The following is a 55,519-nucleotide window of genomic DNA, read 5'->3' as shown; positions in this document are numbered from 1 at the left end:
GACCCTCCGCGACGCCAACGACCGGGCGCGCGCCCTGGACGAGCGGCTCCTCGGTCCGTACGACGCCGAGCAGCGCGCGGACCTCATGCACCTGCTGACATCCCTGGCCGACCACTGGGAGGGCCTGGCCACGGAGTCCTGACCCCACTGGAGAAACCCGTGACGGAGCACCACAGCGGCATGACGGACCACCACATCGGCATGATCGTGCCGAGCTCCAACCTGACGATGGAGACCGAACTGCCGCGCATGCTGCGGGACCGGGAGCGGGCGCGGCCCGGCGACCGTTTCGTCTTCCACAGCAGCCGGATGCGGATGCAGCACGTCACGCCGGAGCAGCTGCGCGGCATGAACGCGCAGACCGAGCGGGCCGCGCTCGAACTCGCCGACGCCCGCCCCGACGTCGTCGCCACCGCCTGCCTGGTGGCGATCATGGCGCAGGGCCCGGGCCACCACTGCACGGCCGAGGCGGAGATCACGAAGGCGCTGCGCGGCCAGGGCGCGCAGGCGCCGGTGGTGTCCAGCGCCGGTGCGCTGCTGGACGGCATCGCGGCGCTGGGCGCCCGCCGGGTCGCGATCCTCACGCCGTACATGAAGGACCTGACCCGGCTGGTCGTCGACTACATCGAGGACGCGGGCGTGGAGGTGGTGGACGCGCTGAGCCTGGAGGTCCCGGACAATCTCGCGGTCGCCCGGCTCGACCCGGCGGACCTGCGCGACCACTGGCGGAAGCTGGACCTCGGCCGGGCCGACGCGCTGGTCCTCTCGGCGTGCGTGCAGATGCCGTCGCTGCCGGCGATCCAGCCGGTCGAGGACGAGGCCGGGCTGCCGGTGCTCTCCGCGGCCACCGCCACCACGTACCGCATCCTCACCGAACTGGGCCTGGACCCGGTCGTACCGAATGCGGGACGGCTGCTCGCGGGGAGCTGAGCGGCTAGGCCGCGGTGGTGCGCCGCTGCCACCAGTGGCGGCGCCTCGGATGGACGGCGCGGCCGAGGCGGCGGCCGAGCAGGAGGTAGCCGAGGAGCGCGCCCGTGGTGTTGAGGATGACGTCGTCGATGTCGAAGGCGCGCCCGGTGACCAGGGCCCCTTGCACCAGTTCGACCAGGAGCATGACCAGCGCGGTCACCACGACCACCCGCAGCGGCCCGCGCGCCCTGGGCGCCACGACCGGCAGCAGCAGCCCGAAGGGCACACCGAGCACGATGTTCCCGCCGAGCTGCTTGACGGTGTCGACGAAAGCGGGCTGCCCGAGGTAGTCGCGGAGGGTGTCGCCGGGCCGCAGGTTGGTGTGCGTGAGCGCCTCGGAGGCCGCTGACGGCTGGAGGGTCAGCTGCGCCAGTACGGCACCGAAGGCCACCATGACGGCGAACGCCAGCAGCATCACCAACGCCCGGACGGGCGGCGGGAGTGGTGCCCCGCCGCGCCGGGTGGCGGCTTTGCCGTGTCGGTATGACCGCGCCATGGAGACCCCTCGCTTCAGGTGGACCTGCTGCAGTTGGTCTGTACGACGCTTCGGCTACCCGTGTGGCGGCAGGGCATGTGCGTCCTCGCGGGGCGCGGGGGTCTCCTGGGTCTCTTCGGGCGCTTCGGGGGCTTCGGGGGCTTCGGACGGCGTGGGCGGGGCCGGCGTGGTGGATCTGCGGGAGGTGATGCCGAAGAGCGGTAGCAGGGCGGTCCGGGCGCGGTTGACCGCCGGTGCCGCCCAGCGCGCGGTCAGCGGGCCGAGGATGACCATGATGAGGACGTACGCGGTGGCGATCGGCCCGATCCGCGGCTCGACGGCCGTGGTGAGCCCGGCGATGACGATGGAGAACTCGCCGCGTGCGACGAGCGCGCCGCCCGCGCGCAGCCGCCCGTTCGGCCCGATGCCGGCGCGCCGGGCCGCGTACCAGCCCGTGAGGATCTTGGTCACCATCGTCACGACGGCGAGCAGGAGCGCCGGGAGCAGTACCGGCGGGATGGCGCCCGGGTCGGTGGACAGTCCGAAGAAGACGAAGAAGATCGCGGCGAAGAGGTCGCGCAGCGGCGTGAGGAGCTTGCGCGCGCCCTCGGCGACCTCGCCGGACAGCGCGATGCCGACGAGGAACGCGCCGACCGCCGCGGAGACCTGGAGCTGCTGGGCGATGCCCGCGACGAGCACGGTCAGCCCGAGGACGACCAGGAGCAGCATTTCGGGGTTGTCCGAGGAGACCCAGCGGCTGATCAGCCGGCCGTGCCGGAGCGCGAGGTAGAGGACGAGGCCGACGGCGCCGAGCGCGATGAGCAGCGTGACGCTGCCGCCCGCGAGTCCGACGCCGGCCAGCAGGGCGGTCAGCAGCGGGAGGTAGACCGCCATGGACAGGTCCTCGAGGACGAGGACGCCGAGGATGACGGGGGTCTCCCGGTTGCCGAGCCGGCCGAGGTCGGTGAGGACCTTGGCGATGACGCCCGAGGACGAGATCCAGGTGACGCCGGCCAGCGCGACGGCGGCGACCGGGCCCCAGCCGAGCAGCAGCGCGGCGACGGCGCCCGGTACCGCGTTCAGCAGGAAGTCGACGGCCCCGGAGGGGTATTGCGTCTTGAGGCTGGTGACCAGCTCCGAGGCGCTGTATTCGAGGCCGAGGAGGAGCAGCAGGAGGATGACGCCGATCTCGGCGCCGACGCCGACGAACTCCTCGCTGGCGTTGAGCGGCAGCAGTCCGCCGTGGCCGAAGGCGAGCCCGGCGAGGAGGTACAGGGGTATGGGCGAGAGGCCGACCCGGCCGGCCAGCCGCCCGAGGAGGCCGAGGGCGAGGATGACGGCGCCGAACTCCACGAGCAGTGCGGTGGTCTCGTGCATGGTCAGCCTCCGGCGATGATCGCGGCGAGGGCGTCGACGCCCTCACGGGTGCCGACCGCGACGAGGGTGTCGCCGATGGCGAATCGGAAATCGGGGCCCGGTGACGGGTGCGCGCTCGTGCGGCGCAGCACCGCGACGATGGAGGCGCCGGTACGGGTGCGGGCCCCGGTGTCGCCCAGCAGCCGCCCGCCGTACGGGGAGCGGCTGCCTATCTGGATGTGCTCGGTGACCAGGTCGATGCCGTCGGTGCGGACGGCGTCCAGCGGTGCCGGGTCGATGAGGTGCGCGAGGGCGGTTGCCTCCTCCCGTTCCAAGGAGACCGAGGACTGGCAGGTATCGGGGTCATCGGCGGCGTAGAAGCCGATGAAGCGGCGTCCGTCGTGGTGCACCACCACGGAGAGGTGCTGTCCGGCGTGCGTGGTGAAGTCGTACCGCGTGCCGACGCCCGGCAGCGAAGTGCGTCGCGTCCCCATCGTGTCCTCCCCGGATGCCGCGCCGGGCAGCGCCGTGGCGCGGACCGGACGCGATCTCCTTTACCTGGTCATTACCTTCCCCCATCATTACAGATGCGTGGCGGGCACACCGGGAGCGGGCGGAGCCGAGGGTCACGCGCTGGGCATGTGCCAGGGCTCTTCGGGCAGCGGATTGCCCGTCTCCAGGAGGGTCTTGAGGTTGGAGACGACCGCCGCCCAGCCGCCGGCCGCGGCCGCGCGCTCGGCCTCGTCGGCCAGGTTCTCGTGCGTCACGGTGAGCCGGACGATGCCGCCGTACTCCTCGATGCCGAAGGTGACCGTGGACGGGCCGCCGGGCGGCTCCTCGCCCGGCTCGGCCCAGGTGGTGACCAGCCGCCGCGGCGGGGCGCTCTCGACGACCAGCCCGACGACGTCGGCGATGCCGGAGCCGTCCGTGCGCTGATGCTCCCAGGGGGAGCCGGTCCGCCAGTCCGAGACGTTGCTGTGGCCCCAGTAGGTGGCCGTCAGTTCGGGATCGGTGAGCGCGTACCAGACCTTCTCCGGCGTGCTCCCGATGTAGCTGACGTAGACAAAGGCCGGTCTCTCGGTCATGGCGTCCTCGGCTCGTCGTTTGGCGGCGCCGCCGAGCGTAGCCGCCGGACTCGCCGCAGCCGTGGAACGAGCGGCCGCCGGCGGAGCCGCACGGCCGCACCCCACCCGGCCGGGCTACCCGCGACCGACGGCCGCTCAGGGGACGCGGCCCGCGCGGCTCAGACCTCGGCCGCGATCCAGGCGATGTGCCAGCCGTTCTTGGCGGCGTATTCGGGATCGATCGCCTGCCGGTCCACGCGCCGCACATAAATGCGGAAACCGGTCGGGGTGGCGGCATAGACGGTGTTGCCGCCGGTGGTCATCCACATGCGGTCGTCACCGGTGAGGGCCGCGATGTATGCGGGGGTGCTGGTGAATTTCCCTTCCGAGGTGTCGACGTCGAGGTACACGCCGTCACCGTTGCGGTCGGGATAGGCGACCCACCCTTTGCCGGGTTCCGTCCTGCCGGAAACGAGCTTGCCGTTGATCATTTCGGCTCCCGTCACGTCATGTACAGCTCATTCGGCCCTGGCGGCCGCTGTTCCGAGTCTGGTTGGCCACCCGTGCCGCGCAAGGCCGTTCGGGAGAGAATGGCCGGATACGAAATGTGCGGTACCGGGCCCGGCCGGAATGGCCGGAATCGCCGTTGACCGGGGAGTTCCGGGCGCCGGGGGTTGACAGTCGGGGGCCGTCTCAAGACTGTGGTTAGCAGCCTCTGGCGGCCCCGAATCGGTTCATCGGCGCATGAGGAGACCGCGATCCGGGCCTCGCGGCGGTCCTTTCCGCAAGGCGGCTTCCGCCCCGGCGGAAAAAGACCTCGACATCGGGCAGTACGGCCTGCCCGTCCTCCGCGCCGACTGAATCCCTTTCCCCGTTGTGATGTCCGTACGGACATCAGCCGGAATCGGTCGGAGGTGTCCTGTGCATTCTTCCTCACCGCCTTCTCCGGATTACGACTTCCGCGCTCCCGACGACTGGTCCGATTTCACCGAGGTGGTGGGACTGGCCTACGGCGGATACGACCATTCACCGGAACACCGCGCGCTCGTCGCCGAGTTGCTGGAACCCAAGCGCTCGCTGCTCGCGTGCGTCGCGGGCCGGCCCTGCGCCACGCTCGCCGGCTACTCCCTGGACATGACGCTGCCCGGCACCGGCCCGCGCCCCGTCTTCGGCATCGGCTACGTGGCCGTCTCCCCCGCGCACCGCCGCCGCGGCCTGATGCGGGACATGATCCAGCGGGTCCTTACCGACCTCCACACCACACGGGCCGAGCCCGTCGCGGTCCTCAACTCCACCGAGCCGGCCCTCTACGGCCGCTTCGGCTTCGGCGCGGCCAGCCAGGCCGTCACCCTCACCATCCCACTGGAGGCCCGCGCGCTCACCGAGGGCCCGGCGGACGACGGCCCGCCGCTCACCCTGGAGGTCACCTCGCCCGCCGAGGCCGAGGCGGCCATCGCCGCGGTCTGCCGCGCCCTCCTGGCCGAACGCCCCGGAACGCTGCGCCGCGAAGGCGCCTGGCTGCGCCGCGCCCTCGCCGACCCGCCCGCCGACCGCCACGGTTCCGGACGCCTGCTGTGCATGCTCGCGACGGACGGCGCGGGCCCGCGCGGCTACGCCCTCTACCGGCTCACCGCCGGCTGGACCCACTCCTGTCCCCGGTTCGCCGTCTCCGTACAGGAGTTGAGCGCCTGCGACCCGGCCGCGTACGCCTTCCTGTGGCGGGCGCTGCTGGACGTCGATCTCAGCGGCACGGTCACCGCGGGCGCCCGCCCGGTCGACGATCCGGTACTGGCCCTGCTCGCGGACCCGCGCAGCGCGGCGCCGACCGTGCGCGACCAGCTCTACGCCCGGGCCGTCGACGTCGACCGCGCGCTGTCCGGCCGCGGCTACGCCACCGAGGCCGAGGTCGTCCTGGAGGTGACGGACCCGCTCTGCCCGTGGAACGAGGGCCGGTGGCGGCTCATCACGGGCGCCACGGGAGCCGACTGCGTCCGAACCCGCGCGCATGCCGATCTGGCGCTCACCGCACGGGAGTTGGGGGCGGTCCTGCTCGGCGGCGGCTCCCTCGTGCAGCTCGCGCGGGCCGGCCGGGTGGCGGAGCTGCGGCCCGGCGCGGTGCGCGCCGCCGCTGCCGCCTTCCGGCACGACCCGGCACCGTACTGCCCCGTCGTGTTCTGACCCCTCCGCCCACGACCGGAGGTCGCCCACCGCGTCACCGACCGCCCATCTGAGGAGCCCGCCCATGCCCGGTCCCGGCTACGCCTTCTTCGGGGACGAGGAACGCGCGAACGTCCAGCAGGTACTGAACACGTGGTCCCGCACGACCGCGGCGCACTCCTACCCTCTCGGAGACCTCACCCAGACCCGGCTGTTCGAGGAGGAGGCCGCGCGCCGCCTGGCGAGCCCGTACTGCCTGTCCGTCAACAGCGGCACGTCGGCGCTGCTCACGGCGCTGGCGGCACTGGGCATCGGCCCCGGCGACGAGGTCATCGTCCCCGGGTACCTCTACGTCGCCTCGGTCGCCGCCATCGTCCACTGCGGGGCCACGCCCGTCGTGGCGGAGATCGACGAGACGCTGACGCTGGATCCGGCCGACGTGCGGGCCCGCATCACGCCGCGCACGAAGGCGCTGATGCCGATCCACATGCTGGGCGCGCCCTGCGACATGGCCGCGCTGCTGGAGATCGCGGCGGAGCACGGGCTGCTGGTGCTGGAGGACGCGGCGCAGGCATGCGGCGGGACGTACCGCGGCCGGCCGCTGGGCAGCCTCGGCCGGGCCGGGGCCTTCTCGCTCAATATGTTCAAGGTGGTCACGGCCTGCGACGGCGGGTTCCTGCTGGCCGCCGACGAGCGCACCTTCCAGCGCGCTTACGGCTTCCACGACCACGGCTGGTTCCCGTACCGCGCGGAGGAGGGGCCGGGCGAGCGGATGCTGGGGCTGAACCTGCGGATGACCGAGCTGACGGCGGCGGTCGCCCGCGCCCAGCTGGCCCGGCTGGACACCGTCCTCGCCCGCACCCGGGCGCAGCGGGACGCGCTGGCCGCCCTCATCCCGCCGCGGGACGGCGTCGTCCGCCGTCCGTCGCACGACCCGGCCGGGGACTGCGCGACCGTACTGGTCCACCTCTTCGAGGAGCGGGCCGCGGCCGAGGCCGTGGCGAAGCGGCTGGGCACGAAGACGCTGCTGCACTCGCCCAAGCACTACTACGGCGGGCTGCCGGAACTGTGCGCCCTGGCCGCCGGGGACACCGGGCCCTGCCCGTCCCGGCGCCCGGAACCGGCCTGGCGGCGCCAGGACTTCCGCCCCGGCGCCCGCCCCCGGACCGATGACGTCCTGGGCCGCGCGGTGGCCCTCACCGTGGGTCTGTCGGACACCTATCTGGGCGCCGACGTCGGCATCACCGTGTTCAGCGGGCCGGACGAGATCGCCGCGGCCGCCGAGCGCTTCCGGGCCACGGCCGACGAGGTACTGGGCTGACGCAGTACGGGTCCCGGCCGGCCCTCGAACCGGCCGGGGCCGCGCCCGACGTGAGGAGACGACATGCCCTCGACCCCGCTGATCAGCGTGGTGGTGCCGTGCTACGACGAGGAGGCGGTGCTGGAGCGGATGCATCGGCGGCTCACCGCCGTGCTGCGCCGCCTCCCGGACTGCGCGCACGAGGTGGTCTACGTCGACGACGGCAGCCGGGACGGCACCTGGCGCACGCTGGCCTCCGTCACCGGCGGCGACCCGGCGGTCCGGCTCCTCCGGCTGACCCGGAACTTCGGGCACCAGCAGGCGATTCTGGCCGGGCTGCGGGCCGCGGCCGGGGACGCCGTCATCACCATGGACGCCGACCTCCAGGACCCGCCCGAGCTGATCCCGGAGCTGGTCGAGCGGTGGCGGGCGGGCTGGTCGGTGGTGTCGGCACGGCGCACCTCGCGCGCCGGGGAGAGCCGCTTCAAGGTGGTCACCGCGCATGTCTACTACCGGCTGCTGGCCGCGCTCGCCGACCAGCCGGTGGCCCTGGACACCGGCGACTTCCGGCTGCTGGACCGGGCCGTCGTCCGGCTGCTCACCGAACTCCCCGAAGGGGAGCCGTACTTGCGCGGGTCGGTGTGCTGGGCGGGGTTCCCGGAGACGAGCGTGGCGTACGAGCGGCTGCCGCGCCCGGCGGGCCGGTCGAAGTACTCGCTGCGCAAGATGGCCGACCTCTCGCGGCGCGGCCTGGTGTCCTGCTCGCCCGCGCCCGCCCGGGTGCCGGCCGTCGTCGGCCTCACCTGGCTGGGCGGCGCGGCGATGACCGCCGCCGTGCGCCGCCACCGGCTGCCGCTGGCCGCCTGGACGTTCGGCTGCGAGGCGGTGCTGCTGGGGCTGCTCGGCGAGTATCTGCGGCTGGTCCACCGCGAGTTGCGCGGCCGGCCGCCGTACGTCCTGCTGGAACGGCACCCGCCGCAGGCCGCCGGCGCCGTTACGGACAGCACCGTACGACCGCTGGCCGTGGCCCGCGGCGCGCAGGACCGGGCGGCGCAATGAGCACCGCATCCGGCGGCGGCTGGGACGTCATCGTCGTGGGCGCCGGCTTCACCGGGCTCGCGGCGGCGCACGAGCTGGGCCGGGCGGGGCTGCGCTGCCTGGTCCTGGAGGCGGACGACCGGGTGGGCGGCCTCGCGGGCACCTTCCCGGTCGGCGGTCGGCAGCTGGAGCGCTTCTACCACCACTGGTTCGCCTCGGACACGGACATCTTCCGGCTCTGTACCGAGCTGGGCATCGGCCATCTCGTGGAGCGCCACCCGGGCCGTACCGGCTTTTACCACTCCGGCGGCATCCACCGGCTGTCCACTCCGCTGGACGTGGCGCGGTTCGCGCCGCTGCCTGTGGTGGACCGGCTCCGGCTCGGCCGGTCGGTGCTGCGGGCCGGGCGAGTGCGGCACTGGCGGGAGCTGGAGGCGCTGACGGCCGAGGAGTGGCTGGTGGGGCTGGCAGGGCGGCGGGTGTACGACCGGGTCTGGCGGCCGCTGCTGGAGGGCAAGTTCGGGGAGTACGCGCCGGAGGTCGGCGCGACCTGGATGTGGACCAAGCTGCACCTGCGCGGCGGCAGCCGCAGCCGCGCGGGGCGCGAGGTGCTGTACTACCTGCGCGGCGGGTGCGGCGCACTGCTGGCCGCGTGGCTGCCGGAGTTGGCCCGGCTGGGCGTCCGTATCCGTACGTCCTGTCCGGTCACGGAGGTAGTGGCCGGGCCGCGCGGGGTGACCGGTGTCCGGGCCGGTGGCACACGGTACGCAACGCGGCGGGTACTGGTGACCACCGCGCCCGGCCCGGCCGCCGCCCTCCTCGCCGGACAGGAACCGTGCCATCCCGCCGTCCCCGCCCTGCGGCGGCAGCTCACCGCGATCCCGTACCTGGCCAACATCTGCCTGGTGCTGGAGAACGACCGGCCGCTGTCGGACACCTACTGGCTCAACGTCACCGACCCCGGCTTCCCCTACGTCGGCGTCATCGAGCACACCAACCTCGACCCGGCCCGGCACTACGGGGGACGGCACGTCGTCTACCTCTCGAAGTACCTGCCGACCGGCACCGGGCTGTACCGGATGCCGGACGACCAGGTCTACCGCTACAGCCTGCTCCACCTGCGCCGGATGTTCCCCGCCTTCCGGGAGGAGTGGGTGCGCGGATGGCACGTGTGGCGCGCCGAGCACGCCCAGCCGGTGATCACCCGGTACTACTCGCGGACCGTCCCCGCCACCGAGACCCCCCTGCCGGGCCTCTACCTGGCCGGCATGGCCCAGGTCTTCCCCGAGGACCGGGGCACCAACTACGCCCTCCGGGGCGGGCAGCGGGCCGGCCGGCTGATCGCCGACCGCATCCGGGCCGCGGCGGCCCGGCCCGCGTGCCCCGCCCCGCTCACCACGGGAGCGGCCACATGACCGACCTCTTCACCAGCGGCCTCCTCACCGCCGAGGACTGCCGCCTCCTGACGCCACGTCAGGTGCACGGCCTGTACCGCCGCTACGTCAGCCGCAGCCAGGTGTCGCTGGTCGGCTCCTTCGGCTTCGGGCACGACCTGGCCGAACGCGCCGAGGGCTGCTGGATCACACTGCGCGACGGACGCCGGATCCTGGACTTCACCGGCGGCATCGGCGTCCTGAACCACGGGCACAACCACCCGCGCATCCTCGCCGCGCGCCGCCGCTTCGCCGAACGCCAGGCGATGGAGGTGCACAAGAACTTCCTCTCCCCCTATGTCGCCGCGCTCGGCCACAATCTCGCGCAGCTGCTCCCCGGCGACCTGAACATCAGCTACTTCCCGAACTCCGGCGCCGAGGCGGTCGAGGGCGCGGTGAAGCTGGCGTACAAGTACCACCGCGGCCGCCGCGGCACCGTGCTCCACTCCGACATCGCCTTCCACGGCAAGCTGCTCGGCGCGGGCAGCCTCACCGCGTCACCGGAGGTGGACTTCCCGTTCCCCGGCCTGTCGGGCACCGACGCGTTCGCCTACGACGACCTGTCCTCCTTCGTCCTCGCGCTGGAGCGGCACACGGCCGGGGACGGCGGCAGCGATGTGTACGCGGTGGTGCTGGAGCCGTTCAGCGCCTCGGGGCTGCGCGAGTGCTCCGAGGAGTTCCTGCGCGAGGTGCGGCGGCTGTGCACGGAGCGGGACATCGTGCTGGTCTTCGACGAGGTGTACACGGGCTGGGGCCGGACCGGGACGCTCTTCCACTTCATGCGGTATCCGGGGCTGGTCCCGGACGTGCTGACCACCTCCAAGTCCTTCGGCGGCGGCAAGGCGTCGATCTCCGGCTACATCGCCCGCGAGGCGCTGTTCCGCGCCGCGTACGACAACCTCGCCGACGCGACGCTGCACAGCACCACGTACTACGGCTTCGGGGAGGAGACCGTCACGGCGCTGGAGGCGGTGGCCATCGCGGTCGAGGACGACTATCCGGGCCGGGCCGTGCGGATCGGCGAGCAGCTCGCCGCCGGCCTGGCCCGGATCGCCGCCCGGCACCCGGGGCTGGTCGCGGGCACGGCCGGGCGGGGCGCGCTGCACGGCGTGTTCCTGCGAGCCGGCCATCCGGCGCTGGACCGCGTGCTGCGGCTGCTGCCCGGCGCCTTCGCGCGGGACCCCCGGCTGCGGCTCAAGCTGCTCACCGCCGCCGTGATCGCCGCCCTGTACCGGGACCACGACGTGCTGGCGTTCTACGGCTCCAACCACGGCCTGCCGCTGATCGTCGCGCCGCCGCTGGTGGCCGGGGACAAGGAGGTCGAGGTGTTCCTGGCGGCGCTGGACGCCGTACTGGAGCAGGGCGCGCCCCGGTTGCTGGCGGCGTTCGCCAAGGACAAGGCGGTACGGCGATGAGGGCCGCGGTGTCTCTGGAGCGGGCGCTGTCGGCGAGCGGGCTGCCCGCGGTGTGGGCCGCGCGCCATCCGGTACTGCGGGACCGTGCGGTGCGGGAGCGTGCCGTCGCCCATGTGACCGGCAGCCTGCGGGTCCAGCCGCGCGTGTGCCGGATCGCGGCCGGGCTCGCCCTCCGCCTGGTGCCGTTGGCGTTCCTGCTGGTCACCGGCCGGTGGGTGACCCTGGCCGGGCCGGCGGCGCTGGCGAACGGGAGCGCGCGGCTGGCGCGGATGCCGGGGGTCGCGCTGCTGCTGCGGTCGGCCGAGGCGCTGGCGCTGTACGGCGGGCTGGACGGCGGCCCGTACCGCCTGGTGGCGGGCGCGGCGGCGGCACCGTCCGTGCCGCCCTCCGGACCACCGGTACCGCCCGGACCGCCCGCACCGCCGGTGCCGCCTTCCGTGCCGACCGGAGCGCCGTCATGAGCGGCCGCCGCACGGCACGCGACGTCGACTGCGAGGCGCTGGTGATCGGTTCGGGCGCGGGCGGGGCCGTCGCGGCGCTGGAGCTGGCCAGGGCGGGCCGCCACCCCCGCGTACTGGAGGAAGGGCCGCGGGTCTCCCCCGCCGAACTCGCCGCCACCGCACCGGCCGAGAGCCTGCGCCGCCTGTACCGCAACGCGGGGCTCACCCCGGTCCTCGGCAGCCCCGTCATCCCGTACGGCGAGGGCCGCTGCGTGGGCGGCACCACCGTGGTCAACGGCGGACTGCTGTGGGAGCCGCCGGCCGGACTGCTGGACCGCTGGGCGGACACCCTCGGCACCGACGGCTACCGGCTGCGCCACCTGGCCGGGCATCTGAGCGAGATCTCCCGGCGGCTGGAAGTGGACGCGCAGCGGCACGGTGCCGGCAACGAGGACTCCCGGCTGCTGGCCGCGGCCGCCGACGGGCTGGGCTGGGGCTGGACGCTCGCCCGGCGCGCCGCACCGGGCTGCGCGCACCGCAACCGCTGCCCCACCGGCTGCCCGTCCGGCGCCAAGCGGACGATGGCGACGACGTATCTGCCGGAGGCCGAGCGGTACGGCGCGCGGATCGCACCGGGCGTGCGGGCCGTACGGCTGGAACACGACGGCGGTACGGTACGCGCCGTACGGGCGGTGGGGCCCGACGGGCAACCGGTGCGGTACCGGCCTCATACGGTCTTCCTCGCCGCCGGGGCCGTCGGCAGCGCCGCGCTCCTCCAGCGCAGCGGCATCCACCGCGGGACGGCGGGGCGCGCCATGGCCTTCCACGTCAATCTGCGGCTGCCGGTCCGCTTCGGCTCCGCGCTGCACGCCGAGCGGGGCACCATCTTCACCGCGCAGCTGAGCGAGTTCGGCGGGCTGGGCATCCATGTGATGGCCGCCAATCTCACGCCCGGATCGCTGGCGGCGGCGCTGTCGTGCCAGGGACCCGCGGTGATCGACGCGGTGCTGGCCGACCTGCCGCGGGTCGCGGTCTTCACCGTGCAGGTCCGGATGACGGGCCGGATCCGCATCGGCCGGTTCCCCGGCGCGGGCACCGTGCTGCGCCACCGCCTCACCCCGTACGACGTGGACCTGCTGCGGTTCGCGCTGGTGCGCGCCGCGCGGCTGCTGTTCCGGGCCGGCGCCGTCGAGCTGTACCCGCCGGCGCCCGGCGTGCTGGATTCCGCCCGCGCCGCCGAGGAGTTCGCCCGCCGGTCCGACCCGCGCGGCTGGGACCTCGTCTCCGTGCACGCCATGGCGTCCTGCCCGATGGGGCCGCCCGAGCGGGGCGGGGTGTGCGACACGGACGGCCGCCCGTACGGCTTCCGCAATCTGTACGTCTGCGACGCCGCGGTGCTGCCGGGCCCGACCGGCATCAGCCCGCAGGGCACGATCATGGCGTTCGCGCACGAGATCGCCGCCCGGCACCTCACGGCCCCGGCAGCGGGCCCGGTAAGCCCGGTAAGGAGGATGCACCGATGAAGGACGGCCACCACCCGGAAGTACAGGGGCTGTTGCGGCCCTCCGGCCCCGAGGTGGACTGCGACATCGCGGTCATCGGCGCCGGCATGGGCGGCGCCACCCTGGCCTACGCGCTGCGCGACTCCGGGGCCCGCGTCCTCGTCGTCGAGCGCGGCGACTTCCTGCCCCGCGAAGCGGCGAACTGGTCGCCGCACGCGGTCTTCACCCAGCGGCGGTACCGCAACGCCGAGCACTGGTACGACGCCGCCACCGGGCGGCGCTTCCAGCCCGGCGTGCACTACTACGTCGGCGGCAACACCAAGGTCTTCGGGGCGACCCTGCCACGGTTCCGGGAGGCGGACTTCGGACCGGTGCGGCACGCCGAGGGCCTCTCGCGGGCCTGGCCCTTCTCGTACGCGGAGCTGGAGCCGTACTACGCCGAGGCCGAGCGGATCTACCGGGTGCACGGCACGGCCGGCCAGGACCCCACCGAGCCCTGGCGGTCGGGCGGCTTCCCGTACCCGGCCGTGCCGCACGAGCCGGCGGTCGCCGCGCTGGCCGACGCGCTGCGGGCGCAGGGCCTGGCCCCGTTCGACCTGCCCACCGGGATCGACCTGCGCCCGGACGGGTCGTGCGTGCGCTGCGCCACCTGCGACGGCTTCCCGTGCCTGTTGGGCGCCAAGAGCGACGCCGAGATGTGCGCGCTGCGGCCCGCGCTGGCCTCGGGGAACGTGTCCCTGCTGACCCGCGCCACCGTGACCGGGCTGCGCACCGATCCGCCGGGGCGGCGGGTGACCGTGGCCGCCGCCCGGCACGACGGTACGGAGCTGCGCATCCGCGCGGACCGGTACGTGCTGGCCTGCGGTGCGGTCAACACGGCGGCGCTGCTGCTGCGTTCGCGCACCGGGCGGCCCGAGGGCCTGGCGAACTCCTCCGGGCAGGTCGGCCGCAACTACATGGTGCACAACAGCACCTTCCTCGTCGCCGTCGATCCCCGCCGCCCCAGCGAGACGGTCTTCCAGAAGACCCTGGGCCTGAACGACTGGTACCTGGCGAACGGCGCGCACGGCCCGCTGGGCAACGTCCAGACGCTCGGCAAGCTCACCCCCGCCAGCGCGCGCGGCCTGCGACCCCATCTCCCCACCGCCGTACTGGACTTCCTCACCCGGCACAGCATCGACCTCTACCTCACGAGCGAGGACCTGCCGGCTCCGGGCAACCGCGTCACGGTCGGCCCGAGCGGCGCGATCCGGATCGGCTGGCGGCCGGTCAACCTCGCGCCGCACCGCGAACTGGTCCGCCGGACCGCCCGGATGATGCGCCGCGCCGGCTACCCACTCGTCTCCGCACGGCGCATGGGCATCGACGTCACCTCGCACCAGTGCGGTACGGCGGTCGCCGGCACCGACCCGGCCACCAGCGTCGTCGACCCGGCGTGCAAGGCCCACGACCTGGCCAACCTCTGGATCGCCGACAGCTCGTGGTTCCCGTCGTCGGCGGCCGTCAACCCCGGCCTGACCATCGCCGCGAACGCGCTCCGCATCGCGGAGAAGATCACGGAGAAGATCACGGAGAAGACCGCGGGGACGATCCCGGGGAAGACCACGGAGAAGGGAGGCTTCCGATGAGCGCCCCACCACTGCAGGACCTGTACTGGCCGCCGGTACGGCCCTTCGAAGGGCTGGCCCCCGAGCTGGCCCGGTTCCTCACCGCGCCGCCCGACGTCCAGGCGGAGCGGCTGGCCCGGCTCCGTACCGACCCCGAGGCGCACGGCCGGTTCCTGCACGAACACCTCGCCACCCTCACCTCCCGATTCCTCGGCTACCGCGACGGACCGGCCAACGCCACCCGCGACGACGACCTGGAGATCGCCCTGTTCGCGGCCCGCACCCGGCTCGAACGCGAACTCTTCGACGCCTGGGCCACCCCGGCGCCGGTACCCGAACTCAGCACGCAGGAGGCGGCGGCCGACCACCTGGACGCGCTGGCCGCCGACAACCCCGGCGTCCACCACCCGCTCTTCCGCTACCTGGCGCGGGACGCGACCCGCGCGCAGATCGAGTACTTCGTGCGCTGCGAGCTGATCCGCAACGAGGTCGTGGACGACGAGGTCGCGCTCCTCGTGGTCGGACTCCAGGGCCGGCAGAAGGCGGTCGCCGCCGCCAACCTCTGGGACGAGTGCGGCCGCGGCCGGCTGGAGAACTTCCACACGTACTGGCTGCGCCGCCAGCTCGGCTCGGCCGACGGCTGGGAGGAGCTGGCCCGTTACCGCCGCGCGCACCCCTGGTACGCCAAGATCACCTCCAACCTGTTCACGGCGCTGCTCACCCGCCCGTCCCGCACCCAGGCCGCGTACGGCTGCTTCTTCGTCTTCGAGAGCTGGGTCGAGCCGCACTTCCGGCTGCTCCTGGAGGGCATGGACCGGGTGGGCCTGCACGACGAGGACACCCGCCTCTACTTCACCGCGCACACCCGCATCGACCCCCGGCACAGCCAGGAACTCTCCGACGGACTGCTCGCACAGCGCCCCCGCCTCTCACCCGCCGAGCTCTGCCAGGTACTGCGCGGCGCCCACCTGGCCGTGGACGCGGGGACGCGCCAGTACGACCGGTTGCTGCGGCACCTCGAAGGGGGGCTGCGTGGGGGTGGTGACCAGCAGCCGGGTGACCAGTAGCCGGGTGCGGAAATTGCCTGCTCCTGAAGGGCTGACGCGTTTAAGCTCAGCGAATGACCTTGCAATGGGAACAGGTAATCGTTCACGCGGAAGATCCGGTGGCCCTGGGGCAGTGGTGGGCCGAGGCGCTTGGCTGGGTTGTCGTCCACTCCGATGACGACGAGTTCGAGATCCGCCCGGCGCCGGATCAGATGCCGGGGCTGGACTTCGTCCGGCTCGAAGAGAGCAAGAAGGCCAAGAGCCGGCTGCATCTCGACTTCCGGCCGGACGACCAGGAAGCCGAGGTGGCCCGCCTGGTGGCCCATGGCGCCCAGCGCGTCGACATCGGCCAGGGTGAGCAGTCGTGGGTCGTGCTGGCGGACCCCGAAGGCAACGAGTTCTGCATCCTTGGCCAGCGCCGTCAGTAAGTGGCGGTAGGCGGTGTGGCGGGCGGCGGCCCGCCACCGCCTCAGCCGGCCGCGCGCGGGGACGCGGGGAGAGTGGCCAGTACGCGGAAGCCGCCGTCGGCCAGTGCGCCCGTCTCGATGTCCCCGCCGGCCAGCCGCACCCGCTCGCCCAGCCCGATCAGCCCATGACCGCCGCTGGGCAGCAGGGGGCCACTGCCGTCGGGGGTCCCCTTAGCCGGTCGGCCCGCCGGGCCATTGGTCACACTCACCCTCAACGCCCGTGGCTCGTACACGACACGAATGTCCGTCGTGGCACCGGGCGCATGCTTGTGCACGTTCGTCAGCGCCTCCTGCACGACCCGGTACGCGGCCCGCTCGACCGGCTCGGCGAGCGGCCGCGGGTCCCCCTCGGTACGGAGCGAGACGGGCAGCCCGGCGGCCCGGGAACTCCCGGCCAGCGCGGCGATCCGGTCAACGGCGGCGCTCTCGGCCGCGGTCACCTCGGCTCCCTCCGCCTCCTCCGCTCCCCTCGCCCCCTTCTCCTCCTTCTCCTCCTTCGCCTGCTCGGCCGCTGGGCCGCCCCTGAGCAGGCCCAGCATTTCGCGCAGCTCCATGAGCGCCTGCCGCCCCGCCGTCTGGATGACCGCCGCGGCCTCGGCCGTCACCTTCGGGTCGAGCGCCACGGTGGCCAGCGCATTCGCGTGCACCACGATCAGACTCACCTGGTGCGAGACGACGTCGTGCATCTCCCCGGCGATCCGCTGCCGCTCCTCGGCGCGCGCCGCCTCCGCCAGCAGCCGCTGCTCCCGCTCCGCCCGCTCGGCCCGTTCCACCAACCCCGCGAGGACGGCCCGCCGTTCGCCGACGTACAGGCCGAGGAGCAGCGGTACGAGCATGGCGAGGACGAAGTTCACCAGGAACCCGCCGAGCAGGGTCCGCGGATGCGACCAGGCGTCGGCATCGCCCCAGGGGATGACGTACAGCAGTCCCGCCCCCGCCACCGCCCACACCGTCCGGCGGCTGCGCGGCCCCCGGTACGCGCCCTCGGCGTAGTACGCACACGGCAGGGCGAAGATCGAGATGTGCAGCGCCTCCGCGACGAACGCCACCGCGAGTACCACCTCGGGCACCCGGCGCCGCAGCAGCAACGGCACGGCGCTGGCACCGGCGAGCAGCAAGTTCGCCCATGGCGCCACCGGCCCGAGATACGGATTCTTGACGCTGTTCCACACCGACAGCGCCAGCACGGCCGCCGTCACCACCACGTCCGCGACGACCGGCGACCGGAACGGCTGCCGCGCGGACCGTCTGCGTGCTGTCACCGGGTGGCCCTCCGACACGACCACCCAGGCCCGGAGGGACCGGCCGAGGGAACGGATGGGCCGGCTGCGGCTGCTGGTACTCACCCCGCGAGGATAGGCGTCACCCGGTCAACGGTCCCCCTCATCCCCCGCCGCCGCCTCGATCACCTCGTCCAGAACATCACGCGAGCGGACCAGATCGGCGATCATCCGGTCGATGCGCCCCCGCTCCGTCGTGAGGTCGGCGACCAGCCGCGGCGTCGCGATCTCGGACGGCCCTCCGTCGGTGTCCCGCATGCAGGGCAGCAGCTGCCGGATCTTCGCGCTGCACAACCCGGCGGCGAAGAGCTCCTGGATACGGATGACACGGTCGACGGCGCTGCCGGGAAACTCGCGGTGCCCGCCGGCGGTACGCTCGGCCGCCAGCAGCCCCTGCTTCTCGTAGTACCGCAGCGAGCGTTCACTCACTCCCGTACGCCGTGCCAGCTCACCGATCCGCATCGCGCACCCCTGTATCCCTGCACCCCAGGCTCCGATGACTCGAACGACTTGAACCTAACACCGGTGTCAACTTCTACCGTGCCGTCATGACGAACACCCCAACGAACACAGCAACGGGCACGGCAACGGACACCACGACAGAGGCCGCAGCGGACACGGCAACGGACACGGCAACAGAGGCGGCAACGGCGACGGCAATGGGCACCGCACCCACCTCCCGGCTCTTCACCCCCGCCCGACTCGGCCCCCTCCACCTGCCGAACCGCCTGGTCATGGCGCCGCTGACGCGTAACCGCGCCACCGCGGACGGCGTCCCCACCCCGATGATGGCCACGTACTACGCGCAGCGCGCCTCCGCCGGGCTGATCATCGCCGAGGCGTCCACGCCGAACGCCGTCGGGCAGACCTACCCGAACATCACCGCGATCCACAACGCGGCCCACGTGGCCGGCTGGCGGCAGGTCACCGATGCCGTGCACGCCGCGGGCGGCCGGATGTTCCTGCAGCTGCAGCACGGTGGCCGGGTCGGCCATCCCGACAACAGCGGCCTGATCCCCCTCGCCCCCTCGCCGATCCCCCTCCCCGAAACCATCCACACACCCAACGGCCGCCAACCGGCGGTGGTCCCCCGCGAGATGACCGCCGACGACATCCGCACCACCGTCGCCGACTTCGCCGCCGCCGCGCGCAACGCCCTCGCCGCGGGCTTCGCCGGGGTCGAGGTGCACAGCGCCAACGGCCATCTGCTCCACCAGTTCCTGGCCAAGAACACCAACCACCGCACCGACGCGTACGGCGGCCCGGTGGCCGGCCGCATCCGCTTCGTGACCGAGGTGGTCCGAGCCGTCGCCGACACGATCGGCCCCGAGCGGGTGGGCCTGCGCATCTCCCCCGGCAACACGGTCAACGGCATCCAGGAGGGCGACACCGACAGCATCTACCCGGCGCTCATCGCCGCACTGGCCGACAGCGGCCTGGCCTACCTGCACATCGTCTTCGCCGACCCCGACCAGCCGCTCTACCAGCACATCCGCAAGCAGTGGCCGGGCACGCTGATCGCCAATCCGGTACTGCCCGACCCACTCCCCGCGGACGGCGGCCGACAGCAGTCGGAACGCCTCCTCTCAGCGGGCGCCGACCTCATCGCGCTGGGCCGCCCCTTCCTGGCCAACCCCGACCTGGTCACCCGCCTCCGCACGCACGCCCCGCTCAACCCCGTGCGCAACAAGTACCTGATGTACGTGGGCGGCGAAACGGGCTACACGGACTACCCGTCCCTGGCGACCACTTGACCGCCGGAAACAGCAAAGCGGGGGGCGGCACCCTTCGGACGCCGCCCCCCATCGACAAACACTCACTCACTCACGCACGGTGATACTGCTGAGCGATGTGCGGGGTGGCCCCCAGCTCACGGGCCGCCTGCTGGGCGAAGTACGGGTTCCGCAGCAGCTCCCGGCCGATCAGCACGGCATCGGCCTCCCCATCCGCAACGATCTTCTCCGCCTGCTGCGCCTCGGTGATCAGACCAACGGCGCCCACCGGCAGCCCGGTCTCGTTCTTGACCTGCGTGGCGAAGGGCACCTGGTACCCCGGCTCCGCAGTGATCTTCGCATCCGGCGCGTTGCCACCCGTGGAGGTGTCCAGCAGATCCACGCCGTGCGCCTTGAGCTCGGCCGCGAACCGCACGGTCTCCTCGGCGGTCCACCCCTCCCGCTCGTCCTCCGCGTTCTCCGACAGCCAGTCGGTCGCCGAAATCCGGAAGAAGACGGGCAGGTCCTCGGGCCACACCGCCCGCACCGCGTCCACGACCTCCAGCGCGAACCGCACCCGGTTCTCGTACGACCCGCCGTACTCATCGGTGCGCCGGTTCGTGAAGGGCGACAGGAACTCATTGATCAGGTACCCATGCGCACCATGAATCTCGGCGACCTGGAAGCCGGCCTCCAGCGCCCGCCGCGCGGTCGCCGCGAACTGCTCCACGATCTCCTTGATCTCCGCCACCGACAGCTCGGCCGGCTCCGCCGACTTCCCGTCGAACGCCACCGCACTCGGCGCCACCGGCTGCCACCCATACCCCTCACCAGGAGCAATCGGCGCACCCCGATCCACCCAGGTCCGCTCGGTCGACGCCTTCCGCCCGGCGTGCGCTATCTGAATACCGGCGACCGAGCCCTGCGCCTTGACGAAGTCGGTGATCCGACGGAACGCCTCGACCTGGGTGTCGTTCCACAGCCCCAGGTCATACGGGCTGATCCGGCCCTCGGGGCTCACGGCCGTGGCCTCGGTAATGATCAGACCGGTACCACCGACAGCACGCGCGGCCAGATGCTGAAAGTGCCAGTCGTTGGGCGCCCCCTGCTCGGGCCCCTCCGGCGCCGCCGAGTACTGGCACATCGCGGCCATCCACAGACGGTTCGGAATGGTCAGCTGCCGGAGAGTGATCGGCTCGAACAGTGCGCTCACAACGGGCTCCCTGTGCGTGAACGAGGGCGGACACGGCCCCGGACACAGCGCGCCCGAAGCCTTGGTACGAAGAACATCGTAGTACGACAACCATCGAACTAGGAAGCCGCTCGATGACTCTCTACCGAACTACGATGCTTCTCGTACAACGGGAGCAGGCCGGGCCTCATTCCTCGCCCGGCACATCGAGACGCCCGTCACACGCGACTCCAGGTCTCGACGTTCCACTTCGGCGTGTAGCCGGAGTGAAGCGACGCCCGCACCTCATGCATCCGGCCGGCCCACCCACGACCCGCGCACGCTCCTGAACTCGGCGAACTCGGCGAACTCGGACTGGACTGGGCATAGGAACTGGGCTCGCAAGGTCTCAGACCGCAAAGCCACCGTCCACCGCCAGCTCCGCGCCCGTGACGTATCGGGCGCCCTCGCCGACCAGGTACGAAACAGCGTCCGCGACCTCCGCCGCCGTGCCGTAGCGGCCGAGCGCGGTGAAGCCGCGCTGGAAGTCGGCGGAATCGCCGTCGCCCGGGTTCATGTCAGTGTCGATCGGGCCCGGGTGGACCAGGTTGACGGTGACTCCGCGCGGGCCGAGCTCCCGGGCCATGCCCTTGGTGAAGCCGATCAGTGCGGCCTTGCTGGTCGCGTAGAGCGCGCTGCCGCCGAAGGCCACGCGCTGGGCGATGCAGCTGCCGATGTTCACGATCCGCCCGCCCTCGGCCAGGTGCTCCACCGCCGCCTGGGCGTAGAGGTAGGGCGCGCGAACGTTCACCGCAAACACCCGGTCGATCTGGTCGAGGCCCACCGCCTCGATCGGCCCGACGGCGCCCACACCCGCGTTGTTCACCAGGATGTCCAGCCGCCCGAACCGCTCGACTACCGCCGCCACCGCTCCGTGCACGGCCCCCGGGTCGGCGCTGTCCGCCCGGACGGCCCAACCGGTCCGCCCCATCGCGGTGATCTTGGCGACCACCTCTTCGGCCAACTCGGTCGAGCCCTGGTAGGTCAGCGCCACGTCTGCCCCGTCCTCGGCCAGCCGCAGCGAGACAGCCGCCCCGATCCCCCGGCTGCCACCGGTCACCAGCGCCACCTTGCCATCGAGCGCCGTCGCGCCGTTCATCGTCATCTCCGCAGAACTCCTTGCTCCGGTCTCGGACATGACTCCATCGTCGACCGCAACGCCCTGCGGTTCCGGCGGTATTCAGACGTAGCGTTCAATATTCAACGATGGCGCCGTAGACCCTGGTAGCACGGACCGACCGCGGCTGCCCAGCACCGCGCGCCGCGCTCATGCACCCCGGCTCAACGGTCACAGCGCTGCCGTCGCCGCCACAGCCCGGCCGAATTAGGCGGCCTGCCGGATCGGATCGGTGGCGACCTGACGGTCGGCTAAGGGAGTGGTGAAAGCCGTCCAGAGCGAAGCCGCCGGGGACGGCGCGGCGGATCCGGGTGACCTCGCAGAACGCCTGGTGCCCTACTTCGGCCAGACCGGCCCGCCGGTCGTCGTGGTTGCCGGTGCTGGCGAAACTGCGAGTGCGGTTGACTGAGTGCGCGCCTGCGGCTTTCACCTCGGTTGGGGCCAAGTTGGCGCTTTGAACGCTGCATCGAGGCCGAGAGATCGCAACGCTCGCGAGTGAGAAGTTGCTCTGAGAGTGCTCGCTGAGAGCTCAAGCAGCGAGCGTGAAAGTATCGCGAGGCGTCCTGAGAGTCGATGCAGCTTGCGTGCGCTATCTGAATACCGACGGTCGCCCCCTGCGCCTTGACGAAGTCGGTGATCCGACGGAACGCCGCGACCTGGGTGTCGTTCCACAGCCCCAGGTCATACGGACTGATCCGGCCCTCGGGGCTCACGGCCGTGGCCTCGGTAACGATCAGGCCGGTCCCGCCGACAGCACGCGCCGCCAGGTGCTGGAAGTGCCAGTCGTTGGGCGCCCCCTGCTCGGGGCCCTCCGGCGCCGCCGAGTACTGGCACATCGCGGCCATCCACAGACGGTTCGGAATGGTCAGCTGCCGGAGAGTGATCGGCTCGACCAGTGCGCTGGGATCCCACGTTTGCTGCAGGGAGCCTTTGCCAACCTAACGTTGAGGCCGCACGGTGATCAGCTGTGGTGTTCGGCGCTGCTGTCGGTGATCGCTCGGAACAGCTCGCGAGCCCGCTCGCAGAACTGCTCGACCTCCGTGATGTCCGGCTCGTCACCGTCGGCCAGCATCCGGGCCTGGAGCTGCTCGGAGCGCAGCCCGCCGTAGCGAGCCCGCACATCGGCGGTCACCGGCTGGACCGCGATGTGCAGGTGCTTGCGCGCATCACGGCCATGTGACCACATGCAGACGTAGGTCTGCTCGGGCCGGCACAACGTCTCCACGACACGAGCGGTATCGCGTAGCAAGGGGCCGAGTTCCGCCGCCGCTGTGTCGTCGAGTTCGGCGATGGCCACGACGTGCTCTCGTGGACCGACGATCAAGGTGCCGAGATTCATCGGTCCGACGACGTGGTTCACCACCCATGCAGCGGTCTCATGCAGGACACCCCCGGGCAGCTCCCGGCGCCCGGTCAGAAGGTCGCACCCAAGACACCCCGTCACATCCACGCGCACGAGCCTATACAGAACCCGCAGCGATGATGCCGACGGCCAACTTGGCTGATGAATCCACCGGTTGGCCTGCGCACGCGGTGAAGCTCCTGATAGGCGGGTTCACGACCAAGATCGCCTGTACACCAGGAGCTTCGTGTGCTTGTCTACCCCTCTGCCCTCGGCCTTTCCACCCGGCATCTGCGGTTCCTGGCCGACCGGTTGGCCGCGCATCGGGCGGCGCGCGGGACTCGGTGGCGTCGGCTGTCCGCCGGCCGCCAAGCGCTGCTGGTGCCGGCACACCTGCGCCCGGGGCACACCTACGCGCAGCTCGCGGCCGGGTTCGAGGTGGGCATGAGCACGGTGTACCGCTACCTCACGGAAGCCGTCGGACTGCTCGCGGCGCGGGCGCCCGACCTCGCCACAGCGGTGGCGGCCGCCTCGGCCAAGGCGTGCGTGATCCTGGACGGGACGCTGCTGCCGATCGGCCGGATCGCCGCCGACCGGCCCTTCTCTTCCGGCAAACACACGAGGCACAGCATGAACGTCCAGGTCATCGCCGTTCCACAGGGGAAGCTGCTGTGGACCTCGTCCGCCCTGCCCGGCGTCGTGCACGGCATCAAGACCGCCCGAACCCACGGCATCATCAACGCCCTCACCGAGGCGGGCCTGGCCTGCTGGGGGACAAGGGTTACCAGGGCGCGGGCGGCACCGTGCGGGTCCCCTTCCGCGGCCGGTGGGACCGGCTCTCGGCGGGTCAACGCGCGGTCAACGCCGCGCACGCCAGTATCCGGGCCCTCGGCGAGCGGGCCATAGCAACCTTGAAGACCTGGCGCCTGCTGCGGAAACTTCGCTGCAGCACCACTCGAATCACCAGCCGCGTCCAAGCCGTCCTCGCCCTCCACCTGACCTGCTCAGAATGAGGTTGGCAACGGCTCAGGGACTCGCTCACGGATAGGCCATCGCTCGCCGGGCGCACCTCTCGCCCCAGGCCCTCGAACGGTTACGGGGCCGAGGCGTACAGGCTCAGCTCGCCGTTGCGGTGCGTATTCCCAGGCCGACCAGTACGGCTCCCGCCAGCCGGCTCATCCCGCGTCGGAAGCGGGGCGTGTCGATTGCCGTGCGCGCCGCGGCGACCACCGACGTCCAGAACAACAGCCACACCAACACGACGGCCACATGCACGACTGCGAGCGTCGCGATCTGTGGCGCGACGGAACGGTGGGAGGTGAGGAACTGCGGTACCAGGGAGAGATAGACCGATGCTGCCTTCGGGTTGAGGATGTTGGACCACAGCCCCTGACCGAAGCCCCCGAGCTGAGTCCACGGCAAGCGCCATCGCCTCCGCACCACCCGTTTGACGCCTCGACGCGTCGAGCGCCACATGGTCATGCCCAGCCAGATGAGGTACACGCCGCCGAGGAGCTTGATCACCGTCAGTGCCTGAGCCGACGACATCACCAGGGCCGACAGGCCGATCGCCGCGAACGCCGCGTGTACCAAGAGCCCGCACGCTGAGCCGAATGCGGCGCGAACGCCGTCGGCCCGTGAGCCTTCGATCACCTGCTGCGTCACGAGAGTGAAGCTGGTGCCGGGGATCAATGTGAGGGGTGTGACTGCGGCCACAAAGGCGAGTACTTGATGCCACTGCACACCACGAGCCTAGGCATCGGGCGTGTGCGAAGCCACTGGTTCCCCCGTCCCGTTCGGCCGGGCGGATCGGGAGGCCGACCGGGCCACATCGACTCGAAGATGGGGCGGCCTGGATCCACCACTGCCCCGATATAGCGTCACGCAGTACGAAGGCTTTGGGGCTGCCGGTCGAATGATGCAGGCGGAATACAACGGTGCGAGGATCCCCGTCGTGCGCTATGCGAGTGCCGACGATGTCGCCTTCGGACGAACCGATGGTCCTGTGTCCCTCGTTGACCACCCTTCATTGTTCACCGCGTATCGGGTCGAAGGAATAACGACCGCCCCACCGGACGGCCGCAGCCGTCAACCCTCGTCAGGCGGATGACGTCGGCGTTCGCGATCAGGGGGCAGGTCACGGACCTTCCAACACGGTGTGTTGGTCCGCCCCGCCCACAACCAGCGGCGTTCGTGCGTCGAGTCTATGCGCGAGGGGCTTGCTGCTCAGGGGGTGGCACTCGTGTGAGTGACCGCCGAACACGTCAGTCTCGAACTGTGGCGCCAGGTGCGATCCACCGCCGTAGGGCATAGGCCGACCTTCCTGCCAGCGGCGTTGTCCACCTATTGCCAAGAAGGACCGGCCCGCGGATGCCAGGGTTCGGCCAGTGGCTCTCATGTGCCCCTTGTATGGCATCGGCCCCAGCCACGAATGTGCCGCACATGAAAATCACACGTGCTCTGGCCGCCCTGGGGCTCACGGTCGCGGCCTGCGTCCTACCGAGCCAAGCCGCCTCCGCCGACCCGATCACGGAATGCGCCGGTAACCCGCCTGGCGAAAGTCTTCTTGAGCCGTACCCCGACGATCCGCGCTGGTTCATTCACTGTGACGGCAGGAGGGCCTACGTCAAGGAGTGTCCCGCGGGATTGGTCTGGAGCGCCGTGCCGCAGAGGTGCGAGTGGCCCGAGAACGCAGGGGTGCAGTTACCCGTCGACTACGCCCTCACCGCCGGCACCGCCAGGCTCGACGGGGCCAGCAGGACCGTCAGGAACCTGAGCGCCACCCTCGACCCCGGCCTGAAGGGCGAAAAAATCACCTTCACCACCGCCGATGGAACGGTGCTGTGCACCGCCATCACCCACACCGTCCAAGGCGACAACGCCAAGGGACCGAGCATGGCCAAGTGCGACAGCCGCCCCGGCCTCCTCCTCCCCGTTGACGCTCTGCTACGCGGTTATCGCGCCAACTACGCCGGAAACACCGTCTCGGACGTGCCCCTCGCCGAACCGGGCAGCGCCATCGGCGCCGTACGTCTCCTGTAAAACGCCGGCGCGCTTCATCGCAACCCCCTGTGCATGGACGAGGGCGGGCTCGGCCCCGCATACCGCCCGAAGGCCGGGGATCATTTCTCGCCCGGCGCATCGAGACCCCCGACACATCGCGCGGCCTTGCGGGTCGGCGCGGTCCGGGTGGGCGGCTACAAACGGTCGTACTCGGAGATGACCGGTGGCGGCTACGCTCCTGCGGTCCCGGGCGGACCCGTGGCGTAGCCGGGCTGGCGCAGTTCACCGAGTCCGGACACGTCCACTGCTCGGTCAGGACACCTGACGCCCGAATTCGCGAGGGGGTCCGCGCCGGGCTCCTGCCTGGCAGGAGGACCGGTGAGGCCCGGGCGGTTCGCCGGCCCGCCGCCACGCCCGGTACCCGGCGTACGCGCCTTTCTCGCACTGCGTTCTTGCCGTCGCCTTCCGGCCGTAGCTCCGCGGTGCCGTGCGGTGTTCCGATCAGGGGCAGGGGTACCCGCCGACCGATTCGAACGCCAGCTTCGAACGTCAGCGAATCCTGAGGGAGGAGCCATGGCTCGAACCGAAGGGCACCGCCCGTCACCTGAGCAGGCGTCAGGCGCCGGCGGCACGGCCCGGCAGGATGCCCAGCATGGTGCGCGAGTGGCGCAGGAGAAGGGGCAGGAGGTAGCGGGCACGGCCCGCGAAGGCGCGGCGGAGGTCGTCAAGGAGACCACCGCGCAGGGCCGGTACCTGTACGAGAAGGCCAGGGACCAGGCGGCCGGTGAGACCGGGGCCCAGGTCCGGCGGATGGCAGTCGGCCTGCGCCGCATCGCCGACGATCTGCGGCACATGAGCGACGAGGCCAAGCCCGACTCGCCCGCCGCGTCCCTGGTGCGGCAGGCGGCGGACCGCGGACAACTGCTCGCCGACCGCCTCGAACGCCAGGGCCCCGACGAGCTGCTGAACGAGGTGAAGGACTTCGCGCGGCGTCGCCCCGGCCTGTTCCTGGCCGGCGCGGCACTGGCCGGCTTCGCCGTGTCGCGCGTCGGGCGGGGCATCGGCAGCGCCGCGAGCACGCCGTCCGGGGCCGCCGGTGAAGAACGCCCGTCAGTGCCTGCGACCAGTCCGTCAGTACCTGCGTCCAGTCCGTCAATGCCTGCGTCCAGTCCGTCGGCGGGCACGGTCCCGCCGACCGGGTACGAGGCGGAGGCGTCCCAGTCCGTGCAGGGGGAGCCCTCGCAGCAGCCGCCGGACCGCCCGCTCACGACTCCGGGTCCGCCGCCGCGGCCGCCGGAGGACGTGCCGCCCGTCCAGCCGCCGCCCGGCACGGCATCGCCGCGGGGCACCCGGCGGCCCGGTGAGGAGTGGTGACCGTGGCCCAGCGACGCCCCGGACGGCCGGGGACGCCTCGGTCCGATGACGCCGAGCAGCGCGACCCGCGGCTCGGTACTGCGGCAGACCGCGGTACTGCGGCAGACCGCGCCACCCGGCCGGATACCCGGCCCGGCACCTCGGCCGAGCCCGGGCCCGAGACCGGCGGCACCGGGCCGCCCGCCACGGAACGCGATGCGTCGTCCTCGGTGGGCGAACTGATCAGCGATGTCACCAGCGACCTGGCACGGCTGGTCGGCAACGAGTTCGCGCTCGCCAAGGCGGAGCTCAAGGAAGAGGGTACGAAGGCGGGCCGGGCCGCCGGCATGTACGGCGGTGCGGGTTACGCCGCCGGCCTCGCGCTGCTCCTGGCCAGCCTGGCGGCCGTCTACGGTCTCGGGCACGTCATCGACCTCGCCTGGGCCGCCTTGGTGATGGCCGCCGTGTGGGCGGTCGCCGGCGCGGCCCTCTACGCGGTCGGCCGCAAGCGGATGCGTTCCGTGCAGCCGACGCCCGAACGGGCGAAGGAGTCCCTCAGGGAGGACGTGAAATGGGCACGACACCCGACGAGCTGAGGCAGGAAGCCGACGCCACCCGCACGCACCTCACGCAGACCGTGGACCAGCTGGCCGACAAGGTGAGCCCGCCGCGGGTGGCCCGCCGGAAGGCCGGGGCCGCGCGCGACCGGCTCAGCACGATCAAGGACAAGGTGATGGGCACGTCCGGGCCCGGCGGCCCGAACGTGGGCGAGAAAGTGCGCGGCGCTACGGAACAGCTGACCCAGCAGGCCAAGGAGATGCCCGAGCGCCTCGGGGACCAGGCCCAGCAGGCACCCGCGCGGATCCGTGAGCAGACCCAGGGCAGTCCGCTGGCCGCCGGACTGATCGCGTTCGGGGCCGGCATGCTCACCGGCGCATTGTTCCCGGCGACCCAGGTGGAGGAGCGCATGGGGCGGGAGGTCCGCGACCGCTCCGAGGACCTGGTGCAGCCGCTGAAGGAGACGGCGCAGGAGGCCGCCCAGAACGTACGCGAGCAGCTGCGCGAACCGGCCCGTCAGGCCGCATCGGCCGTACAGGAAACCGCCCAGGAGGCCGGCCGGTCCACCAAGGAGCAGGCCAAGGAGTCGGGCCGGGAGGCCGGCGAAGAAATCCGCCGCACCGGCCGCCACACCACCGGCGAACGCGAACCCCGCCACGACCCCGAAGTCCCGTAACCACGCTCCCCAACGAACCAACCGCTCGACGACGGAGGCCACGGCCCTTGGGGCCGGGGCCTCCGGCCCGTACCGGGGCCGGCCCCTCTCCGCGACCGCGACCAGGACCGGGAGCAGGGCGGCTTTGGTGCTGTGAGAGGGTGAATGCTTCTACGCGGCTGTCGATCGAGGCGTCAGCGCAGTGGCCGGAGGTGATCGTGAGCAGGGTGCAGGAGACACCGATGGACGAGGAGACGGTGGTCTTCCTCAAAGCACTGGCGAGCGAGACCCGTCAGCGGATGCTGGCGCACTTCTCGGGCGCCGGCGAACTCAGTGCCGGGGAGATAGCCGAGCGGAACGGCCTGAGCCCCTCCACCGCCTCCGAGCATCTGCGTCTGCTCCATCGCGGCGGTCTGGTCGACGCCCGCAAGGAAGGGAAGCAGATCTACTACCGGGTCGCCGGCGCCTCCCTGGACCAGCACCTCGCCGCGCTGCGGGAGTACCTCGACCACTGCCGGCTGCCGGCCGCCCTTCCGGTCGGTGCCGACGCGGGCGCCGACGCCTGCGCTGAGGCCGGGGCCAATGGCCATGAACGCGAGCGCAGTCGTGCGCGTACGGCTGTCTGGGGGCGCCTCAAGGCGTCCGCGGCGGCGATGCAGGCCCAACTCGCCTCACGCAAGCAAGAATTGCGGAGCGGTGCGTTTCGCGACGCGAGCATGGCCATGTGTGCGCTGGTCGCCGCCGCCGACGGCATCATCGACCCCGCCGAGCAGGTCCGGGTCGCTCAACTCATCACCCACAACGAGGTACTGCAGAATTTCGCCGCGGACGACCTGCAGCGCCGCTTCGAGGACAACCTCGACCGGCTGGCCCTCAATTTCGAGCGCGGGAAGACCACCGTCCTGCACGAGGTCGGCAAGGCGAGGAAGAAGCCCACCGAAGCCCGCGCCGTCATCCAGATCGGCATCATCATCGGCGGCGCCGACGGCGCCTTCATCGAGAGTGAACAGACCGTCGTCCGCGAAGCGTGTCATGCACTCGGGCTGGACCCGCAGGATTTCGGCCTCTGAGACCACCCTCTGAGAGTGGTCACAGAGAGTGGTTTCTAAAAGGGGCGCCCAGAAGGGGCGCCTAATAGAGAAAGGCAAGGAGGTTTATTCACTCCTTGCCACTCTTAACTTATAGCGTACTGGGGGGCTTGCGGCAAGGCCCCGGCCGTCGGGCAGAATCGCGGACCGGAGTTGATGCCATGAACCCCCTGACCAGCAGCGCGTTCGACCTTCCCGAGCGCCTGTCTCCCAAATCCGACCCGGCGCTGATCGCCGGCGATGAGAAGCATTTCGCGGCCATTTCCGAGTGCCTTGAGCAAACGATCGCCGAACTTTCCGACCGCCTCGATACCGAACGCAGGGCGCCCGGCGGAATCGGCCGGGCCGCGATGGACCGGGATGCGGAGATTCACCGGCTGACCGGCCGTCTGCGCGCACTGCGCCGCTTCGGACTGGATCTGTGCCTGGGACACATCGTCCGTACGGACAGTCCCGAGCCCGTCTACATCGGACGTCTCGGCCTCACCGACAGCACGACGGGCCGTCGGCTGTTGCTCGACTGGCGCTCCCCCGCGGCCGAGCCGTTCTTCGCGGCGACCCACGCCCACCCGATGGGGCTGGCGAGCCGCCGCAGGTACCGCTGGACCCGCGGCCGGATCAGCGACTACTGGGACGAGGTGTTCACCGCCGACGGGCTCGAGGGGCACGCCGCGCTCGATGACCAGTCCGCGTTCATCGCCAGCCTGGGCAGCAACCGGTCGGACCGGATGCGCGACGTGCTCGGCACCATCCAGGCCGACCAGGACGCCGTCATCCGGGCGGGCTCGCGCGGCGCTCTCGTCGTCGACGGTGGCCCGGGTACGGGCAAGACCGTCGTCGCCCTGCACCGCGCCGCCCATCTCCTGTACTCCGACCCCCGCCTCGGTCACCGTCGGGGCGGCGTACTGTTCGTCGGTCCGAGCCGGCCCTACCTGGCGTACGTCGCCGATGTGCTGCCCAGCCTCGGCGAGGAGGGCGTCCAGACCTGTACTCTGCGCGACCTCGTCACCGAGGGAGCGGATGCGGCGATCGAGACCGACCCGGACGTGGCCCTTCTCAAGTCGTCAGCGGACCTGGTGAAGGCGATCGAACCGGCCGTCGCCCTCTACGAGGAGCCGCCCGCCGAAGGGATGACGGTCTCGACCCACTGGTCCGACCTCTGGCTGAGCGCCGAGGATTGGGCGGCGGCGTTCGACGCGGTGGAGCCGGGTACGCCGCACAACGAGGCCCGTGACCAGATCCGCGAGGAGCTGCTCACGATTCTGCTGGACAAGCACGAGGCGGAGGGGGACAGTGGCGCCTCGCCCGAGCTGGTCAGAAGGTCGTTGCTGCAGGACCGGGAGCTGATCAGGGCCCTCCACCGGGCGTGGCCGATGCTCGACGCGGGTGAGCTCGTCGGAGATCTGTGGTCGGTACCCGCCTACCTGCGTAAATGCGCTCCCTGGCTCAGCGTCGATGACGTGCGCAAGCTGCAGCGCGCGGACGCCCAGGCGTGGACGGTGTCCGACCTGCCGCTGCTGGACGCGGCGCGGCAGCGGCTCGGCGACGCGGAGGCGTCCGTACGCAAGCGCCGGCACGACGCCGCCGTCGCCGCCGAACGTGCGCGCAGGGCGGACGTCATGGACAGCCTGCTGCAGAACGTGGTGATCGACGAGAGCGAAGGCGCGCTGGGGATGCTGCGCGGGCAGGACCTGCAGGACACCCTGATCGACGAGAGCGCGCTGCCCGGTACCGAACCGGACCTCCTCGCCGGCCCGTTCGCGCACATCATCGTGGACGAGGCGCAGGAACTGACCGACGCCGAGTGGCAGATGCTGCTGCAGCGCTGTCCGTCCCGGAGCTTCACCATTGTCGGCGACCGGGCCCAGGCCAGGCACGGGTTCACGGAGTCGTGGCAGGAAAGGCTGGCGCGGGTCGGGCTCGACCGGATCACCGTGGCCTCCCTGAGCATCAACTACCGCACGCCGGAGGAGGTCATGGCGGAGGCCGAGCCGGCCATCCGCGCGGTACTCCCGGACGCCAATGTGCCGACGTCCATCCGCAGTAGCGGAATTCCCGTCGTACATGGGTCTGTTGCGGATCTGGACTCGGTCCTTGATGCGTGGCTCGCCTCGCATGCCGAGGGAATCGCGTGCGTGATTAGTACTGGTGGGATTCAGGGTGACAGCGCCTGGCGGGCGTCGTCATCGCCCCGCGTCCGGTCGCTGACTCCCGAGCTGTCGAAGGGTCTCGAGTTCGATCTGGTCGTCCTCGTCGGCCCGGAGACGTTCGGCGGGGGCATCGAGGGTGCCGTCGACCGCTATGTCGCGATGACCCGGGCAACCCAGCAGCTCGTCGTCCTCACGAGTTCCTGACGTCGGCCACTCTCAGGATGCCAGGTCGCGGGCGATGCCGTTGCGTTGGATTTCTGAGGTGCCGGTCAGGATGCGGAACATCCGCATCTTGCGGAAGAGGTACTCGATCTCGTTGCCCTGGGTGAGTCCTTCCTTGCCGTGGAGCTGGACGGCCTCGTCCAGGAGGCGGAAGGCGGACTCGGCGACGAAGAGCTTGCACATGAATGCCTCGGTGCGCACGTCCTCGCCGCGGTCGAGCGCGGCGAGGGCCGCGTAGGTCATGGAGCGGGCGGCGTAGAAGTCGGTGGCCATGTCGGCGACCTTGTGCTGGATGGCCTGGAGCGCCAGGAGCGGCCGGCCGCCGGCAACCGTGCGGTGGCGGGTGCGGTCGAGGGTGAGGTCCAGGGCCCGGCGCATGGCGCCCAGTGCGGTGGGGCAGTGCAGGAGACGGTTGACGGTGACGCGGCCGAGCGCGATCCGCAGGCCCTGGCCCTCCTCCCCCAGCAGGTTCTCGGCGGGCACCCGGCAGTTCTCCAGGACGATGTCGCTCTCGATGTGCTCACCGGACATCGGGGTGGCACCGTCCAGGACCCGGCAGCCGGGAGTGTCCAGGTCGAGGAGGAAGGCGGAGAAGCGTGGCTTGTCGCTCTCGCCCTCAGCGGTACCGGAGCCGGTGCTGGTACCCGTGTTGATACCGGTGTTGATACCGGTGTTGATATCGGTGTTGGTATCGGCCATGCGGGCGACGACGAGGGCGAAGTCCGCGAACGGGCCCGCGGAGGAGAAGACCTTGTGGCCGTTGAGGACGTAGCCGTCGCCGTCCCGTTGGGCGGTGGTGCGCATGGACCGTACGTCGGAGCCCGCGTCGGTCTCGGTGAGCGAGAAGCAGCAGGCGCGCTCCGCGCGGACCACGGGCAGGAAGTAGGTCTTCAGCTGGTACTCGGTGGCGTACCGCAGGATGTCACCGGCGCGCAGCGGGCCGCCCATGTCACCGAGGACGCTGTGGCCCAGTACCCGGCCGCTCGCGCCGACTTCCTCCTTCAGCGCGGCCAGTTGGGTATGGGTGAGGTCCTGACCGCCGTACTTCTTCGGCAAGTGGATGCCGTAGAAGCCCAGTTCGCGGCTGCGCTGCCATACGGGCTGTAGATCGGCACGGGTCAGGCGACTGGCCCGGGTGATGCCCCTGTCGTGTTCGTACGCGGCAAGTTCGCCGTCCAGGTAGTCGCGCAGTCTGTCGACGAGCGGGGCGAGGTGCGGGTCGGTGCAGGTGGGGCGCAGAGAAAAGGTCATCGGCCGTTGTTTCCTTGTCAGTTCACGCGGCGGGCGGTGTCGGCCCAGAACGGTTCGCGCACGGCCTTGCGGTCGAGCTTGCCGTTGCGGTTGTGGGGCAGTTCGGGGACGAACTCCACGGAGCGGGGCTTCTTGTACCGGTCGAGGCGCTCGGCGCAGAACTCGATCAGTTCGGCCGGCGTGACGGCGCGCCCCTCGTGGGCCACGACCACGGCCTTGACGGCCTCGCCCCACCGCTCGTCCGGCACGCCGACCACGCATGCCTCCCGCACGGCGGGGTGTTCGTAGAGGGCGGCCTCGACCTCGGTGCAGTAGATGTTGAAGCCACCGGAGATGATCATGTCTTTCTTGCGGTCGACGAGGAAGAGATAGCCGTCCTCGCGCATCCATGCCAGGTCACCGGTGTGCACCCAGCCGTCCTTGAACGTCTCGGCGGACAGCTCCGGTTCCTGCCAGTACTCGCGCACGCAGTCGGGGCCGCGCACGATCACCTCGCCGACCTCGCGCGGCCCCAGCTCGCGGCCGGCCTCGTCCACGACGCGCAGCTCGGTGTCGTACGCGGCGCGGCCGCACGACTGCAGCAGTTCGGGGTCCTCGGTGACGGCGCGGGCGATGTCCTGGCCGGTCAGGCCCGCGACGACACTGGTGGTCTCGCCGAGACCGTAGCCCTGCGCGACGATCGGCCCGAACAGGGCGACCGCTTCGCGCAGGCGTTGCGGCGCGATCGGCGCGCCGCCGATGCGGACGCTGGTGAGACTGGAGAGGTCCCGGTCGGCGGCCCCGGGGTGCGCGAGCACCATGGTGAGCATCGCCGGTACGAGGAAGGTGGCGGTGATGCGCTCCTTCTCCACGGTGTCCAGGAACGCCTCGGGGCTCCAGGCCGGCAGGACGTGGGTGGTGGAGCCGCCGAAGACGCCGGCGAGGAGCCCCATTCCGGTGGCGTGGGTGAGGGGGCCGCAGGCCAGGTAGCGGGTGCCGGGGCGGGGCCGGGACTCGTCGCTCATCAGCTGCTTGCGCATATTGGCCAGCCGGTTGCCGAAGGTCTGCACGGCGGCCTTCAGCGCGCCGGTCGAGCCCGAGGTGAAGTTGAGGACGCATGGCTCGTCCTCGTCGACCTCGATGGCGACCGCGACCGGATCTCCGGTGCCTTCGGCGAGGAGATCGGGGTACGCGATGACCGCCGGGTCGGCGCCCGGTACGTCATCGAGCGGTACGGGCAGGCAGTCCGTGCCCGCCGCGGCGATCGCGGCCAGCGCGTCCGCGCGGTGCGCGGCGTCGAAGACCAGGACGCGTACCGGGGCGTAGCGCAGGATGTGGGTGATCTCGCCGCGTCCCAGCCGGGCGTTGACCGGCGCCCGCATCAGCCCCGCCTTGTACAGGGCGAACTCGATCTCCACCAGCTCCCCCCGATTCCAGGCGAGGGAGGCGACCGCGTCGCCGGGACGCAGGCCCCGACCGATCAGCGCGGCGGCCAACTGGTTGGCGCCGCGCTCGAGTTGCCGGTAACTCCAGATGCGCTCGCCGCATACCAACGCGGGATCGTCGGGCCAGTACCGGGCGCTGCGGGTGAGGTAGGTGCCGAGGTTCAAGGGGTTCTCCAGAGCCGAGCGACAGAATCAAGCCGCAGAGTCGAGCCACAGAATCGAGCTGCAGAATCGACATGTTGAATGTTTCGAGACAGCTTGTTCAGTAACTTATTGGCTGTCAAGGCTCGCGTAGACTCCGCAGGAGCGAGACGGCAGAACGAGAAGGGGATGTGATGGCCGAGGACAGGCGCACCCGTCGCACCCGGCGGGCCTTGCGCACCGCGCTGGTGGAACTGGTGCTGGAGCGCGGCTTCAGCGCGCTCACCGTGGAGGACATCACCGAGCGCGCCGATGTCGGCCGGGCCACCTTCTACAGCCACTTCCGGGACCGGGAAGACCTCTTCGCGCGCGTGACGGCCGGCCTGCTGGAGGACCTGTCGGAACGGCTTCGCCCCGTCATGGCCGAGAGTCCCGTCGGCTTCACCGGCAAACCCGTACTGGAGATGCTCCGGCACGCCCGCGAGGAACGCGATGCCTACCGGATCGTGCTGCGGGGCGAGGGGGACGGCCGGCCGCTCCAGATGTTCACGGACGCGATCGCCAAGGCCACCGCCGAGGAATTCCGGGACCGTGCCGAGCGCAACGGCGTCGAGCCGAGAATCGACCCCACCCTCCTCGCGCGCGTCTGGGTGGGCGAGCAGATTGCGGTACTGCGCTGGTGGGTGGAGCACGAGACGCCACCGATGCCGGTCGAGGACGTCGTCCGTATGCTGCTCGACCTCGGCCTGCACGGCCGTTACTGGGCCAGCGGCTTCAACCCTCCGGCCTGAACCCCTACGAGGAGCGGGCCCGAACCCATGCGAGGAGCCGGCGTGAATCCCAGCGAGGAGCCAGCGTGAAACGGCGCGTAGGAATGACGGTATCGGTGGCGGCTCTGGGGCTGCTCACCGCGTGCGGGGGCGCCACCGGTGACACCCACCCCTGCACCCTGAAGGACGCGCCCGCCGGCATCGGCGTCAAGGTCCATCCGGAACTGGCGGGCCGGACGGCCGACGCGACCCTCACGGCCTGCTGGGACGGCACCTGCCGCAAGCGCACACTGCGGCTGCGGGAATCCGGGCCGGACGGACCGGTGGCCTGGCCCGGCTTCGCGCTCGTACGCGACCTGCCCGCGAAGCCGGTACGCGTCACGTTGGTATTCAAGAACCCACGCGGTACCACCGTGCTCGACCGACGGGTCACTGTCACCCCGAAGCCCACCTATCCCAACGGCCCTGACTGCTCACCGGCCGGCAACCAGGCGCGCCTGACGGTCACGGAAGAGGGCGCGTTGATCCCACGCTGACCATGGGCTACGGCGTCCTGGCCCGAGCCCTGGTCCTAGTCCCTGAGCGTGTCCTCATCGCGAGCAATGGAGCCGTTGCTCCCTTGAGACGGGCGGGGTGGGTCGGGGAGTTGCCCGGTGTCGATGATGCTGCGCGCCACCGTGGTGAGCAGGAGGCGATGGTGGCGGGCGTGGCGGCGCATGGTGTCGAAGGCTTGGGTCAGGGAGACCTGGCGCCGGGCGGCGAGGATGCCTTTGGCCTGTTCGATGACGATGCGGCTCTGCAGTGCGGTGTGGAGCTGCTGATTGACGGTCTGGGTGTTCTGGAGGGTACGGGAGTGCAGCAGTCCGATGGTCGCCGCGTCGGCGAATGCCTGGGCGAGCACGAGGTCGGCGGGCGGCAGCGGCTCGGCCGTGGTGCCCAGGAGCAGCAGGGAGCCGAGGGTCTCCTGGCGCAGTCGCATCGGCAGCGCGTGGGCGGTGGTGTACCCGGCCCGGCGGGCGTGAGCGGTGAAGTCGCGCCAGTCGGCGGAGGCGTGTGCGAGGTTGCTGTGGGTGACGGGGGTGGCGGTGCGGTACGCCTCCAGGGCGGGGCCCTGGTGCAGGGCCGCGTCCAGCAGCGTGGCCAGGGCGGGGCTGGGGTCGCAGGGGGCCGGGCTGTGCAGTCTGCTGCCGGGCCAGGCCAGCACTACCGCGGCATCGGTGACGGTGAGGATTTCCTTGCAACGCACCGTCAGCTGGTGCAGGAAGTCGATGATGTCGAAGTCGTCCACGAAGGTATCGGCGAGTTCCACGAAGGTCCGCGCGATCTGTTCTTCCCTGCTCATTCCCATCGCTCCCCATCCTGCCCGCGCCGTGGTCCGCTGCCCCGGTCGGCGGCCGCTACGCCGGCAGTTCCCGCTTGATGATCTCCCGGGCGACGTCCACCAGGGGCCGGCCGGCCGCGAACGCCTGCGCCCTGAGCCGGACCAGTGCCTCGGCCATCGGCACACCGAGCCGCACGCTCAGTACGCCGGTGGCCTGATGCACCTCCACCCGGTGCAGATCGACCGTTCCCGCGGCCCCCGGGCCGTCGTGCGGGGTATTTCTCTGCGGCCGCCACGCAAGCACCTGACCGGCCAGCACATCGGCCACCAGCAAGCCGTCCGCCGCCTGCTGCTCGCTCAACGGCCCAGGAGTGGACCGGTACCCGGTCAGCGTCCCGATAGGCACCGCTCCTACGCGCACCGGCCAGACGAACACCGCCGCGACGCCCAGAGCTTCGGCCTCCAAGGCGAACTGGGGCCATTGTTCGTCGAACAGGCCGCTCACGTCGACCACTTGGTGGGGCACCGCACCGACGTCCCAGTCCGCGGACAGCCCGGGCCCCTCTCCCAAGGTGAACTGGAGGTCCTCCAGCCGGGCGCTGATGTCGTCGCTGAACCACACCAGCTCGTCCCCGCGCCGCAGGGAGACCGCGATGCCTCCCAGCCCCAGCGCACGCGCGCAGCCCTCCGCCCACGCCTGCTTCTCCCCTGAGTCGATCACCGACTCCAGGTCGTCCAGCAGTGCATGCAGCGACAACTGGTTGTTCTCCATGGCTGGACCTCCCGCCGCGAGGCGAGCCGACCCTGCAAGACGGCCTCTTGCCGTGTCAGCAGGCTACTCCCAGGACCCCGCTCCGGAGCCGCCTTACCATGTCCTCTTCACGGGCCCACGGCATATCCCTCCGCCGGAGGAGACAGGGGAATGACGGTGCTGCTGGCACAGATCAGTGATTTACACCTGGACGCCCCCTGATCGTGGGACCGGCCGTCACCTGGACTCTGCGGCTGCCGTGGGAGGGCGACCAGGTCGCCGACTACGACCAGCCGCCCGGCCTCGCCTTCCATGTCCTGGACGGCGACGGGCGCCTGACCACCCATTACCGCGTCGTGCCGTGATCCTCGGCCAGCGGAAGAAAGATCCGGTCCAGGTGGTACGTGAAGATCGCGATGGCGGAGTCCGGGGTGCGCTGGCCGACGAGGATGCTGGTGCCGAGGCCGGCGGACATGGCCAGCAGGCCGACCGCCTCCGACCGGGGGTCCACACCGGGCCGCAGCAGACCTGACTCGTGTGCCTGCTGGAGGAGTCCGTTCAGGGCGGCCTCGGCGGCGTCGGGGTCCTTGATGAACGGCTGGGCCGCGAGCGCCGGGTCGGTCACGGCCAGGACGGCGTAGGAGGTGTAGAGGTGGTGGAAGGTGCGGCTCTCCTCATCGGTGGGCAGCGCCGTCATCAGCAGCGCCTCGATCGTCGCGCGCGGTCCCGGGTGGTCCCCGGCGGCCCGGAGCCCGGCCGCGACCCGCTCGCCGAACCGCTCGGCGAGCCGTTGCAGCCCGAAGAGCAGCAGCTTCTCCTTGGTCTCGAAGTAGTACTGCACCAGCCGCAGCGAAACACCCGCCTCCGCCGCGACGTCGCGCATCCCCACGGCATGCAGTCCGCGCCGGCCCGCGACCCGGACGAGCGCCTCGGCGATCTCGGTCCGCCGTTCTGCGTGATCCACGCGCTTGGGCATCGTCCGGCTCTCCGCTTCTCGTTGACGACTTCTTCTCGTTGACGGCTTCTCCACTTCCTTGATGGTACAGCCGTACCATCATCGTGGTACGTTCGTATCACAACGTTCGACTACCCGGAGGTGGCCGTGCCCGAGACCGTTGCAGTCCGCACCCAGGCCGAGGTCGGCCGCTATGTGAGCGACGCCCGGCGCGACCGCTACTTCGCGGCCTGCGACGCGGTGTACGCGCTGGGCGCCTCCGCGCTGGCCGAGGAGGACGTCGAGACATCGTTTGGGACCACGCATGTCTACCGCTACGGGCCCGCCGACCCGGCAGCCCGTCGCCGCACCCCCGTCGTCCTGGTGCACGGGGCGGGCTCCTGCTCCGCCATGTGGTACCCCAACACCCCCGCGCTCAGCGCCGAGCGGCCGGTCTACGCGATCGACACCCCTGGCGACCCCGGCCGCAGCGTGCAGCGCGCGCCCCTCCACCGGCCCGAACACGCCGCCCAGTGGCTGGACGAGACGCTCGCCGGGCTCGGGCTCGACCGGGTACACCTCGTCGGGTCGTCCTACGGCGGCTGGCTGACCCTGAACCAGGCGCACCGCGGGCCCGGCCGCCTCGCCTCGGTCACGCTGCTCGACCCGGGCGGCCTGGAGAAGGTGGGGCTGCGCTTCTTCGTCTGGATCTTCGCCAGCCTCTTCGCGACCTGCGCGCCGAAGGCGCTGCGGCCACGGCTGGCGGCCTGGCTGGAGCAGCCCGTACTCGTCGTGCCGGAACTCCGCACGATGATCCGGCTCGGCGTCCGCGCCTACCGCATCCGCCGCCCGGCGCCGCTGCCCCTTTCCGAGGCCGAGCTGTCCGGCATCCGCACCCCGCTCTATCTGGTACTCGGCAAGCGCAGCCTGCTCGTGCACCCGCGGCGGCAAGTGGAGCGCGTCCCGCGCCTGATACCGGGCGCCCGGGCCGAGATCATCGTCGGCACCGGGCACGGACCGCAGATCGACCACGCCGAGGAGGTCAACCGTCGGATGCTGCGCTTCATGGACTCCGTCGACTGACCCCTTCCGAAGCCAACGGCCGCTCCGCCGTGGTGAGGAAGCGGTTCAGGGGCAGGGTGGCGGCGCCGACCGTGACCGCGTCCGTGCCGAGGCGGCCGAGTTCGATCGTGGCGCGGGCTGCCGGGTAGCGGAGGGCGTATGCCGCGGTGGCCTCGCGTACGGCGGGCAGCAGGCGGGCGCCGAGGAGGAGTCCGGCCCAGCCGGCCAGCACGATGCGCTCGGGGTTGAAGAGATTGACCAGGTCGGCGATGCCCGCGCCGAGGTACTCGGCGGTCTCCGCCAGGACTTCGGCGGCGGCCGGGTCCTCGGCCGCGAGGAGTGCGGCGAGCGCGGACTCCTCGTCCGCGCCGGGCGCGCGTCCGCCGCCCGCCTCCCGCCACCGTTCCAGTACCGCTTCGGCGCCCACGTACGCCTCCAGGCAGCCGCGGGCGCCGCAGCGGCAGCGGCGGCCGCGCAGTTGCATGGTCGTGTGGCCCCACTCCCCCGCGCCCTGTGCGGCGCCGCCGTACGCGCTCCCGTCGGTGATCACACTGGCGCCGACGCCGGAGCCGATGAGGGCGATGACGGCGTCGCGCGCGCCCCGGCCCGCGCCGAACCACATTTCGGCCTGCCCGAGCGTCCTGGCGCCGTTGGACACGAACAGTGGCGTTGATAGCGGTAGTTGAGCGGTATCGCGGAGGAGTGATTCAAGGGGTACGGCGTCCCAGCCGACCGTTTGGGCGTGTACGACGGCGCCGTCCGCGGCCGGGTCCTCCGCGACGATGCCGGGCACGCCGACGCCGATGCCGAGCAGCGGGCCGTGCGGGACGTCCGCGCGGCACACTTCCGCCAGGCCGTCGACGATGAGGCGTACGACGTGGGTGACGTCGCCGTGGCCGCCGTCCTTCAATGAGTGTTCGGCGCGGGCGAGTTCGGTCATGGTGATGTCGAAGAGTTCAACGCGTATCCGGGTCTCGCCGACGTCCACGCCGATGAGGGAGCCGGCCCTGGGCGGGATGCGCAGCAGGGTGCGTGGGCGGCCGCCGTCGGAGCCGACGGAGCCCGCCTCCTCCAGCAGGCCGTCCGCGAGGAGTTCGGCGGTGACGTTGCTGACGGACGCCGAGCTGAGGCCGGTGTGCGCGGTCAACTCCTGGCGGCTCAGCGGGCCTTCGAAGTACAGCCGGCGCAGCAGTGTCGCGCGGTTGCCGCGGCGCAGATCGCGGACCGTTCTGCGGTGGCGTTCGGGCATGTGGCTCCTTCCCTCCGCCCCAACTTACCGGCGTCCGGCGTCTTGACGGCCACTTCTCTCACTACTTAACTCACGCCTTGAGTTAAGACCGAGCCGCGTTCAGAGCTTTGACGCTCACCTCCCGGAGGGGCCTCAACGACCATGCGCAGATTCCGTATGGCGGCAGCCGCCGCGCTCACCACCGCACTGACCGCCGCCCTGGCCACCGGCTGCGGCGGTGGCAACGCGCCCGGCGGCGCGGCCGGCAACGGCAACCCGAAGGAGCTGACGTACTGGGCGACCAACCAGGGGTCCAGCCTGGAGGCCGACAAGAAGGTGCTCGCGCCCGAGTTGAAGAAGTTCGAGCAGCGGACCGGCATCAAGGTCCATCTGGAGGTCGTGCCCTGGGCCACGCTGCTGGACCGCATCCTCGCCGCGGCCTCCTCCGGCCAGGGGCCCGATGTCCTCAACATCGGCAACACCTGGTCCGCCTCGCTGCAGAAGAGCGGCGCGCTGCTGCCGTTCGACAGCAAGACGTTCGCCGAGGTCGGCGGCAGGGACCGATTCGCGAGCGCGCCGCTGGCCGCGACCGGCGCCCGCGGCAAGGACCCGGCGGCGGTGCCGCTGTACTCCCTGACGTACGCGCTCTACTACAACAAGAAGATGTTCCGGGAGGCCGGGATCGAGCGACCGCCCACCACGTGGGAGGAGCTGGTCGCCGACGGGAAGAAGCTGACCCGGGGCGGCAAGTACGGGCTGGCCGTCGAGGGCGGCAATCCGGTGGAGAACGCCCATCACGCGTTCGTCTTCGGCAAGCAGCACGGTGCCGACTTCTTCGACGCCGCGGGCCGGCCCACCTTCGACCGGCCCGCGAACGTCGCGGCCGTCAAGCAGTACGTCGACCTGCTCGCCGCCGACCGGATCGCCGCGCCGGGCAACGCCGAGTACGCCCAGAACCAGTCCGTGCGGGACTTCGCCACCGGCAAGGCCGGGATGCTGCTGTGGCAGGCCGCGCGCACCTCGCTGCTCGCGCACGGCATGAAGCCGGACGAGTACGGTGTCGCGCCCGTCCCCTTCCGGACCGCCGACGCGTCCGGCCGCCGCAACATCAACTCGATGGTCGCCGGCATCAACATCGGTGTCTTCAAGAACACCGACAACCGCGACGGCGCCCTGAAGTTCGTGAAGTTCATGACCTCGACCGCCGAGCAGAACGTGCTGACCACGAAGTACGGGTCGCTCTCGCCCGTGCTGGCGGCGCAGAAGCACGCACCGCGCACGCCGGACGAGGCCGTACTGCGCGAGGTACTGGCCAAGAGCGCGGAGCCGTTGCCGCAGGTCCCGGACGAGGCGCAGTTCGAGACGCTGGTCGGCGGGGCGATGAAGGAGCTGTTCGCCGACGCCGCCGCGGGCAAGAAGATCACCACGGCGGACGTGCGGGCCCGGCTGACCGCGGCCCAGCAGCAGATGCGGAAGTGAGGCGGCGATGATCGCCCGTATCAGGCGCGGCGGGCTGCCCTACCTCCTGTTGCTCCCGGCGCTCGCCCTCGAACTGCTCATCCACCTCGTCCCGATGGTCATCGGCATCGCGATGAGCTTCAAGCGGCTCACCCAGGAGTACATCGGCAACTGGGGCGCGGCGCCCTGGGCCGGCCTGGACAACTTCCGGCTCGCGGTCGACTTCGACGCGCCCGCCGGCCGGGCGCTGCTGCACTCCTTCGCGGTCACCTGCGTCTTCACCGTGCTCGCCGTGGGCCTGGCCTGGCTGCTCGGCGTGACGGCCGCGATCCTGATGCAGGACACGTTCCGGGGCCGCGGCCTGCTGCGGGCGCTGTTCCTCGCCCCGTACGCACTGCCGGTCTACACCGCCGTCATCACCTGGTCCTTCCTGCTCCAGCGGGACAACGGGCTGGTGAACCACGTGCTGCACGATCAGCTCGGCATCACCGCGTCGCCCACGTTCTGGCTGGTCGGCGACAACAGCTTTCTCGCGCTCGTGGTCACCGCCGTCTGGCGGACCTGGCCGTTCGCCTTCCTGATGCTGACGGCGGCGCTGCAGAACATTCCCCGGGAGTCCTACGAGGCGGCGCAGCTGGACGGCGCCGGCGTCCGGCGGCAGATCCGGCACATCACCCTGCCGGCCCTCCGTCCGGTCAATCAGGTCCTCGTCCTGGTGCTCTTCCTGTGGACCTTCAACGACTTCAACGTGCCGTACGTGCTCTTCGGGAAGGCCGCGCCGGAGGCCGCCGACCTGATCTCGATCCACATCTACCAGGCGTCCTTCGAGACCTGGAACTTCGGCTCGGGGTCCGCCATGTCCGTACTGCTGCTGTTGTTCCTGCTCGTGGTGACGGCCCTGTACCTGCTGGTCACCGGCCGTGGAAGGAGGGGTGAACATGGCTGACGCCGTCCGGTCGCCCACCGCGCCGCCCCGGTCCTTCCTGTGGACCCGGCGCGTACTGCTCACCCTGCTGGCGCTCTTCACGGCCACGCCGCTGTACGTGATGCTCAGCAGCTCGCTCAAGCCGCTGCAGGACGTGACCGGCGCCTTCCGTTGGTTCCCCAGCAAGGTGACCATCCAGCCCTATCTCGACATCTGGCGGACCGTGCCGCTGGGGCGGTACTTCGTGAACTCCCTGATCGTGGCGAGTGCGGCGACCGCCTGCTCGGTGGTGATCGCGGTGTTCGCCGCGTACGCGGTGAGCCGGTACCACTTCCGGGGGAAGCGGCTGTTCACGGTGACGGTGCTGTCGACGCAGATGTTCCCCGGCATCCTCTTCCTCCTCCCGCTGTTCCTGCTCTTCGTCAACATCGGGAATGCCACCGGCGTCGCGCTCTACGGCTCGCGCGGCGGCCTGATCCTCACGTACATGACCTTCACCCTGCCGCTGTCCCTCTGGATGCTGGTGGGTTACTTCGACTCCATCCCGCGCGACCTGGACGAGGCGGCGCAGGTCGACGGCTGCGGGCCGCTCGGCGCGCTGCTGCGGGTGGTCGTGCCCGCCGCGGTGCCCGGCATCGTGGCCGTGGCCATCTACTCCTTCATGACCGCGTGGGGCGAGGTGCTCTTCGCGTCGGTCATGACCAATGACGTCACCCGCACGCTCGCGATCGGCCTCCAGGGCTACGCGACCCAGACCGAGGTGTACTGGAACCAGATCATGGCCGCCTCGCTCGTCGTCAGCGTCCCCGTCGTCGCGGGCTTCCTGCTGCTCCAGCGCTATCTCGTCGCCGGGCTCACCGCCGGCGCCGTCAAGTAAGGGCCTGTGTCATGGTCCCCGCGGAAAGGAACTCCGTGTCCGACTCGTACCTCGACTCGCTCCCCGCCGGCTTCGTCTGGGGCACTGCCACCGCCGCGTACCAGATCGAGGGCGCGGTGGCCGAGGACGGCCGGACGCCGTCCATCTGGGACACCTTCAGCCACACCCCCGGCAAGGTCGACAACGGCGACACCGGGGACGTGGCCTGCGACCACTACCACCGCTGGCGCGAGGACATCGCGCTGATGCGGCGCCTAGGGGTGGACGCGTACCGCTTCTCGGTCGCCTGGCCGCGGGTCGTGCCGGGCGGCGACGGGCCGGTCAACAAGGCGGGCCTGGACTTCTACGACCGGCTCACCGACGGGCTCCTGGACGCCGGGATCACGCCGTATCCGACCCTGTACCACTGGGATCTGCCGCAGGCGCTGCAGGACCGGGGCGGCTGGCCCGCCCGGGAGACCGCCGAGCACTTCGCGGCGTACGCGGCGGTCGTCGCCGAGCGGCTCGGCGACCGTGTCCAGCACTGGACCACCCTGAACGAACCGCTCTGCTCCGCCTGGATCGGCCACCTCGAAGGCCGGATGGCCCCCGGCCTGACGGACCTCACCGCGGCCGTCCGTGCCTCCTTCCACCTGCACCTCGGGCACGGCCTCGCGGTGCGGGCGATCCGGGCCGCGGTGCCCGGCGCGCGGGTCGGCATCGTCAACAACCTCACGCACTGCGAGCCGGCGAGCGAGCGGACGGCCGACCACGCGGCCGCGCGCCGCTCCGACGGCCACACCAACCGCTGGTGGCTGGACCCGCTGCACGGCCGCGGCTACCCGCAGGACATGATCGACCTGTACGGCACCGAACCCCCGGCCCGGGCGGGCGACTTGGAGACCATCGCCGCGCCGCTGGACTGGCTCGGACTGAACTACTACTTCCGCAATGTCGTCGCCGACGACCCGGCGGGCCCGGTCCCGTACGCCCGGCAGACCGCCGTCCCCGGCGCGCGCCGCACGGCCATGGGCTGGGAGGTGCACGCGGAGGGCCTCGTGAAGACGCTGCGGCGGATGACCGAGGACTACGGGGCGCGCTGCCTGTACGTCACTGAGAACGGCTCCGCCTACCCGGACACCGTCGGTCCCGACGGGCAGGTCCACGACCCGGAGCGGGTCCGCTACCTGGAAGAACACCTGGCCGCGTGCGCCCGCGCGGTGTCCGAAGGGGTACCGCTGGCGGGCTACTTCGCCTGGTCGCTGCTGGACAACTTCGAGTGGGCGTACGGCTACGACAAGCGGTTCGGCCTGGTCCACGTCGACTACGCGACGCAGCGGCGCACGGTCAAGACCAGCGGGCGGCGCTACGCGAGCCTGGTCCGCGCGCACCGCGCCGCCGGGTCCTCCTGAGACAGCGGCTCTCAGCTCGCCAGCAAGGTCGTGATGGCCTTGTCCAGCGCGCCGCCGACGTCCTCGATGTGCCGGTGCCGGCCGTCCTCGACGATGAGTTCGCCGCCGGTGACGACATGGCTGACGTCGGCGGCGGTGCCGGCGAACACGGCGTGCGCCAGCGGATCGCCGGCCCGCGCCCCGGCCGTGCGCGGCGAGTCCAGCCGTACGGTGGTGAGATCCGCGAGCCGGCCCGCCGCGATCACGCCGGCGTGCCAGCCGAGCGCCGCCATGCCGGCGGAGGTCGCGGCGGTGAGCAGTTCGGCGGCGGTCCAGTGGCCGCGGCGGCCGCTGACCAGCCGTTCGTCCAGTTCGACCGCGCGGGCCTCCTCCCACAGGTCGATCATCATGTGCGCGTCGCTGCCGAGGCTCAGCGGCGTGCCGGCCGCCGCCAGCCGGCCGGCGGGGCCGATGCCGTCGGCCAGGTCGCGTTCGGTGGTCGGGCACAGGCAGACGCCGGTGCGGGAGCCGCCGAGCAGCGCGATGTCGGCGGAGTCCAGGTGCGTCGCGTGCACGGCCGTCGCGCCCTCGCCCAGTACTCCCTTCTCGTGCAGCAGGCGGGTGGGGGTGCGGCCGTACCGCTGGCGGCAGGCGGCGTTCTCGGCGGGCTGTTCGGAGAGGTGGACGTGGAGCGGGACGCCGCGGCGGCGGGCGTCGGCGGCGACGAACGTCATCGCCTCGCGCGGCACGGCGCGCACGCTGTGCACGGCGGCGCCGATGCGGAGCCGGTCGCCGTCCCGCAGGGCGCCCGTGCGCCGCGCCCAGTCCTCGGCGCTGCCGTCGCTGAAGCGCCGCTGCACGCCCTCCAGCCGTCTGCCGTCGATGTCGGCCATGAGGTAGCAGGTGTCGAGGAGGGTGAGGCGGATGCCCGCGTCGGCGGCGGCGCGGGCGAGCGCGCCGCCCATGGCGTTGGGGTCGTCGTACGGGGTGCCGTCCGGGTTGTGGTGGACGTAGTGGAACTCGCCGACGGCGGTGATGCCGGACAGCGCCATCTCGGCGTACGTGGCGCGGGCGAGGGCGTACATACGGTCGGGGTCGAGGTGTCCCGCGGCGTCGTACATGACGTCGCGCCAGCGCCAGAAGTCGGTGACGCCGCTCTGGCTGCGGCCGCGGATGGCGCGGTGGAAGACGTGGGAGTGGGTGTTGGCCAGGCCCGGTACGGTCAGTCCTGGCAGTCGGTGGGCACCGGGCGGTGCCGGGGTGTTGTCGGTGACACGGGTGATCCGTCCGTCGGCCACTTCGATGAGGACCTGCTCGGCGACGCCGGTCCCGCCGAGCCAGGCGTACTCGCAATGAAACGTCATCCGGCCTCCCTGAGGACGGTCCGCCACGGCCGGTCACGCACCGCGGCGACCACACAGCTCTCCGTAAACGGTAGTTGACCTCCGAACGACTGGGAACGCCTCGCGCGGACGTGGCGTCAAGATGCCTGTGCCATGGGCGAATTCAGGATGCCTGTGATGGGCCTGAAGGGCGCTCTTGCGGCGCCGCGGCAGAGGCCGGCGCCGGTCCCGTGCTGCCCCGTGCTTCGATCCGGGGCAGCGGTTCCTGGGTGTGACCGGCGGGGGCGCCGTCCAGGAGGGCGGTCAGCGCCTGCGCGGCGTGCCGGCCGAAGGCGGCGGTGTCGCGCACCGGTGCGGTCAGCGCCGGGTGGACGCTGCGGCACAGTACCGAGTCGTCCCAGGCCACCAGGGAGAGCTGGTCGGGGACGCGGATGCCGCGCTCGGCGGCGACGGCGAGCCCGGCGACGGCCAGTACGTCGTTGTCGTAGATCAGGGCCGTGGGCGGCTGGGGGTGGTCCAGCACCCGGCGGGTGGCGGCCGCGCCCTCGCTGTCGGAGTAGTCGGTGGTCACCGAGGCGGCCTCGGTCAGGCCGAGCCGGGCGGCCTCGGCGCGCAGGGAGGCGATCCGGCGCTGGGTGTGAGCGAATTCGGGCAGTCCGGCGATGTGCGTGATACGGCGGTGGCCGAGCGCGTGGAGATGGCCGACGAGGGCAGCCATGATGCCCGCGTCATCGGCGCCGAGCGTGGAGACGGCCGGACTCTCGCCGTCGGCCACCTCCGGCGCGGACGCGCCGATCATCACGGCGGGCAGCCCGAGGCCGCCGAGCAGGTCGGGGCGCGGGTCGTCCTGGCGCGGGTCGACGACGAGGACGCCGTCCACGCGGTGCTCGGCCCACCAGCGGCGGTAGGTCGCGCACTCCGCGTCCAGCCCCTCGACGACCTGGAAGAGCAGCCCCAGCTTCCGCTCGGCCAGCTCCTCCTGGATGCCGGAGACCAGCTGGAGGAAGAAGGACTCCACGCCGAGGGTGCGGGCCGGCCGGGCCAGTACCAGCCCGACCGTGGCCGAGCCCTCGCCGGACAGCGCGCGGGCGGCCGCCCGCGGCTGCCAGCCGAGCTGCTCGGCGACCCGGCGGATGCGGTCCCGGGTCACCGGCGAGACGCCGGGGCGGTCGTTGAGCGCGAAGGAGACCGCGCTCTCGGACACCCCGGCGCGCAGGGCGATGTCCTTCATGGTCGGCCGCCGGGCCGGCGTACGGCGCATGCTCCCTCTTCCGCTTCCACTGCTCCACTAATGCGCTTGAGTACGGAGAGACTAAAGCGCATTAGCCCTTACGGCAAGAGGCGCGAACTCGCCTCGCTGACCTGGCATTTCGATGCGGGTGAAAAGAAATGCAGGCGAAAGTGTTGACGTAACTCGGCGGCTGCGGGCACCTTTTGGGGCGCCCACCCAGGACCGACTGAAGGAGCCCTGCGGCCATGCCCACTTTCCGGGGTACTCGTGTGTCCAGACCCGCCCGTACCGCCGTACCGCTGCTGGCGGGCGCGCTGCTCCTCAGTGCCTGCGGGGGCGGCGGCGAGGACGGCGGCAGCGCCGCCGACGGCAAGGTGAGCGGCCACATCAGCTTCCAGACCTGGAACCTGCGGGCCCAGTACAAGGACTACTTCAACGGCCTCATCGACGAGTTCGAGAAGGCGCACCCGGGCACGAAGGTGAAGTGGATCGACCAGCCGGCCGAGAACTACGCCGAGAAGCTCAGCGCGGACGCCGGCGGCGGCACCCTGCCCGACGTCGTGAACGTCTCCCCCGACCTGTCCTACCCGCTGGCCAAGGCCGGGCTGCTGATGAACCTGGACAAGGAGCCGGTCACCGCGAAGGCGAAGAAGGTCTACACGCCGGAAGCCTGGGCGGGCAACGAACTGCCGGGGCTGGACGGCGCGTACGCCTTCCCCTGGTACCTCAACACCGGCCCGCTGTTCTACAACAAGGCGCTGTTCAAGAAGGCCGGGCTGGACCCGGAGAAGCCGCCGACGACGTACGACGAGCTGTTCGCCGACGCGCGGAAGATGGCGAAGAGCTCCGGCGGCAAGGTCGCCACGCTGGCCGGGGTGCCCGCGATCGAGGACTTCGGGCGGTACGGCGTGAAGCTGATGAACGCCGACGCCACGAAGTTCACCTACAACGAGCCTCGGGGCGTTGCGCTGCTGACCGAGTACAAGAAGCTCTTCAAGAGCGGCGGGCTGGACTCGCAGGCGCTGAGCGCCACTCCGGAGAGCGCGGGGCGGAAGTTCCTCCAGGAGCGGGTGGCGATGAATCCGGGCACCGCGCCCGACCTCGCCGACTTCAAGGAGAACGCGCCACGCCTGTACAAGAATCTCGGCATCACCGACGCGCCCAACAACACCGGCAAACCCAACATGTACGTGATGGGTCTGGGTGTCAACGAACAGAGCAAGCACAAGGCCGCCGCCGTCGCCTTCGCACGCTTCGTCACCAACCAGCGCAACCAGGAGTCCTTCGCGCACGAGGTCGCGGTCTTCCCCAGCACCCGCGGCTCCCTGGAGAAGCCGTACTGGACCAAGGACGACGGCACCGACGAGGGCCGGGTGCGGGTGGCCGCGGCGAAGATGCTGGACGGTGCGGTGAACTACACGCCCGTGGTGATGACGGACGAGATGAAGACCGTGCTGCAGAACGAGGTCGCCAAGGCGCTGCAGGGCGACAAGTCGCCGAAGCAGGCGCTGGACGACGCGGTCGCGCAGAGCAACCGGCTGCTGCAGCAGGGCTGAGCCATGAGCGTACGGACCCATCGCGCGGCCAGTCCCTGGCTGTTCCTGCTGCCGGGGCTGGCGGTGGTCGCGGCCTTCATCCTGTACCCGTTCCTCAGCACCGTGCAGCACGCCTTCACCGACGCGCGCACGCTCACGCCGGGCGTGTGGGTGGGGCTGCGCAACTTCCAGGAGATGCTGAACGATCCGCAGTTCTGGACGGCGCTGCGCAACAGCCTGCTGTACGTGGTGGTCGTGGTGCCCTGCACGGTGCTGCTGCCGCTGCTGCTGGCCCTGCTGGTGGAGAAGCCGCTGAAGGGCGTCGTCTTCTTCCGTGCGGCGTTCTACACGCCGGTGGTCGCTTCCGTGGTCGTGGTCGCGCTGATCTGGGTGTGGATGCTGGACGACCGCGGGCTGCTCAACAGCATGCTGGAGACGCTGGGCGCGGGACCGGTGTCCTTCCTGGGTGACGCCTGGCTGGTGCTGCTGTGCGCGATGGCCCTGACGGTGTGGAAGGGCCTCGGCTACTACATGATCATTTACCTGGCGGCGCTGGCACAGGTACCGAAGGAGCTGCACGAGGCCGCGGCCGTGGACGGCGCGGGGCCGGTCCGCCGCTTCCGCACCGTCACCGTGCCGGCGGTGCGCTCCACGATGGTGCTGGTCGGCGCGCTCTCCTCGGTCGCCGCCTTCAAGGTGTTCTCCGAGGTGTACCTGCTGGCCGGGCCGACCGGCGGCCCGGCCGGGGAGGACAGCACGCTCGTGATGCTCGTCCAGCGCTCCGGCACGGGGCTGTCGGGGCGGGTCGGTTACGCCTCCGCGCTCTCCCTCGTCATCTTCTGCATCGCGCTGGCGCTGATGCTGCTCGTGCTGCGCGCCGACCGGGGCGACCGGGGCGACCGGGGCGACCGGGGCGACCGGGGCGATCGCAGCGACCGGAAGGAGAAGTCCGCATGACCCGCGTCGGCCGCACGGAGCGGGTCGTGCGCTACGTCCTGATGCTCGCCGTGCTGGCGATCACCGTCGGGCCCTTCCTGTGGCAGCTGTCCACCTCGCTCAAGGGCCCGGGCGAGACCATCTACCCCTCGCCGCCCTCCTTCGTCCCGCACGACCCGACCCTCGCCAACTACGCCGAGGTGGCGCGCATCATCCCGGTCTGGGACTACGCGCTGAACTCGCTCAAGGTCGCCACCGCCAACGTCCTCACCAACTGCGTGGGCGCCTCGCTCGCCGGATACGCGCTGGCCAGGCTGCGCTTCCGGGGCCGTACGGCGGCCGGGCTCGTCTTCGTCGCCGCGCTGCTGGTCCCGCTGGAGTCGATCATCATCGCGCAGTTCACCACCATGCGCGATCTGGGCCTGAACAACACTCTGGTCGCCGTCGTCCTGCCGGGCAGCGTCGGCGCGCTCAATGTGCTGCTGATGCGCAACGCCTTCCGTGCGATCCCGTACGAGATCGAGGAGGCGGCCGTCGTGGACGGCGCGAACGTCTGGCAGCGCTTCTGGCGCATCGCGCTGCCCTCGGTGAAGGGCACCCTCGCGGTCGTCGCGATCTTCGCGTTCATGGGCGCCTGGGACGACTTCCTCTGGCCGCTGATCGTCCTCTCCGACCCGGACCACTTCACCCTCACCGTCGGCCTGAACTTCCTGCACGGCACCTTCGCGGACAAGCCCCGGGTGGTCGCCGCCGGCACCATCATCGCGGTGGCCCCGCTGATCGTGATGTTCGCCTGTCTGCAGCGTTACTTCTTCCGCGGCGTGGGCGAGGGCGCGGTCAAGGGCTGAGCGCCCGATCCGCCCGGCCCATCCCCACCGAACAGGACCCGTATGCCCCCGATGCGCTTCGGCGTGAACTACACGCCCACCCGCGGCTGGTTCCACCACTGGCTCGACTTCGACCTGGACGAGGTACGGGCCGACCTGGACTCCGTCGCGGCCCTCGGCCTGGACCACGTCCGGGTCTTCCCGCTCTGGCCGCTCTTCCAGCCCAACCGCACCCTGATACGACCGCGCGCGGTGGACCAGCTGGTCGCCCTCGCCGACGCGGCCGCCGAACGCGGCCTGGACGTCGCCGTCGACGGCCTCCAGGGCCACCTCTCCAGCTTCGACTTCGTGCCCGCCTGGACCACCACCTGGCACCGTCGCAACCTCTTCACCGACCCCGACGTGCTGGACGGCCAGGCGGCGTACCTGGAGACGCTGGCCGCGGCCCTCGCCGGCCGGCCGAACTTCCTCGGCATGACCCTCGGCAACGAGACCAACCAGTTCTCCGGCGACCCGCACCCCGACCCGGACCGCATCACGCCCGAGCAGGCGAGCGCGTGGCTGGAGCGGATGCTGGCCGCGTGCGAGCGCGGCGCCCCGGGCCGGCTCCATCTGCACGCCTCGTACGACGCGGCCTGGTACCTAGACGGGCATCCGTTCACCCCCGGCCACTCGGCCACGCTCGGCGCGCTGACCACCGTGCACGCCTGGGTGTTCAACGGGACGGCGCAGCGGTACGGGCGGGAGTCCACGGCCACCGCCCAGCACGCCGCGTACTTGATCGAGCTGTCCAAGGCGTGGGCCGAGGACCCGGCCCGGCCGGTGTGGCTCCAGGAGGTCGGCGCGCCCGCCCCGCACATCCCCGCCGAGCACGCCCCCGCGTTCGTGCGGGACACCGTGCGTGCCGCGCTGGACTGCACGGACCTGTGGGGCATCACGTGGTGGTGCTCGCACGACGTGGACCGGGCGCTGGCCGACTTCCCCGAGCTGGAGTACAGCCTCGGGCTGCTGACGAACGGCCGAAAGGCCAAGCCGGAGGGGCTCGCCTTCGCCGACGCCGTACGGGAGCAGCGGGCCACGCCGCACGTCCCGGCGCCGCGCACCCTCGCGCTGGCCGTCGAGAGCGGCACCCCGTGCGCCCCCGGCGGCCCGGTCTTCGAGGCGTGGATGCGGCTCGCGGAGCGCGGCCTGCGGCCGGCCTGCGTACGCAGTGAACGGGCAGCGGACAGCGCGTACTTGAAGGACCGCGGCATCGCGGAAGTGATCCAGCCCCACGAGGCGTGAACACGAGGCGTAAGCACGAGGCGTGAAGGAGCCGTACCGACATGCACGACCACCGCACCACCACCGAAGCCCGTCTGAAGCGGGTGCTGGAAGAGCGTCTGTGGCCCGCCGTGTACCCGGAGTCGGTGCCGCTGACCGTCGGCGTGTGGCACGCGCCCGGCGAGCCGGTGCCGGTCGCCGAGGGCATCGCCGCGCCGCGTACGCCCATCGAGCCGGGCGCGCCGTGGGGTCCGCCGTGGGGCACCAGCTGGTTCACGGTCAGCGGCACCGTGCCCGAAAAGTGGGCGGGCCGGACCGTAGAGGCGCTGCTCGACCTGGGCTTCGACGAGAACATGCCGGGCTTCCAGTGCGAGGGCCTGGTGTACCGGCCCGACGGCTCCCCGGTGAAGGGGCTCAACCCGCGCAACCAGTGGGTGCGGATCGCCGCCCCGGCCCGCGGCGGCGAGGAGGTGCACCTGCACGTCGAGGCGTCCGCCAACCCCGTCATCCTCGACTACCACCCCTTCCTCCCCACCGAGCTGGGCGACCGGGAGACGGCCGGTGACGTGCCCCAGTACAGGCTGGCCCGGATGGATCTCGCGGTCTTCGATCAGACCGTGTGGGAGCTGGCGCACGACCTGGAGGTGCTGGGCCAGCTGATGGCCGAGCTGGGCGAGGACACCGCGCGCCGCTGGGAGATCCTGCGCGCGGTGGAACGCGCCCTGGACGCCGTCGATCTCCAGGACATCGGCGGGACGGCGGCCCGCGCCCGCGAGCCGCTGGCCGGCGTGCTGGCCGCGCCCGCCCACGCCTCCGCGCACCGCATCAGCGCCGTCGGCCACGCGCACATCGACTCGGCGTGGCTGTGGCCACTGCGCGAGACGGTGCGCAAGGTCGCCCGTACGGCGTCCAACATGACCGCGCTGCTGGAGGACGAGCCGGACTTCGTGTACGCGATGTCGCAGGCGCAGCAGTACGCATGGCTGAAGGAACACCGGCCCGAGGTGTACGCGCGGGTGAAGAAGGCGGTGGCGGACGGCAGGTTCGTGCCGGTGGGCGGGATGTGGGTGGAGTCGGACACCAACATGCCGGGGTCCGAGGCGCTGGCGCGGCAGTTCGTGCACGGCAAGCGGTTCTTCCTGGAAGAGTTCGGGGTCGAGACGGAGGAGGTGTGGCTGCCGGACACCTTCGGGTACTCGGCGGCGCTCCCCCAGCTCGTCCGGCAGGCGGGCGCCAAGTGGTTCCTGACGCAGAAGATCTCCTGGAGCCGGGACAACAAGTTCCCGCACCACACCTTCTGGTGGGAGGGGCTGGACGGCACGCGGGTGTTCACGCACTTCCCGCCGATGGACACCTACAACGCGCAGCTGTCGGGCCAGGAGGTGGCGCACGCGGCGCGCAACTTCCGCGAGAAGGGGGCTGCGACGCGGTCGCTGGCGCCGACCGGCTGGGGCGACGGGGGCGGCGGCACGACCCGCGACATGCTGGCGCGGGCGCGGCGGCTGGCCGACCTGGAGGGCTCGGCCAAGGTCGTCTTCGAGAAGCCTTCGGCCTTCTTCGAGAAGGCGCACGCGGAGTACCCGGACGCGCCGGTGTGGACCGGCGAGCTGTATCTGGAGCTGCACCGCGCGACGCTGACCAGCCAGGTCCGTACGAAGCAGGGCAACCGGCGCAGCGAGCATCTGCTGTACGAGGCGGAGCTGTGGTCGGCGACGGCGGCGGTGCGGACCGGACATCCGTACCCCTACGAGGAGCTGGACCGGCTGTGGAAGGAGGTGCTGCTGCACCAGTTCCACGACATCCTGCCGGGCACGTCGATCGCCTGGGTGCACCGGGAGGCGGCCGAGCGGTACGCACGCATCGCGGCGGAGCTGGAGGGGCTGATCGGGGCGGCTCAGCGGGCGCTGGCCGGCGATCCCTCGGCGGGCCGCACGCTGGTGTTCAACGCGGCCCCGCACGGCCGCGAGGCCGTACCGGCGCGCGGTGCGCGGCCCGAGCGCGAGGCGCCGAACGGCACGGGCTGTGTGCCGCGCGCGGGCGGCGGCTACGTCCTGGACAACGGGCTGCTGCGGGCGGAGATCGACGGCCGCGGGCTGCTGGTCTCGCTGTACGACCTGCGGGCCGGCCGGGAGACCCTGGCCCCGGGCAAGGCGGCCAACCTGCTCCAGCTGCACCAGGACTTCCCGACGATGTGGGACGCCTGGGACGTGGACGAGTTCTACCGCAACACGGTGACCGACCTGGTGGACGCCGAGGCCGTGGAGGCCGTGGACGGCGGCACAGCGGGCGCCGTACGGGTGCGGCGGACCTTCGGCTCCTCGGCCGTCGAGCAGGTGCTGACGCTGCCGCCGGGGGCCGCGCGGCTGGAGATCGCGACCGAGGTGGACTGGCACGAGACGGAGAAGTTCCTCAAGGCGGCCTTCCCGCTGGACGTGCACGCCGACCGGGTCGCCGCGGAGACCCAGTTCGGCCACCTGTACCGGCCCACCCACACCAACACCAGCTGGGACGCGGCCAAGTTCGAGGCGTGCGCGCACCGCTTCGTGCACGTCGAAGAGCCGGGCTGGGGCGTGGCGCTGGTGACGGACTCCACGTACGGGTACGACGCCTCGCGCGCGGCCCGGGAGTCGGGCCGCGGCACGACCACGACCGTACGGCTCTCCCTGCTGCGCGCGCCGCGCTTCCCCGACCCGCGCACGGACCAGGGCACCCACCGCTTCCGCTGCGCGCTCGTGCCGGGCGCCGGAATCGGCGACGCGGTGCGGGAGGGCTGGGCGCTGAACCTGCCGGAGCGGCGGGTGGCGGGGAGCGCGACGGCCGTCGAGCCGCTGGTGACGGTCGCGGACGAGGCGGTGACGGTGACCGCCGTGAAGCTCGCGGACGACGGCAGCG

Annotated in this window: 50 protein-coding genes and 4 pseudogenes (2 of these 54 cut by a window edge); 34 read left to right on the top strand and 20 right to left on the bottom strand. The window is 71.6% G+C overall.

What is annotated here, in order from left to right; translation table 11 throughout:
* Positions 1 to 142: the 3' portion of a MarR family winged helix-turn-helix transcriptional regulator gene (locus ACIGXO_RS25970; RefSeq protein WP_399791468.1), read on the top strand. It extends 353 nt beyond the left edge of the window; the window shows 142 of its 495 coding nt (coding positions 354-495); its start codon lies beyond the left edge, outside the window; it ends in the stop codon at positions 140 to 142.
* A gap of 38 nt (positions 143 to 180) precedes the next feature.
* Positions 181 to 930: an aspartate/glutamate racemase family protein gene (locus ACIGXO_RS25965; RefSeq protein ID WP_399791575.1), complete on the top strand. Its 750-nt coding sequence runs from the start codon at positions 181 to 183 to the stop codon at positions 928 to 930.
* A 4-nt stretch (positions 931 to 934) separates the two neighbouring features.
* Here the strand turns inward: ACIGXO_RS25965 and ACIGXO_RS25960 are convergent, their stop codons facing one another.
* From ACIGXO_RS25960 to ACIGXO_RS25940, 5 genes are all read right to left on the bottom strand, one after another.
* Entirely contained in the window at positions 935 to 1,465 is a 531-nt protein-coding gene (locus ACIGXO_RS25960) for a VanZ family protein (RefSeq protein WP_399791465.1), read from the bottom strand.
* Positions 1,466 to 1,519: 54 nt separating this feature from the next.
* Positions 1,520 to 2,821, bottom strand: coding sequence for a cation:proton antiporter (locus ACIGXO_RS25955; RefSeq protein WP_399791462.1), 1,302 nt, complete (start codon positions 2,819 to 2,821; stop codon positions 1,520 to 1,522).
* 2 nt (positions 2,822 to 2,823) lie between these two features.
* A complete protein-coding gene (locus ACIGXO_RS25950) occupies positions 2,824 to 3,294 on the bottom strand; it encodes a cation:proton antiporter regulatory subunit (protein WP_399791459.1) in 471 nt (156 codons plus the stop codon).
* 132 nt (positions 3,295 to 3,426) lie between these two features.
* A complete protein-coding gene (locus ACIGXO_RS25945) occupies positions 3,427 to 3,885 on the bottom strand; it encodes an SRPBCC domain-containing protein (protein WP_399791456.1) in 459 nt (152 codons plus the stop codon).
* A gap of 158 nt (positions 3,886 to 4,043) precedes the next feature.
* A complete protein-coding gene (locus tag ACIGXO_RS25940) occupies positions 4,044 to 4,355 on the bottom strand; it encodes a hypothetical protein (RefSeq protein WP_399791453.1) in 312 nt (103 codons plus the stop codon).
* A gap of 430 nt (positions 4,356 to 4,785) precedes the next feature.
* Between ACIGXO_RS25940 and ACIGXO_RS25935 the strand changes: the two genes are divergently transcribed.
* The 10 genes from ACIGXO_RS25935 (at position 4,786) to ACIGXO_RS25890 (ending at position 16,230) form a co-directional block, all read left to right on the top strand.
* Positions 4,786 to 6,042, top strand: coding sequence for a GNAT family N-acetyltransferase (locus ACIGXO_RS25935; RefSeq protein WP_399791450.1), 1,257 nt, complete (start codon positions 4,786 to 4,788; stop codon positions 6,040 to 6,042).
* A 64-nt stretch (positions 6,043 to 6,106) separates the two neighbouring features.
* A complete protein-coding gene (locus ACIGXO_RS25930; protein ID WP_399791447.1) occupies positions 6,107 to 7,342 on the top strand; it encodes a DegT/DnrJ/EryC1/StrS family aminotransferase in 1,236 nt (411 codons plus the stop codon).
* Positions 7,343 to 7,405: 63 nt separating this feature from the next.
* Positions 7,406 to 8,380: a glycosyltransferase family 2 protein gene (locus tag ACIGXO_RS25925; protein ID WP_399791444.1), complete on the top strand. Its 975-nt coding sequence runs from the start codon at positions 7,406 to 7,408 to the stop codon at positions 8,378 to 8,380.
* The gene (locus tag ACIGXO_RS25920) at positions 8,377 to 9,774 is read left to right on the top strand and encodes an NAD(P)/FAD-dependent oxidoreductase (RefSeq protein WP_399791441.1); all 1,398 of its coding nucleotides are present in this window, start codon (positions 8,377 to 8,379) and stop codon (positions 9,772 to 9,774) included. The genes ACIGXO_RS25925 and ACIGXO_RS25920 overlap by 4 nt, the downstream gene beginning before the upstream one ends.
* Complete coding sequence (locus tag ACIGXO_RS25915; RefSeq protein WP_399791438.1) at positions 9,771 to 11,207, top strand: aspartate aminotransferase family protein; 1,437 nt, start codon at positions 9,771 to 9,773, stop codon at positions 11,205 to 11,207. The genes ACIGXO_RS25920 and ACIGXO_RS25915 overlap by 4 nt, the downstream gene beginning before the upstream one ends.
* Positions 11,204 to 11,668 carry a hypothetical protein gene (locus ACIGXO_RS25910; RefSeq protein ID WP_399791435.1) on the top strand — a complete coding sequence of 155 codons (465 nt, stop codon included), beginning with the start codon at positions 11,204 to 11,206 and terminating at the stop codon, positions 11,666 to 11,668. Before ACIGXO_RS25915 ends, ACIGXO_RS25910 begins: the two co-directional genes overlap by 4 nt.
* Positions 11,665 to 13,170, top strand: a complete 1,506-nt coding sequence (locus ACIGXO_RS25905) for a GMC family oxidoreductase N-terminal domain-containing protein (RefSeq protein WP_399791432.1) — start codon at positions 11,665 to 11,667, stop codon at positions 13,168 to 13,170. The genes ACIGXO_RS25910 and ACIGXO_RS25905 overlap by 4 nt, the downstream gene beginning before the upstream one ends.
* Positions 13,167 to 14,777 (top strand): FAD-dependent oxidoreductase, encoded by a 1,611-nt coding sequence (locus tag ACIGXO_RS25900; protein WP_399791429.1) that lies wholly within the window; start codon positions 13,167 to 13,169, stop codon positions 14,775 to 14,777. The genes ACIGXO_RS25905 and ACIGXO_RS25900 overlap by 4 nt, the downstream gene beginning before the upstream one ends.
* On the top strand, positions 14,774 to 15,823 hold the full coding sequence (locus ACIGXO_RS25895) for an iron-containing redox enzyme family protein (RefSeq protein WP_399791426.1): 1,050 nt from the start codon (positions 14,774 to 14,776) through the stop codon (positions 15,821 to 15,823). The genes ACIGXO_RS25900 and ACIGXO_RS25895 overlap by 4 nt, the downstream gene beginning before the upstream one ends.
* Positions 15,824 to 15,876: 53 nt before the next feature.
* Complete coding sequence (locus tag ACIGXO_RS25890; RefSeq protein ID WP_399791423.1) at positions 15,877 to 16,230, top strand: VOC family protein; 354 nt, start codon at positions 15,877 to 15,879, stop codon at positions 16,228 to 16,230.
* Positions 16,231 to 16,271: 41 nt separating this feature from the next.
* Here the strand turns inward: ACIGXO_RS25890 and ACIGXO_RS25885 are convergent, their stop codons facing one another.
* Positions 16,272 to 17,615 carry a sensor histidine kinase gene (locus ACIGXO_RS25885; RefSeq protein WP_399791420.1) on the bottom strand — a complete coding sequence of 448 codons (1,344 nt, stop codon included), beginning with the start codon at positions 17,613 to 17,615 and terminating at the stop codon, positions 16,272 to 16,274.
* Positions 17,616 to 17,639: 24 nt separating this feature from the next.
* Positions 17,640 to 18,011, bottom strand: a complete 372-nt coding sequence (locus tag ACIGXO_RS25880) for a MerR family transcriptional regulator (RefSeq protein ID WP_399791417.1) — start codon at positions 18,009 to 18,011, stop codon at positions 17,640 to 17,642.
* 197 nt (positions 18,012 to 18,208) lie between these two features.
* Between ACIGXO_RS25880 and ACIGXO_RS25875 the strand changes: the two genes are divergently transcribed.
* The gene (locus tag ACIGXO_RS25875) at positions 18,209 to 19,303 is read left to right on the top strand and encodes an alkene reductase (protein WP_399791573.1); all 1,095 of its coding nucleotides are present in this window, start codon (positions 18,209 to 18,211) and stop codon (positions 19,301 to 19,303) included.
* A 70-nt stretch (positions 19,304 to 19,373) separates the two neighbouring features.
* On the opposite strand, the gene ACIGXO_RS25870 is transcribed toward ACIGXO_RS25875, so the two are convergent.
* From ACIGXO_RS25870 to ACIGXO_RS25855, 4 genes are all read right to left on the bottom strand, one after another.
* On the bottom strand, positions 19,374 to 20,474 hold the full coding sequence (locus ACIGXO_RS25870; protein WP_399791414.1) for an NADH:flavin oxidoreductase/NADH oxidase: 1,101 nt from the start codon (positions 20,472 to 20,474) through the stop codon (positions 19,374 to 19,376).
* 367 nt (positions 20,475 to 20,841) lie between these two features.
* Positions 20,842 to 21,630 (bottom strand): SDR family NAD(P)-dependent oxidoreductase, encoded by a 789-nt coding sequence (locus ACIGXO_RS25865; RefSeq protein WP_399791411.1) that lies wholly within the window; start codon positions 21,628 to 21,630, stop codon positions 20,842 to 20,844.
* Between the two features lie 230 nt (positions 21,631 to 21,860).
* Entirely contained in the window at positions 21,861 to 22,532 is a 672-nt protein-coding gene (locus ACIGXO_RS25860; RefSeq protein WP_399791571.1) for a hypothetical protein, read from the bottom strand.
* Between the two features lie 38 nt (positions 22,533 to 22,570).
* Positions 22,571 to 23,059: an HIT family protein gene (locus ACIGXO_RS25855; protein ID WP_399791408.1), complete on the bottom strand. Its 489-nt coding sequence runs from the start codon at positions 23,057 to 23,059 to the stop codon at positions 22,571 to 22,573.
* A 141-nt stretch (positions 23,060 to 23,200) separates the two neighbouring features.
* On the opposite strand from ACIGXO_RS25855, the pseudogene ACIGXO_RS25850 reads away from it, so the two are divergent.
* Positions 23,201 to 23,964 (top strand): annotated as a pseudogene (locus tag ACIGXO_RS25850) (transposase family protein).
* A gap of 103 nt (positions 23,965 to 24,067) precedes the next feature.
* On the opposite strand, the gene ACIGXO_RS25845 reads toward ACIGXO_RS25850, so the two are convergent.
* Positions 24,068 to 24,667 (bottom strand): LysE family translocator, encoded by a 600-nt coding sequence (locus ACIGXO_RS25845; RefSeq protein WP_399791569.1) that lies wholly within the window; start codon positions 24,665 to 24,667, stop codon positions 24,068 to 24,070.
* 726 nt (positions 24,668 to 25,393) lie between these two features.
* Between ACIGXO_RS25845 and ACIGXO_RS25840 the strand changes: the two genes are divergently transcribed.
* The 7 genes and pseudogenes from ACIGXO_RS25840 (at position 25,394) to helR (ending at position 31,962) form a co-directional block, all read left to right on the top strand.
* Complete coding sequence (locus ACIGXO_RS25840; RefSeq protein ID WP_399791405.1) at positions 25,394 to 25,993, top strand: chitin binding peritrophin-A domain-containing protein; 600 nt, start codon at positions 25,394 to 25,396, stop codon at positions 25,991 to 25,993.
* Between the two features lie 624 nt (positions 25,994 to 26,617).
* Positions 26,618 to 27,328 carry a hypothetical protein gene (locus ACIGXO_RS25835; RefSeq protein ID WP_399791402.1) on the top strand — a complete coding sequence of 237 codons (711 nt, stop codon included), beginning with the start codon at positions 26,618 to 26,620 and terminating at the stop codon, positions 27,326 to 27,328.
* A 2-nt stretch (positions 27,329 to 27,330) separates the two neighbouring features.
* Positions 27,331 to 27,903, top strand: a complete 573-nt coding sequence (locus ACIGXO_RS25830) for a phage holin family protein (protein ID WP_399791399.1) — start codon at positions 27,331 to 27,333, stop codon at positions 27,901 to 27,903.
* Positions 27,879 to 28,541 (top strand): DUF3618 domain-containing protein, encoded by a 663-nt coding sequence (locus ACIGXO_RS25825; protein ID WP_399791396.1) that lies wholly within the window; start codon positions 27,879 to 27,881, stop codon positions 28,539 to 28,541. The genes ACIGXO_RS25830 and ACIGXO_RS25825 overlap by 25 nt, the downstream gene beginning before the upstream one ends.
* Positions 28,542 to 28,762: 221 nt before the next feature.
* A pseudogene (locus ACIGXO_RS25820) lies at positions 28,763 to 28,987 on the top strand (ArsR/SmtB family transcription factor); the annotation flags it as partial.
* 186 nt (positions 28,988 to 29,173) lie between these two features.
* Positions 29,174 to 29,590: a tellurite resistance TerB family protein gene (locus ACIGXO_RS25815; protein WP_399791567.1), complete on the top strand. Its 417-nt coding sequence runs from the start codon at positions 29,174 to 29,176 to the stop codon at positions 29,588 to 29,590.
* 179 nt (positions 29,591 to 29,769) lie between these two features.
* On the top strand, positions 29,770 to 31,962 hold the full coding sequence (gene helR, locus ACIGXO_RS25810) for an RNA polymerase recycling motor ATPase HelR (RefSeq protein ID WP_399791393.1): 2,193 nt from the start codon (positions 29,770 to 29,772) through the stop codon (positions 31,960 to 31,962).
* 12 nt (positions 31,963 to 31,974) lie between these two features.
* On the opposite strand, the gene ACIGXO_RS25805 is transcribed toward helR, so the two are convergent.
* Together ACIGXO_RS25805 and ACIGXO_RS25800 are read right to left on the bottom strand one after the other, a co-directional pair.
* Entirely contained in the window at positions 31,975 to 33,231 is a 1,257-nt protein-coding gene (locus ACIGXO_RS25805; protein ID WP_399791390.1) for an acyl-CoA dehydrogenase family protein, read from the bottom strand.
* A 17-nt stretch (positions 33,232 to 33,248) separates the two neighbouring features.
* Positions 33,249 to 34,820: a class I adenylate-forming enzyme family protein gene (locus ACIGXO_RS25800; RefSeq protein WP_399791387.1), complete on the bottom strand. Its 1,572-nt coding sequence runs from the start codon at positions 34,818 to 34,820 to the stop codon at positions 33,249 to 33,251.
* 170 nt (positions 34,821 to 34,990) lie between these two features.
* Between ACIGXO_RS25800 and ACIGXO_RS25795 the strand changes: the two genes are divergently transcribed.
* Together ACIGXO_RS25795 and ACIGXO_RS25790 are read left to right on the top strand one after the other, a co-directional pair.
* Positions 34,991 to 35,587, top strand: a complete 597-nt coding sequence (locus ACIGXO_RS25795) for a TetR/AcrR family transcriptional regulator (RefSeq protein WP_399791384.1) — start codon at positions 34,991 to 34,993, stop codon at positions 35,585 to 35,587.
* Positions 35,588 to 35,670: 83 nt separating this feature from the next.
* Positions 35,671 to 36,102 carry a hypothetical protein gene (locus tag ACIGXO_RS25790; RefSeq protein ID WP_399791381.1) on the top strand — a complete coding sequence of 144 codons (432 nt, stop codon included), beginning with the start codon at positions 35,671 to 35,673 and terminating at the stop codon, positions 36,100 to 36,102.
* 35 nt (positions 36,103 to 36,137) lie between these two features.
* On the opposite strand, the gene ACIGXO_RS25785 is transcribed toward ACIGXO_RS25790, so the two are convergent.
* Entirely contained in the window at positions 36,138 to 36,908 is a 771-nt protein-coding gene (locus tag ACIGXO_RS25785; protein ID WP_399791378.1) for an ANTAR domain-containing response regulator, read from the bottom strand.
* 55 nt (positions 36,909 to 36,963) lie between these two features.
* Complete coding sequence (locus tag ACIGXO_RS25780) at positions 36,964 to 37,659, bottom strand: ANTAR domain-containing protein (protein WP_399791375.1); 696 nt, start codon at positions 37,657 to 37,659, stop codon at positions 36,964 to 36,966.
* Positions 37,660 to 37,847: 188 nt separating this feature from the next.
* Here ACIGXO_RS25780 and ACIGXO_RS25775 point away from each other — a divergent pair.
* Positions 37,848 to 38,003: pseudogene (locus ACIGXO_RS25775) on the top strand (phosphodiesterase); the annotation flags it as partial.
* Here ACIGXO_RS25775 and ACIGXO_RS25770 read toward each other — a convergent pair.
* On the bottom strand, positions 37,985 to 38,614 hold the full coding sequence (locus ACIGXO_RS25770) for a TetR/AcrR family transcriptional regulator (RefSeq protein WP_399791372.1): 630 nt from the start codon (positions 38,612 to 38,614) through the stop codon (positions 37,985 to 37,987). The pseudogene ACIGXO_RS25775 and the gene ACIGXO_RS25770 sit on opposite strands and share 19 nt — an antisense overlap.
* 126 nt (positions 38,615 to 38,740) lie before the next feature.
* Here ACIGXO_RS25770 and ACIGXO_RS25765 point away from each other — a divergent pair, with 126 nt between their 5' ends.
* A complete protein-coding gene (locus tag ACIGXO_RS25765; RefSeq protein ID WP_399791369.1) occupies positions 38,741 to 39,655 on the top strand; it encodes an alpha/beta fold hydrolase in 915 nt (304 codons plus the stop codon).
* Here ACIGXO_RS25765 and ACIGXO_RS25760 read toward each other — a convergent pair.
* The gene (locus ACIGXO_RS25760; RefSeq protein ID WP_399791366.1) at positions 39,636 to 40,883 is read right to left on the bottom strand and encodes an ROK family protein; all 1,248 of its coding nucleotides are present in this window, start codon (positions 40,881 to 40,883) and stop codon (positions 39,636 to 39,638) included. The two genes, ACIGXO_RS25765 and ACIGXO_RS25760, sit on opposite strands and share 20 nt — an antisense overlap.
* Before the next feature lie 141 nt (positions 40,884 to 41,024).
* Here ACIGXO_RS25760 and ACIGXO_RS25755 point away from each other — a divergent pair, with 141 nt between their 5' ends.
* The 4 genes and pseudogenes from ACIGXO_RS25755 (at position 41,025) to ACIGXO_RS25740 (ending at position 45,513) form a co-directional block, all read left to right on the top strand.
* Positions 41,025 to 42,341: an ABC transporter substrate-binding protein gene (locus tag ACIGXO_RS25755; protein WP_399791363.1), complete on the top strand. Its 1,317-nt coding sequence runs from the start codon at positions 41,025 to 41,027 to the stop codon at positions 42,339 to 42,341.
* A gap of 16 nt (positions 42,342 to 42,357) precedes the next feature.
* A pseudogene (locus ACIGXO_RS25750) lies at positions 42,358 to 43,266 on the top strand (carbohydrate ABC transporter permease); the annotation flags it as partial.
* A complete protein-coding gene (locus ACIGXO_RS25745) occupies positions 43,259 to 44,122 on the top strand; it encodes a carbohydrate ABC transporter permease (protein ID WP_399791360.1) in 864 nt (287 codons plus the stop codon). The pseudogene ACIGXO_RS25750 and the gene ACIGXO_RS25745, both read left to right, overlap by 8 nt.
* An 11-nt stretch (positions 44,123 to 44,133) precedes the next feature.
* Positions 44,134 to 45,513, top strand: coding sequence for a GH1 family beta-glucosidase (locus tag ACIGXO_RS25740; RefSeq protein ID WP_399791357.1), 1,380 nt, complete (start codon positions 44,134 to 44,136; stop codon positions 45,511 to 45,513).
* Positions 45,514 to 45,524: 11 nt separating this feature from the next.
* Here the strand turns inward: ACIGXO_RS25740 and ACIGXO_RS25735 are convergent, their stop codons facing one another.
* Together ACIGXO_RS25735 and ACIGXO_RS25730 are read right to left on the bottom strand one after the other, a co-directional pair.
* A complete protein-coding gene (locus ACIGXO_RS25735; protein WP_399791354.1) occupies positions 45,525 to 46,856 on the bottom strand; it encodes a formimidoylglutamate deiminase in 1,332 nt (443 codons plus the stop codon).
* Positions 46,857 to 46,998: 142 nt separating this feature from the next.
* Positions 46,999 to 48,096 carry a LacI family DNA-binding transcriptional regulator gene (locus ACIGXO_RS25730; protein WP_399791351.1) on the bottom strand — a complete coding sequence of 366 codons (1,098 nt, stop codon included), beginning with the start codon at positions 48,094 to 48,096 and terminating at the stop codon, positions 46,999 to 47,001.
* Positions 48,097 to 48,311: 215 nt separating this feature from the next.
* Here ACIGXO_RS25730 and ACIGXO_RS25725 point away from each other — a divergent pair, with 215 nt between their 5' ends.
* The 5 genes in view from ACIGXO_RS25725 to ACIGXO_RS25705 are tightly spaced (at most 42 nt apart) and all read left to right on the top strand, a layout consistent with a single transcriptional unit that may run on beyond the window.
* Positions 48,312 to 49,622, top strand: coding sequence for an ABC transporter substrate-binding protein (locus ACIGXO_RS25725; protein WP_399791348.1), 1,311 nt, complete (start codon positions 48,312 to 48,314; stop codon positions 49,620 to 49,622).
* Between the two features lie 3 nt (positions 49,623 to 49,625).
* Complete coding sequence (locus tag ACIGXO_RS25720) at positions 49,626 to 50,558, top strand: carbohydrate ABC transporter permease (protein ID WP_399791345.1); 933 nt, start codon at positions 49,626 to 49,628, stop codon at positions 50,556 to 50,558.
* Positions 50,555 to 51,385 carry a carbohydrate ABC transporter permease gene (locus ACIGXO_RS25715; protein WP_399791342.1) on the top strand — a complete coding sequence of 277 codons (831 nt, stop codon included), beginning with the start codon at positions 50,555 to 50,557 and terminating at the stop codon, positions 51,383 to 51,385. Before ACIGXO_RS25720 ends, ACIGXO_RS25715 begins: the two co-directional genes overlap by 4 nt.
* A gap of 42 nt (positions 51,386 to 51,427) precedes the next feature.
* Complete coding sequence (locus ACIGXO_RS25710; protein ID WP_399791339.1) at positions 51,428 to 52,648, top strand: glycosyl hydrolase; 1,221 nt, start codon at positions 51,428 to 51,430, stop codon at positions 52,646 to 52,648.
* Between the two features lie 41 nt (positions 52,649 to 52,689).
* Positions 52,690 to 55,519, top strand: partial view of an alpha-mannosidase gene (locus tag ACIGXO_RS25705; protein WP_399791336.1) — the 5' portion only. 218 nt of this gene lie beyond the right edge of the window; the window shows 2,830 of its 3,048 coding nt (coding positions 1-2,830); it begins with the start codon at positions 52,690 to 52,692; the stop codon falls past the right edge of the window.

This window comes from Streptomyces sp. NPDC053542 (genome assembly GCF_044544685.1).
Classification (GTDB): domain Bacteria; phylum Actinomycetota; class Actinomycetes; order Streptomycetales; family Streptomycetaceae; genus Streptomyces.
This window is presented reverse-complemented; position numbering and strand designations above follow the sequence as displayed.

Excerpts from the sequence above, each read along its gene's own strand:
- ACIGXO_RS25770 (WP_399791372.1), bottom strand. The coding sequence starts at position 38,614 with ATGCCCAAGCGCGTGGATCACGCAGAACGGCGGACCGAGATCGCCGAG.
- ACIGXO_RS25900 (WP_399791429.1), top strand. The coding sequence starts at position 13,167 with ATGAAGGACGGCCACCACCCGGAAGTACAGGGGCTGTTGCGGCCCTCC.
- ACIGXO_RS25790 (WP_399791381.1), top strand. The coding sequence starts at position 35,671 with ATGACGGTATCGGTGGCGGCTCTGGGGCTGCTCACCGCGTGCGGGGGC.
- ACIGXO_RS25785 (WP_399791378.1), bottom strand. The coding sequence starts at position 36,908 with ATGAGCAGGGAAGAACAGATCGCGCGGACCTTCGTGGAACTCGCCGAT.
- ACIGXO_RS25710 (WP_399791339.1), top strand. The coding sequence starts at position 51,428 with ATGCCCCCGATGCGCTTCGGCGTGAACTACACGCCCACCCGCGGCTGG.
- ACIGXO_RS25895 (WP_399791426.1), top strand. The coding sequence starts at position 14,774 with ATGAGCGCCCCACCACTGCAGGACCTGTACTGGCCGCCGGTACGGCCC.
- ACIGXO_RS25715 (WP_399791342.1), top strand. The coding sequence starts at position 50,555 with ATGACCCGCGTCGGCCGCACGGAGCGGGTCGTGCGCTACGTCCTGATG.
- ACIGXO_RS25725 (WP_399791348.1), top strand. The coding sequence starts at position 48,312 with ATGCCCACTTTCCGGGGTACTCGTGTGTCCAGACCCGCCCGTACCGCC.
- ACIGXO_RS25880 (WP_399791417.1), bottom strand. The coding sequence starts at position 18,011 with ATGCGGATCGGTGAGCTGGCACGGCGTACGGGAGTGAGTGAACGCTCG.
- ACIGXO_RS25805 (WP_399791390.1), bottom strand. The coding sequence starts at position 33,231 with ATGACCTTTTCTCTGCGCCCCACCTGCACCGACCCGCACCTCGCCCCG.
- ACIGXO_RS25915 (WP_399791438.1), top strand. The coding sequence starts at position 9,771 with ATGACCGACCTCTTCACCAGCGGCCTCCTCACCGCCGAGGACTGCCGC.
- ACIGXO_RS25955 (WP_399791462.1), bottom strand. The coding sequence starts at position 2,821 with ATGCACGAGACCACCGCACTGCTCGTGGAGTTCGGCGCCGTCATCCTC.
- ACIGXO_RS25905 (WP_399791432.1), top strand. The coding sequence starts at position 11,665 with ATGAGCGGCCGCCGCACGGCACGCGACGTCGACTGCGAGGCGCTGGTG.
- ACIGXO_RS25730 (WP_399791351.1), bottom strand. The coding sequence starts at position 48,096 with ATGCGCCGTACGCCGGCCCGGCGGCCGACCATGAAGGACATCGCCCTG.
- ACIGXO_RS25745 (WP_399791360.1), top strand. The coding sequence starts at position 43,259 with ATGGCTGACGCCGTCCGGTCGCCCACCGCGCCGCCCCGGTCCTTCCTG.
- ACIGXO_RS25925 (WP_399791444.1), top strand. The coding sequence starts at position 7,406 with ATGCCCTCGACCCCGCTGATCAGCGTGGTGGTGCCGTGCTACGACGAG.
- ACIGXO_RS25960 (WP_399791465.1), bottom strand. The coding sequence starts at position 1,465 with ATGGCGCGGTCATACCGACACGGCAAAGCCGCCACCCGGCGCGGCGGG.
- ACIGXO_RS25760 (WP_399791366.1), bottom strand. The coding sequence starts at position 40,883 with ATGCCCGAACGCCACCGCAGAACGGTCCGCGATCTGCGCCGCGGCAAC.
- ACIGXO_RS25815 (WP_399791567.1), top strand. The coding sequence starts at position 29,174 with ATGCAGGCCCAACTCGCCTCACGCAAGCAAGAATTGCGGAGCGGTGCG.
- ACIGXO_RS25840 (WP_399791405.1), top strand. The coding sequence starts at position 25,394 with ATGAAAATCACACGTGCTCTGGCCGCCCTGGGGCTCACGGTCGCGGCC.
- ACIGXO_RS25755 (WP_399791363.1), top strand. The coding sequence starts at position 41,025 with ATGCGCAGATTCCGTATGGCGGCAGCCGCCGCGCTCACCACCGCACTG.
- ACIGXO_RS25920 (WP_399791441.1), top strand. The coding sequence starts at position 8,377 with ATGAGCACCGCATCCGGCGGCGGCTGGGACGTCATCGTCGTGGGCGCC.
- ACIGXO_RS25930 (WP_399791447.1), top strand. The coding sequence starts at position 6,107 with ATGCCCGGTCCCGGCTACGCCTTCTTCGGGGACGAGGAACGCGCGAAC.
- ACIGXO_RS25875 (WP_399791573.1), top strand. The coding sequence starts at position 18,209 with ATGGGCACCGCACCCACCTCCCGGCTCTTCACCCCCGCCCGACTCGGC.
- ACIGXO_RS25825 (WP_399791396.1), top strand. The coding sequence starts at position 27,879 with ATGGGCACGACACCCGACGAGCTGAGGCAGGAAGCCGACGCCACCCGC.
- ACIGXO_RS25735 (WP_399791354.1), bottom strand. The coding sequence starts at position 46,856 with ATGACGTTTCATTGCGAGTACGCCTGGCTCGGCGGGACCGGCGTCGCC.
- ACIGXO_RS25740 (WP_399791357.1), top strand. The coding sequence starts at position 44,134 with ATGGTCCCCGCGGAAAGGAACTCCGTGTCCGACTCGTACCTCGACTCG.
- helR (WP_399791393.1), top strand. The coding sequence starts at position 29,770 with ATGAACCCCCTGACCAGCAGCGCGTTCGACCTTCCCGAGCGCCTGTCT.
- ACIGXO_RS25795 (WP_399791384.1), top strand. The coding sequence starts at position 34,991 with ATGGCCGAGGACAGGCGCACCCGTCGCACCCGGCGGGCCTTGCGCACC.
- ACIGXO_RS25940 (WP_399791453.1), bottom strand. The coding sequence starts at position 4,355 with ATGATCAACGGCAAGCTCGTTTCCGGCAGGACGGAACCCGGCAAAGGG.
- ACIGXO_RS25865 (WP_399791411.1), bottom strand. The coding sequence starts at position 21,630 with ATGTCCGAGACCGGAGCAAGGAGTTCTGCGGAGATGACGATGAACGGC.
- ACIGXO_RS25890 (WP_399791423.1), top strand. The coding sequence starts at position 15,877 with ATGACCTTGCAATGGGAACAGGTAATCGTTCACGCGGAAGATCCGGTG.
- ACIGXO_RS25780 (WP_399791375.1), bottom strand. The coding sequence starts at position 37,659 with ATGGAGAACAACCAGTTGTCGCTGCATGCACTGCTGGACGACCTGGAG.
- ACIGXO_RS25910 (WP_399791435.1), top strand. The coding sequence starts at position 11,204 with ATGAGGGCCGCGGTGTCTCTGGAGCGGGCGCTGTCGGCGAGCGGGCTG.
- ACIGXO_RS25965 (WP_399791575.1), top strand. The coding sequence starts at position 181 with ATGACGGACCACCACATCGGCATGATCGTGCCGAGCTCCAACCTGACG.
- ACIGXO_RS25945 (WP_399791456.1), bottom strand. The coding sequence starts at position 3,885 with ATGACCGAGAGACCGGCCTTTGTCTACGTCAGCTACATCGGGAGCACG.
- ACIGXO_RS25720 (WP_399791345.1), top strand. The coding sequence starts at position 49,626 with ATGAGCGTACGGACCCATCGCGCGGCCAGTCCCTGGCTGTTCCTGCTG.
- ACIGXO_RS25950 (WP_399791459.1), bottom strand. The coding sequence starts at position 3,294 with ATGGGGACGCGACGCACTTCGCTGCCGGGCGTCGGCACGCGGTACGAC.